Consider the following 55,701-nt stretch of genomic DNA (forward strand, 5'->3'; position numbering starts at 1 on the left):
TTTCACGCCGGCCGCCTGGTCCGATGCCCTGTTCTTCCCGCCATCGCGGCGGCACTTCATGATGCGCTTCCACAATGTGCTGGAGCGTGCCGGCCGGCGGCTGTGGCCGATCTTCTCCGGCGTCATCGTGGTGGAAGCGCAGAAGCGGCTTTATCAAGGCGTGCCGGTGGCCCAGCGCGCATCTCGCCGCGTCTTCATGCCGGTGCTGTCGCCGCATGGCGCGACGCGGCTCGGCCGCCGGGCCGAGGGAAGGGGTGCAGCATCGTCGGCTCGGCAAGTGACACCTTCGTGATCGCAATGGAAACTTGCATCGCGCGGCATGTTTCCGACCTATCTGTCGTGCTGGGCTCGCGGAGTGCTTGAGGGCTGCCGCCGTCGGCTCTCTTCATCCGGTTTCAGCTTCGCTACTGAATGCAAGGATCTCGGCCATGGCTGATCAACTGGACAATCAGGCCACCGTTCAACCGGTCGCCGTGGCCAGCAGCCTGCGCGATCAGGTGGCGACGATCAAACGGGCGCTGATCGGATCGCCGGTTCGCAAATGGTTGCTGTGGACGTCGGCCGGCATCATGGCCGTCATCGTCGCGACGTCGATCGGCCAGGTTCTGCTCAATCGCTGGAACCAACCCTTTTACGATGCGCTCGCGCGCCGCGACATGGCCGCCTTCCTGCATCAGCTTCTCGTCTTTGCCATGATCGCGGGCGGACTGCTGGTGCTCAACATCGGCCAGACATGGCTCAACCAGATGATCCGGCTGAAGCTGCGCGAGGCGCTGACGCTGGATTTGATCGACCAGTGGATGCGGCCGGCGCGTGCTTTCCGGCTGGCCAATGCCGGCGCCATCGGCGTCAATCCCGACCAGCGCATGCAGCAGGATGCCGCGCATCTGTCGGACCTGTCGACCGATCTTGGTGTCGGCCTGCTGCAGTCGTTCATCCTGCTCGTGTCTTTCGTCGGCGTGCTGTGGGAGCTGTCCTCGGGCTTTGTGTTCCACATTGGTGGTTTGTCGCTGGCGATACCGGGCTACATGGTCTGGGCGGCGTTCCTCTATGCCGGCACCGCCTCCTGGCTGAGCTGGCTGGTCGGCCGGCCGCTCATCCGTCTCAACAGCGACCGCTATACGCGCGAAGCGGAGCTGCGCTCCTCGATGGTGCGCGTCAACGAGAACGTCGATGCCATCGCGCTGTACCGGGGCGAGGATGACGCCAGGCGACGGCTCGAACTCGACCTTGGCACGGTGCTGGGTGCCATGCGGCGCATCTACACCGCCCAGATCAACCTGTCCTGGGTAACCGACACCTATGGCTGGATCACCGTCGTGGCCCCGATCCTGGTTGCCTCGCCGGTCTATTTCTCGGGCGATATCAGCTTCGGCGGGCTGATGATGGCGGTCGGCGCCTTCAACCAGGTGCATTCATCGTTGCGCTGGTTCATCAACAACATCGGCAGCATCGCCGACTGGCGTGCCACGCTGATGCGTGTCGCCGACTTCCGCATCGCGCTCGATGAAACCGATGTGCTGCACGACAAGGAGAAGCGTATCTCCTTCGATGAAAACGCCAATGGCAGCCTGACGTTCGAGAAACTCCAGGTGGCCTCGCCGGAGGGTTGTACGAAGCTCTCCGACCAGCATGTCGAAATCCATGTCGGCGAGCGCGTGATGATCACCGGCGAGCCCGGCGCCGGCAAGACGCTGTTCTTCCGCGCCATTGCCGGCCTGTGGCCATGGGGGGGCGGAAAGATCGGCATGCCGGCGGGAGAAGCCCCCATCTTCGTGCCTCGTGTCCCTTACTTCCCCGCCGGTACGCTGCGCGAGGTGCTCGACCATCCCTATGGTGTCGCTCCGGCAAGCGATGCCGATATTTCGGCGGTGCTTGCCGAAGTCGGCCTCGATCGGCTGTCATCCTCGCTCGACCGGTCGGCCCGCTGGGAGCGTGAGTTGGGCGATGACGAACAGCGATCGCTCGCCTTCGCCAGGCTTGCCTTGCGGAAGCCGAAATGGGTGATCATCGATGAAGCGATGGATGCGTTCGACGGCCCGTCGCTGAGGCGTGTGCTGTCGCTCATGGATAAGCATCTGAAAGGTGCCGCGATCATCAATATCGGGCGCGGCCTGCACAACAATCAGTTCTTCCCGCGTTCCCTGACGATCGTGAAGGATACCGGCGTGCCCCCGCTGAAACCCGCCCGTGTCAGGGCGGGCGCCATCGAACCGCCGCCAGTCGCCGCTCGGCGCAAGACATAGAACGGCCGGCATTCGGACCGGGCGGCCACGCCTGCCACAAGCTTTATTTCGCCGTGATCGCGAGCGAATGTCGCGATCGAAACATCGCTCGTGCTGGCCATGCTTGAGATAATGAGCCTGCTTGCCTGCCTGGCTTGCGCCGAGGCCGCCCCGGTTCCTTCGGCGCCAAATACGCTGGCTGTCGACGTCGAACTGGTGCTGGCGGTCGATATCTCGCTGTCGATGGACGAGACCGAGTTCGCCCTTCAACGCGCCGGCTATGTCGAGGCGCTGCGGCACGCCGATTTCATCCAGGCGGTCCGTTCCGGCCATACTGGGCGCATTGCGCTCGCCTATTTCGAGTGGGCCGGCACGGTGCGCGATGACGCGGTCATCGGCTGGCAGATCATCGACAGTGCGCAGAGCGCCAACAGCTTTGCCGACAAGCTTGCGGCCCGCCCTTTCCGGAGTTTCCGCGGTACCTCGATTTCAAGCGCGCTTGCTTTCGGCGCCGAGCTTTTCGACGGCACCAATTTCGCGAGCGAACGCAGCGTCATCGACGTATCTGGCGACGGCCCCAACAATATCGGGCCGCCGGTCACTGTGACGCGCGATGCGGCCATTGCCAAGGGCATCGTCATCAACGGCCTGCCGATCCTGATCAAGCCATCACCGACCTTCAGCCATCTCGATCAGTATTATGCGCAGTGCGTGACCGGCGGACCTGGTTCCTTCGTGCTGCCGATCCATGCGGCCGCCGAATTCTCAACGGCGATCCGGCGCAAGCTGATTCTCGAAGTCAGCGGCATTCAGGACAAGCCCGAAATCATGCCCGCCGAGATGGACGCGCCGATCGACTGCCTTCTGGGAGAACGGGACAGGCGGTTCCTGTCGGATCCCTATTTCCCGGAACTGGACCGATAGGCCTGGCCGTGGGCCAGGCAGGCCCCCGCAACGCGCCGTACTCGATCGCTGCGCTGCCGCCAGGTCAGGCCGGTGGAATTCCAAACTTCCCGCGAACCTCGTCGTAGAGGCCGCGCCGCCAGCGGCGGCCGTAGAGATAACCGGTGATCAGTTCCGGCAATGAATAACCAAGCGCGTCGGACGAGCGGTTGGCCATGTATCCAGCAAATGCCTGTGGTATCCGCCCCCGGAGAATATCGGCGATGATCTGCCGCGTGATCATAAAGGGTGGGACATGGGGGTAAGAGCGAGCGATGTGCGGGTGCTTACTCATCAGGATCGCATAGGCTTCGACATAGCCGTCCCGGCGGCCCGAAATCGAGTTCTGCGAATTGTGCTTCGTCCAGTCGATATCTTCCGATAATTGCGCGCCGAAGCGCTGTGCGAAGCGCAGCAGAAGCTCCCGGTCCTGCATCCGGGGAATGTCGCTGTCATAGCCGCCGATGGCCAGCAAGGCTTCCCGCCTCGCCGTTATCGCCGACCCGGCGATGAAGGCCGTCTGCGCAACCACCGCCCGCTCCAGCATCGCCGGATTGAGGAAAGCACCGCGGTTGACGCAGGCGGTGCCACGGCCAGCCTTCACCGAGACATATGAGGAGAGCAGGACTTCGAGCGCCGGATTGTCGTCGAACCATGCCAGCGTCCGTTCGAGCCGGTGTGGCAGGAAGAGATCGTCCGAATCAAGAAAAGTCACCACGGGCGCCCTCGCCAGCTCGATGCCGGCATTCCTGGCGGCATTGGCGCCGCGCCATTTCGCGCCGACATAGATCAGCCGAGGGTCGCGAATGCGCGCAAGCGCCGCTTCCGTCCCGTCGGTCGAGCCATCGTCGACGACGATATGCTCAAACCGCGCCATGCTCTGAGAAAGCACGCTTTCCACCGCGCGGAGCACCGTTTGGCGCCGGTTGTGAGTCGGGGTGATGACCGTGATGAGGGGCAAATGCTCCACGTCAGCTGTTTCCAGCGCGAAAATGCACTTTCCGATAGCTCTTCAGGATGGTTGAATGGATCGGACTTCCCCCTGGCTGGCCCTCATCGGGATTAAGTGCGACGCTACAAAAAACAACCTGTTATGTCACCCATTGTGCCGTCGTTCTGACGACAAGGGAATGGTGAATTCCGGCGACTAGCGCTTCAACCGCAACACTTTTGCCACCGCTGAAATTGGCGGAGGCTCTTGGCGGTTGCGTCCATGTGGTGTTGGCCGACGGCGTGGAACATCCGCACAAGCCCACGGATGTCCTCGCATAGGAGGCCGACGGCGGCCTTATCGCTTCAACAAAAACACCGCCTGCTGGCCAAAGAAATTCCAGAACCACCAGGGCATCGACAGGCCGATCTTCTGGCCGTTGGCGTCGAGCGCGGTCGCCTTTTCCACCGTCGCGCCAAGCTCCTCGCACAGATTGACGAAGTCGCGGATGGTGCAGAAGTGGATGTTGGGCGTGTCGTACCAGGAGTAGGGCAGATCCTTGGTCACCGGCATGCGGCCCTTGACGAACAGCGACAGGCGCACCCGCCAATGGCCGAAATTGGGGAAGGACACGATCGCCCGATTGCCGATCCGGAGCAGTTCGTCGAGCACCAGCTTCGGGTTGCGGGTGGCCTGCAGGGTCTGCGACAGGACGACGAAGTCAAAACCCTTGTCGGGATAGAATTCGAGATCCTTGTCGGCATCGCCCTGGATGACCGAGAGGCCGCGCGCCACGCATTCGTTGACGCCGCGCTGCGAAAGCTCAAGGCCGCGACCGTCGACCTGCTTGGTTTCCTGCAGCAATTCGAGCAGCGAGCCGTCGCCGGAGCCTACGTCAAGCACGCGCGATTGCGGCGGGATGAGGTTGGCGACGACCTCAAGGTCGACACGCTGGCTGCCATTGACGCTCATGGCTTCGCCTCCTGAGTGGCGCATGACGATGGTCCGAAAAGTCCGCAACGTTTCGGGGTCATGCGCCGAGCCCCCTGGCGCGCGCGGCCGAACCGATAAAGCCGTTGATGGCGGCAAACAGTTCCGGCTCGTCGAGCAGGAAGGCGTCGTGGCCGCGGTCGGTCTCGATCTCGACGAAGGAAACCGAGGCGCCGGCGGCGTTGAGCGCGTGCACGATCGAGCGGCTCTCTTCGGTCGGGAACAGCCAATCCGACGTGAAGGACACCAGGCAGAAGCGGGTCTTGGTGCCGGCAAAGGCGTCCGCCAGCCGGCCGCCATGGTCGGCGGCAAGGTCGAAATAATCCATCGACCGTGTCATGTAGAGGTAGGAGTTGGCGTCGAAGCGGTCGACGAAGGTCATGCCCTGGTGGCGCAGATAGCTCTCGATTTGGAAATCGGCATCGAAGCCGAAGGTCAGCGCTTCGCGGTCCTGCAGGTTGCGGCCGAATTTGCGGTGCAGGGCGGCTTCCGACAGATAGGTGATGTGGGCGGCCATGCGCGCCACCGCCAACCCCTTTTCCGGGCGCTTGCCGTGCTCGAAATATTTGCCGCCATGCCAGTCCGGATCGGCCATCACGGCCTGCCGCCCGACCTCGTGGAAGGCGATGTTCTGTGACGAATGGCGCGCGCCGGTGGCAATCGGCAGTGCCGAGAACACCCGCTCGGGATAGCTCGACGCCCATTGCAGCACCTGCATGCCGCCCATCGAGCCGCCCAGCACGCAGAACAGCTTCTCGATGCCGAAATGGTCGACCAGCATCTGCTGCGCACGCACCATGTCGCGGATGGTGATGACAGGGAGGTCGAGCCCATAGGGCTTTCCCGTGGCGGGGTTGGTCGAAGCCGGCCCGGTGGAACCAAGGCAGCCGCCGATAACGTTGGAACAGATGACGAAGAAACGGTTGGTGTCGATGATCTTGCCGGGGCCGATCAGCACTTCCCACCAGCCTGGCTTGCCGGTCACCGGATTGGTGTTGGCGACATGCTGGTCGCCGGTCAGTGCATGGCAGACGAGGATGGCATTGGAACGGGCATCGTTCAGAACGCCATAGGTCTGATAGGCGATCTGGAACGGCGACAGCACCGTGCCGGCATCGAGCTTGAGCGGCTTGTCGGGTCCGAAACGCAACACCAGGCTCGACGGATTGTCGACCTCGTTGTTGGTCCTTGCTGCGCGCAGAGCGGCCATTCCTAATCTCTCTTGCTGCATCGTTTCTTGCGAAAATCTCCGCTGATTTTCGCGGCGCCGATGCGGTCGTCCGGGCCGGTAGCGGACAATAAAAAACCGGCATTGCCTTCGCAAAGCCGGTTACGTCACGCAAACGGCCCTTTAGCGAATTGTTTAACGTGGCTGCAAGCCGACCGGCCAAATCACCACGGAACTGTCACCGCACTTCTAGAACCCGCCCGCCTCGCCGTCAATGGCGGCGGCTGGCACTAGTGCCGCCTCTCGACATTGCCGGCCATGGCTTGTATTTCCGCAGCGGCTTCCGGATGGAGGCATTTTCGACGGATTTTGCAAGACATGAACAAGACACCGGATCAGGCACGTCCAACCCCCCGCGCGGGCATCATGGACATAGACGCCTATGTGCCCGGCAAGAGCACGGCGCCGGCCGGTGTCGCCAAGGTCTACAAGCTGTCGTCGAACGAGAACCCGCTTGGGCCGTCGCCGAAGGCGATCGAGGCCGCGCGTGAGGTTGCCGCAAAACTCGACATCTATCCCGACGGCACCGCCAAACGGTTGCGGGAGGCGATCGCCGAGGTGCATGGCCTCAACGCGCAGAACATCATCTGTTCCAACGGTTCCGACGAGATCCTTGGCCTGTTGGCACAGACCTATCTCGCGCCCGGCGACGAGGCCATGTTCACCGAACACGCCTTCATGGTCTACAAGATCTACATCCAGTCGGCCGGCGCCACCCCGGTCGTGGTCAAGGAGACCGACGAGCGCGCCGACATCGATGCGATGCTGGCGGCTGTGACGCCGCGCACGAAAATCGTGTTCCTGGCCAATCCCAACAATCCGACCGGCACCTATGTGCCGTTCCAGGAGGTGCGTCGCCTGCATGCCGGACTGCCGAAAAACGTGCTGCTGGTGCTCGACGCGGCCTATGCCGAATATGTCCGCCGCAACGATTACGAAGCCGGCATCGAGCTGGCCGGCAGCGCCGAGAACGTGGTGATGACCCGCACCTTCTCCAAGATCGGCCTCGGCGGAGCGCGTATCGGCTGGATGTATGGTCCGATGCACATTGTCGATGCGATCAACCGTGTGCGCGGCCCCTTCAACGTCAATGCGACGGCGATCGAGGCCGGCATCGCCGCGATCCGCGACCGCGCCCATGTCGAGCGCAGCGTGGCGCATAACGAGACCTGGCTCGCCTGGCTGAGCGAGGAGATGACTGGACTCGGGCTGCGCGTGACGCCCAGCGTCGGCAATTTCCTGCTCATTCATTTTCCCGACGACCAGAGGCATTCGGCGGCTGCGGCGGATGATTATCTGAGCGCGCGCGGCTATATTCTGCGGCGCGTTTCAGGCTACGGCTTTCCCAACGCGCTGCGAATGACCGTCGGTACCGAAGAGGCCAATCGCGGCGTTGTCGCCGCGCTCAAGACATTCCTGAAAAGCTAGAACGCCTGAAAAGTTACACACCATGGCATCACCGATGTTCGAAAAAATCGCGCTGGTCGGCATCGGCCTGATCGGCTCGTCGCTGGCCCGCGTCATTCGCCGCGAAGGCCTGGCTCGCCATGTCGCGATCTCGACGCGCAGTGTGGCAACGCTCAAGCGAGCCGAGGAACTGGGACTAGGCGATTCCTACACCACCGATTCCAGGGAAGCTGTGCGTGATGCCGATCTGGTCATCGTCTCGGTGCCGGTGGGCTCATCCGGTGCGGTGGCGCAGGAGATTGCGCCGGCGCTAAAAAAAGGTGCGATCCTCACCGATGTCGGCTCGACCAAGGCCTCAGTCATCGCGCAGATGCAGCCGCATGTGCCTGAGGGCGTCCATTTCATTCCCGGCCATCCGCTGGCGGGTACCGAAAAATCCGGCCCGGATGCCGGATTTGCCGACCTGTTCGACAATCGCTGGTGCATCTTCACGCCGGTGCCGGGCACCGATCCGGAGGCGCTGGAACGGCTGTCGGAATTCTGGCGCCGCTGCGGCGCCAACATCGACACGATGGATCCGCAGCATCACGACATGACGCTGGCCATCGTCTCGCATCTGCCGCACATCATCGCCTACAACATCGTCGGCACCGCCGACGACCTGGAATCGGTGACCAAGACGGAAGTGATCAAATATTCCGCCTCCGGCTTTCGCGATTTCACGCGTCTGGCCGCCTCCGATCCGACCATGTGGCGGGACGTGTGCCTGCACAACAAGGATGCCATCCTGGAAATGCTGGCGCGCTTCTCGGAAGATCTGGCGTTCCTGCAGCGCGCGATCCGCTGGGGCGATGGCGACAAACTCTTCGACCTGTTCACCCGCACCCGCGCCGTGCGCCGCTCGATCATCGAGGCGGGCCAGGATATCGACGCGCCGGACTTTGGCCGCCAGGCGGTCGAGCATCCGGCAAAGAGCTAAGCTGTTTCAGGCCAGGTCGCTGCCATCATGGCGAGCGTTTCCGCCCGATCTGGCGCGCCCAGCCTGCCGCCGAAGCGCAGGCATTTGAGCGCGGCGGCGGCACTCGCAAAGCGCAGTGCGTGCTCGATCGCCATGGCTTCCGCCAGCCCAACGGCAAAGGCGCCATGAAAGACATCGCCGGCGGCCAGCGTGTCGACCGCCTTGATCCTCGGCGCCTCGACATGGCGGGATGATCCGGCGCTTCGATCGAACCACCAGGTACCCGCCGCGCCGCCGGTGACCGCGACGAAGGCGTCGGTGCTGGAGGCGAGATCCTCGCAAGCGGTCTCCAGATCCAACGCGTGGCCGCAGATGATACGCACTGCCGGTTCGGAGGCGACGATGTGCGAGGCCAGCGGCAACAGTTGCTCCAGCACCGCCAGCGGCGCGGTATCGGCATCGAGGATAGCCGGCCTGCCCGCGGCGCGCGCCGCGTTCAGGGCAAGTGCCGCTGCACCCGGCCAGCGCACGTCGGCCAGCACGGCATCGAACGCCGTGATGTCGGGAAACGGCAAGGCTTCGGGATCAGCCTGCGCGCGCGTGTCGTAGAACGGCACGATGATACGCTCGCCATGCGCATCGACCAGGATCGAGGCCAGCGCCGAGCGTGCGCCGCTGACGCGGCGCACATGGCTGCAATCGACGCCCTCGGCCTCGATTCCAGCGATCAGCTGATCGCCGACAGGATCGTCGCCAGCACTCGCCCATAGCGATATCTCGGCGCCGAGACGACGTGCGGCACAGGCCGCGCTCGTGGCCATGCCCGAGGCGATCTGGACGCCGTCCGAGGCGATGAATTTTCCCTGATGCGTCGGAAGCGACTCGACGCGCAGGATGGTGTCCAGCGTCAGCGCTCCAACACTCAAGAGCCTCACGGGTCTTGCCATGGGTGCTATTGCACCGGCTTGATCTTGCCCAGCGGGATAAAGCCGAGCGAGGCCTTGCCCTTGACCACCTTCAGCGGCATCGACGGCTCGCTGCCGAGCAGGGCCAGGGCGCCAAAACCTTGCTCGATCGCATTCTTCTGCTCGGGCACGGCGCCGGCAAGGATGGATGCCACGGCCTTCGGATCCTTGATCTTGATCATCAGATCGGCATCGACCAGGCCTTCTGCATCGACCGACAGCGGTCCGGAAACGGTGACACGCCCCGTCCCCGACGACAGATCGAGATTACGGATTTCGATCCTCTGGCCGCGCAGGCTTTTCACCTGCGTGCCGACCAGCGCCACGCCGTTCTTCAGTGTCACGTCGCCGCTGGCATCGAGCGCCGGCAGCACGCGCCCGCCGATCGCGTCGGGATCGATTTCAAGATCGCCAAAGCTGCCGACATAGTCGAGATCCGCGCCATTCGGCTGCAACTGGCCTGATGCCTTGCCGGCACTGAACAACTCGACCGGATCGGTGTCGTCGGCCGGGTCGGTCTGGCCCGACAGGCCCTCGGCCTGCAGCGCTATACGCCGCGGCAGCGGATACCACAGTTTGACGTTGGCCTGCAGATTGTCCCAGTCGATCCAGAGCGGCATCATGCCCGGGACGGAGGTTCGGAGCGGACCGCGCAGATTGGCAACCGGCGACAAGGGCTGGACGATCTGGGCGGTGGCATTGAAGGAGCCGGCCGAGGCGGCAATGTTCTTGGCATCGTCCTCGTAGGCGAGATTGTCGCAAGAGACGGCAAAGCTCAGCGGATAGCCACTGACCTCGAGGTTGGCGCAGCCAGCCTGGATGCCGCTCTTGTTGAGCGTGGCAACCGCCTTGTCAGCCTCCGACCTGACCCTGTTGGCCAGATAGAACCAGCCGGCGCTGTATATGGCGAACAGCACCAGGATGAACGCGGCAAGCCACCATAGGCGGCGACGGTTACCCGGTCGGCGTTCGTCACTTGACGTCATGCTTTGGCTCTCATTAACGCATGGATGGTGTGAACGGATTCTCGATTCCGGGAACACCAGTGGACAGAGACGATAGGTAGACGGACACGGGCGGAAAAAACACCGGTTTCCGGTGCGGTGTTGCCATTCTTTTGCAATCAGGCGCGGTGATATGGGCGATTTTTGGGTGTTCGGCTACGGTTCGCTGATCTGGCGGCCCGGTTTCGCGCATGTCGAGACACGGCGTGCCCGCCTGCATGGCTACCGCCGCTCGCTTTGCGTCTATTCCTTCGTGCACCGCGGCACGCGTCAGCGGCCGGGACTGGTGCTTGGCCTCGACCATGGCGGGTCCTGCGTCGGCCTCGCCTTCCGCGTGCCCGGCGAACTGCGCGACGAGGTCATTGCCTATCTGCGTGAGCGCGAGCTTGTCACCAGCGTCTATCTCGAGCGGACGCTCAAGGTTCGTCTCGACGGCGGCGGCGCGGTCGAGGCCGTGGCCTACATCGTCGATCGCAAGCATGAGCAATATGCCGGGGCGATGGACGCGGCGGATGCAGCGGCCGTGGTGCGTGGCGCGGTCGGCCGATCGGGCAACAACGAGGACTATGTGCTGAGTACGCTGAAGCATCTGGAAGCACTGGGCATCCGCGACCACTGGCTGGAGGAGGTGAAACGGGGGATAGCGTCTTTGTGAAGCGCTGGCTCTGCGGAAAACGGTGGCCAGGGCCTTTGACCTCGATGCGGCAAGACCTAGGTTAGGCTCCGAACCCAGCCAGCGGGCGGCATCGCCCGGCCCCAATCATCACGGAGATCCGTCTTGCAGAAACGCCGTCTCGGTCGCACCGACCTTTCCATCGCGCCGCTGGTTCTGGGCGGCAATGTCTTCGGCTGGACCGCTGACGAGAAGACCTCCTTCGATCTGCTCGACCGCTTCGTCGGCGCGGGCCTCAATGCCATCGATACGGCCGACGCCTATTCGCGTTGGGTTCCCGGCAACAAGGGCGGTGAATCGGAAACCATCATCGGCAAATGGATGAAGGACCGCGGCAATCGCGACAAGGTCGTGGTGGTCACCAAGGTCGGCTCGGATATGGGGCAGGGCCACAAGGATCTGTCCGCCGCCTATATTGAAAAGGCCGTCGATGCATCGCTGAAGCGGCTGCAGACCGAATTCATCGATCTTTATCTGTCGCACTGGCCGGATCCGACGACGCCCTATGAGGAAACGCTCGGCGCCTATGAGAAACTGCTCGCCAAGGGCAAGATCCGCTATGCCGGCTGTTCCAACCTCGATGCCGGCCAGTTGCGTGCGGCACTTGACGTGGCAAGCCTGCGCGGCCTGCCGCGCTACGAGGTGCTGCAGCCGGAATACAATCTCTACGACCGCTCCTCCTTCGATGGCCCGCTGCGCGACCTCTGCGTGGCCGAGGATGTCGGCGTCATCACCTATTTCAGCCTGGCCAAAGGTTTCTTGAGCGGCAAGTACCGCACGGAAGCCGATCTTGGCCAGAGCGAGCGCGGGGAGGATGTCGGCAGCTATCTCAATCCACGCGGCACGCGCATTCTGGCGGCGCTCGACGCCGTATCCGCCAGGCATTCGGCCAAGCAGGCGGAAGTGGCGCTTGCCTGGGCCATGGCGCGGCCGGGCGTCACCGCGCCGATCGCCAGTGCCACCAAGCCAAGCCAGATGGACAGCCTGATCAGGGCGGTGTCGTTGAAGTTGAGCGCCGACGATATGGCCGAGCTCGACAAAGCCAGCGCCTGAGGGCTGCCGGCAAGACGGGACGCACGAACGTCCAAGACGATCCTCATGCCTTGCCATACCGTCCTTCGCACGGGCTCAGGGCGGAGGACCAGATGGACGCATCACTTCTTTCGCAGCCGGAGCCTTGGCGCCAATTGCTTGCGCTGTTGCTGGCCGCCACCGTCGTCATGGGCAGTCCTGGGCCGGCGACGATAAGCGTCACCGCCATCGGCGCCGCCTTCGGCCTGCGCGATTCGCTGCGCTACACCGGCGGCATCGTCTCGGGCACGATCGCCGTGCTGCTGGCCGTGGCGACCGGGGTTATGGCGGTGCTTGGGTCGATGCCGAAGCTGGCGCCGTTGCTGGTTGTCGCATCGGCGGCCTACATCCTCTATCTCGCTTTCAAGATCGCCACCGCGCCGCCGCTGGCCGCACGTGTCGCCGAGGCTTCGCGCCCAACCTGGCTGGCTGGATTTCTCCTGGCGGTCGCCAACCCCAAGGCCTATGTGGCGATCGCCGCCGTGTTCGCCGGCGCCTCGTCGAGAAAGGGCGATGTCGAGCTCGGCCTGTGGACGAAAACTGTTCTGGCGGTGATGATCGTCGTCATCCACGCCGTGTGGCTTGTTGCCGGCGCGGCGTTCGCACGCTTCCTGCGCAGGCCTGTCGCCTCGCGGATCATCAATCTGGTCTTTGCCGCGACGCTGCTGTTGACCACGGTGCTGGCTGTGTACGGTTGACGATCAGGCCGCGGAGCCGTCAAGCTTCGCGCCGAGTTCCCGCAACCGCTTTGCCGCCGTTGTCGGCAGGGCCGGCGGGTTGGGCGCGCGTGATGCCTCGACAAGAAGCTGGTCACAGGCGGCTTCCGTCTCGCCGATCAGCCGCGCCATGAACTCTTCCTTGCCCAGACCCGGCGGTATGGGCGGCAGGAAGCGTGCCTTGATGGTTCCGGGATAGCGGAGGAACTTGCGGCGCGGCCAGTAGAGGCCGGCGACATGGGCGACCGGCACCACCGGAACGCCAAGCTGCGAATAGATTTCAACGATGCCGTATTTGTAGGCCGGCTCGTCGCCCGGCGCCCGGCGCGTGCCCTCGGGATAGATGATCAACTGGCGCGGGTTGCGCGCCATTTCTTCCTTGGTCGCGGCGACCACCGCCTTCAAGGCCTTGGAGCGGCTGCCGCGATGCACCGGGATCATGCGCATCTTCAAGATGTACCAGCCGAAGAACGGGATCCAGGTCAGCTCGCGTTTCAGGATGTAGAGCGGGTCCTGGAGGTAAGGGAAGAAGGCAATCGCGTCCCAGAACGACTGGTGCTTGGGCGCCAGGATGAAGGAGCCATCGGGCAGGTTTTCCTGGCCGGTGATGTCATTCTTCGTTCCGGCGATCTTGTCATAGAGCCACATCGAGGTGCGCGACCAGAATTTCGGCACAAACCAGGCACGGTGGCGCGGTGACAAGAAATAGTAGGGGGTCCAGAGGATCATCTGGACGATCAGATTGACGTAGAAGACGAAATTGAACGCCAGCGATCTGACATAGAGCATGGAGGGAGGTCCGGTGAGGAAGTGTGCGTTGGTTACACCAAGCGCGGGGAAAAAGGAAACGGTGCGATGCTGCCCGTCCTACCAGGTTGCCTGCGCCAGGCGTTCCCTCAGGCGTGGGGCGGCAAAGTCGAGGAAGGCGCGCAGTTTCACCGGCAGCCGGCCCTGGCCCGCATGCACCAGGTTTACCGGCCAAGGCTCGGGTTCGAAATCCCCGAGCACGGGGCGCAGTGTTCCTGATCGTGCGGCGGCAACGATCTGGTAGGAAAGCACCCGCGTCAATCCGACACCGGCGATCGCCGCATCGATCGCCGCCTCGGCGGTGTTGACCCGGAGCCTCGAGCGGACCGGTACGATAAAATCAGCCTTGTCCACGCTGAAGGTCCAGGTGGCAAGCGAGCCAAGGCCCTCGAAGGTGATGCAGCTGTGCGTCTCGAGCTCTCCCGGGGTCCGTGGAATGCCGTGCGCGGCCAGATAGGCCGGGCTTGCGCAGACAACATGACCGATCGAGCCGACCCTTATGGCGACCAAGCGCGAATCCGGCAGCCTGCCGATGCGGATGGCGAGGTCGATATGGTCCCCGGCCAACTGGCTTATCCTGTCGCCGAGCGTGAGGCGGATATCCACCAGGGGATAGGCGGCCAGGAAGTCGGTGACGACGGGCAGAACGTGAAGGCGGCCGAAGACAATCGGCGCGGTGATGATCAATTCCCCTGTCGGGGCGCTGTATTCGCCGCCGGCGGTGCGTTCGGCGTCGCCGACCTCGTCCAAAATGCGGCGGCAGGCCGCGAGATAGGCATGGCCCGCATCGGTCAGTGTGAGCCGCCGCGTCGAGCGGTTCAACAGCCGTGTCTTCAGGTGCCGCTCCAGCTCGGAGACCTTGCGGCTGACCGTTGCTAGCGGAACGTCCGAACGGCGCGCGGCGGCGGAAAGGCTGCCGCCTTCCGCCGCCGCGACGAAAAGGGACATGGCTTCAAGACGATCCATCATTTCTTCCAGAAAATGGAAGGGTTGATTGCAAATATGGCATCTACATCCGCAACATGGAAGGCTGCATATAAGCGAGGCATCTCAACAAGGAAATCTTCATGCCCCGCATTGCCACGCCTTCGTCGATCGCAACCGCTCCCGCCGCCGCGCAGCCGATGCTGCAGGCCATGGAAAAACAGCTCGGTGTCGTGCCGAACCTGTTTCGGATGGTCGCCAACAGTCCGGCCGCGCTGGAAGGTTATCTCGGCATGATGGGAGCTTTGGCCAAGGGCCGGCTTGCGGCGCCGACGCGCGAGCGCATCGCGCTGGCGATCGCCGAGATCAATGGCTGCAACTATTGTCTGTCCGCGCACAGCTATCTCGGCAAGACGCTCGCCAGGCTCGACGATGCCGAGATGATCGCCAACCGCCACGGCGGCTCCTCGGACCCCAAGGCAGCTGCGGCGGTGCGTTTTGCCGCCAGCGTTGCGCAAAGCCGAGGACAGGTCGGCCAGGAGGATCTCGCCGCTGTCAGGCTCGCAGGCTATGACGATGGGGAGATCATCGAGATCGTCCAGCATGTCGCCCTGAACGTCTGGACCAACTATATCAATGAGGTTGCCCAGACCGACATTGATTTTCCGGTTGTTTGCGCCCGAGATGCTGCCTGAATCCGGATAGGAGTGGCGGTGCCCGTCGGTCCCAACCCTTCATGCCGCAGAGGAATCCCATGTCTGAGAGCCGCCCGCCGCTTCCACCCTTCACCGCCGAGACGTCAGCCCAGAAGGCGCGCATGGCGGAGGATGCCTGGAACTCGCGCGACCCGGCGCGGGTTGCGCTTGCCTATACGGCGGACAGCCGCTGGCGCAACCGCGCCGAATTCCTGCAAGGACGCGATGCTATCCAGGCCTTCCTGACCCGCAAATGGAGCCGCGAACTCGACTACCGGCTGATCAAGGAGGTGTGGGCCTTCCACGACAACCGCATCGCCGTGCGCTTCGCCTATGAATGGCACGACGACAGCGGCTCATGGTTCCGCAGTTATGGCAACGAGAACTGGGAATTCGATGAGCACGGGCTGATGCGCCTGCGCATCGCCAGCATCAACGACCTGCCGATTGCCGAGGCCGAGCGCAAATATCGCTGGCCGCTCGGCCGGCGGCCGGACGAGCACCCGACGCTGTCGGAGCTCGGGCTCTAGAAACATGTAAGGAGGTCTCGATGAACGCACACGCTTTTACGAGCGATGTCGCCTTCACGCCGACAGTCAAGGCGATCCAGGCGCGCAAGGGTTCGCGCCAGTCCTATGCCCGCGTCGAGGAGCGCGGCGGCTGGCAATCGGCGATCACACCGGACCTTGCCGCTTTCATCAAAATGCAGACCAGCGTCTTCCTGTCGACTGCCAATGGCGATGGCCAGCCCTATATCCAACACCGCGGCGGCCCTGCCGGCTTTCTCAAGGTGCTTGACGAGAAGACGGTCGGCTTCGCGGATTTTCTGGGCAATAAGCAGTTCATCACGCAGGGCAATCTGGCCGACAATCCGAGGGCCTTCCTGTTCCTGATTGATTACATGATGCGCCAGCGCATCAAGATCTGGGGTACGGCACGCATTGTCGAAGACGATGCCGAGTTGACAGCGAGGCTGATGCCGCCGGACTACAAGGCGCGTCCCGAGCAGGTCATCCTGTTCACCGTCTCGGCGTGGGACGCCAATTGCCCGCAACATATACCGCAGCGCTTCGAGGCGGCTGATGTGGCGGCGGCGCTTGCCGAGCGCGACCGGCGCATCCAGAACCTTGAACAGGAGATCGCGCGCCTCAAGGGCGTTTCAGGGGCTGGCGCCAAGGAATGACGCGGGCTCAGCCGCCGGCGGCGGTTTCGGCCAGCGCGATGCCTTCGGGCGTCGGCTTCACCGGGATAATACCACGTGCCAACGCCAGCAGATATTTGGTGTATTCGGTGAACAGCACCCGCAACGCCCGCGGCTTGGTCAGCCAGCCCCCATTGTCGAGATTGGAATTGACCACCGGATAGGGCTCAAGCTTGGCGCCATGCAACAGCCGTCCCATCTCCAGCAGGCTGCGTGGCATGTGATAGTTGTTGGTGACCAGGATCACCGTGCCATAGGCATGGTTTTCCACCCATTTGGCGCTCTCCTCGGCATTGCCGATCGTGTCGAGCGCGGCCCGATCGATGTCGACGCAGCAGGAAAACAGTTTCTTGTCGCCGCCGGTCGCCGCCTGAAGCTGGCGACGGCTGGCCGAGGGATGGACGCCGCTGATCAAGAGCCGCTCGCCCTTACCGGACGCGAGCAGTTCCATCGCGGCGTCGAGCCGCGATTGGCCGCCGGTCAGCACGATGATGGCATCGGCCTTGGCCGGGTTGGCGGGCGTGGTCAGGTGACTGACCTTGCTGGCAAACCAGCCGAAGCCGCCAGCGAACACCATTGCGAGCATAAGCAGGGATAGAGCGAAGAGACGCAGGGCGGTCCTTAAACGGCTAACCTTGCCATGGCCGCGCCAACGGGCAACCACCACTGGCAGCTGTCCAGCCGTCCCGGTCGAATCCCGCACGTCCATAGCCATATGGTTAATCCCGAAATGCGGCGTTTGGTAGGTAAAAGACGCACTTTGCGTTACGCAAATTCTCCATCCGTGATCGCGCTCGTTCCATCCACGCCAAGACGAACTCCTTTCATGCGTCGGGTTGGCGAACGTCGATGTCGCTGAGATAGGCGACGACGGTGGCGTGTGAGGTCGCCGCCGTCAGCGCGCCAATCACCAGCACCATCAGGACGACACCCAGGTAACCCGCCGAGCCGATGGCGAAGTTGCCGAACAAAGCGGTTGCCTGATCGGCCTGTGGTGTTGCCATGTTGCGCGACGACCACCAGGAGAAAACGATGAAGACGAGCACCGCCGCCGCTCCGCCGGCAGCCGCGCCCTTCATGCCTGTGACCAGGAAATGCCGGCGGAATTCGCGCGCGATGAACTGCGCTTCGGCGCCGACGAAATGCAGCACCTCGATGATGTGGCCGTTGCCGGCCATGGCGCCGCGGGTGGCAAAGACCACCGTCAGCACGGTTGCCGACAGCATCAGGGCCAGAACGGCGATGCCGATGGTCACCGTGGTGCGGGCCATGGCTACCAGCCGGTCGACCCAGGTGCGGTGGTCGTCGAGCGATGCGCTCGGCAGTTTCGGCGCGATCGCGGCGCGCATGGCGGCGAAGTCTGGCGGGCTGTTCTCGTCGATGGTGACGATGATCAGGCGCGGCACCGGCAGGTCGTCGATATTGAGGCCCGAACCTAGCCAGGGCTCCAGCAGCCTGGCGGTCGCTTCGCGGTCGATGATCCGGGTCGACTTCACGCCGGGGAATTCGCTGGCGATCTGCGAAGCCTGGGTAAGCGCTGCCTCCATGTCGAGGCCGTCGGTCGGTTTGATCTGGATGGTCGCCTCGCGCGAAATCTGGTTTTCCCATACCGAGGCCGTATCGCGCACCAGCGTCACCGCGCCGAAGGTCAGGCAGGACAGGAAGGTCATGATGGCTATGACCAGCACCAAGGCGCGGCCGGCAATGTTCTGCGCCGGCACGATCGGCGCCATCTTGCGCTGGGCGCGCGGTCTTGCGACGGCTGCCTCGGCGTCCTGCTCTTCGAAATGCTCGGCGGACAGATCAGTCATAGATATCCAGCCTTCCGCCGGCCAGGATCATGCGGCGCGCGTCGACCTGTTCCATCAAGCCGAGATCGTGGGTAGCGATCACCACCGCGGTGCCGAGGCGATTGAGTTCGATGAACAGCCGCAGCAGGCGCCGCGCCAGCGGCGGATCGACATTGCCGGTCGGCTCGTCGGCGAGCAGGATTTCCGGCTGTTCGATCAGGGCGCGCGCGATCGCGGCGCGCTGCTTCTCGCCGCCTGACAGGACCGGCGGCAGCACATGCATGCGCTCGCCGAGCCCCACCCATTTCAAGAGCTCGGTGACGTCGGTGCGGTAGCTCGCCTCCTCGCGCCCGCGCACGCGCAATGGCAAAGCGACGTTTTCGTAAGTGGTCATGTGGTCGAGCAGGCGAAAATCCTGGAACACCACGCCGATGCGCCGGCGCAGGTGCGGCAGCTCGGTGCGTGAGATGCGGGAGCGGTCCTTGCCGAAGATGGTGATCAGCCCACGCGTCGGCTTCAGCGACATGAACAAAAGGCGCAGCAACGTCGTCTTGCCGGCGCCCGAAGGCCCGCTCAGGAATTGGAAGGAGCGCTCCGGTATATGCAGGGAGATGTCGCGGAGGATTTCCGGACCCATGCCATAGCGGAGGCCGACATTTTCGAAGCGAATCAATTTCGACGACCTGAGGTTCCTGGCCGCGGCGAGCCAGCCTGTTCTGTGAAAAGACCATCGGCCGGCATGGTTAACCGGCGGTTAATTCCTGGCTTGTTTCGGCTCTTCAAGAGGGCTCCGGTGGGGAAGCGTTAACCATTTGTGTTTACGCAAAAGAAACGAAAAGCGAACGTGCCGCAATGCTGGGGCCATGATGGCTGAGGAACGAACCGCGCGCCCGGTTTCCGGCGAAATCATGACCGAACCGCCGGCAATTGCCATGGCGGACCGGATCGTGCGCGGTCCGGCGGCAGATATCGTCGATGCGGACTATGTTGTGGTGTCGCGGCCCGTTACACCGGTCGAAAACGTTTCGCCGCTGCCGCGCCTGATTGTCACCCCGCCCATCGAGGGCATGGACATGCTGCGCAAGCCGGAAGCGCCGGCGGAGCAGCGGCCGGCCTCGCGCGGCGGTCCGATTTTCTGGATCGCCGGCATCGGTGCAGCCCTTGCCGCGTTCTGGGTTTCCGGTGGCCACGCGCTGGTGCGCCAGGCGCCGTTCCTGGCCGGCGCGCAAGCGTCGGCGCTGACCATTTCAGGCGTCACCTCACGCGTCGACGTCTCGGGCGCCAATCCGGTGCTGTTCGTCGATGGGGAGGCCGCCAATGACGGAACAAGCCCCGCGACCCTGCCGCCGCTCGAAATCCGGGTGACGGGCAATGACGGGCGCACGACCCGCTATACGTTGGGGACATCCGGCCATTCGCTGGCGTCGGGCGAAAGATTCGGCTTTGCCAGCCGGCTCGACGTGCCTAAGAACGGCGTAAGAACCGTTTTGGTTACTTTCGCCAAGTAGGCGACACCGGGGAAGACCATCAATGCCCATCGTACGCGGCAAGGACATCGAAGTCCTGTTTTCGGCATCGGCGATCGCGCGGCGCAATCTCGAACTCGCCAAGGAGATCGCCGGGCACGACTATCATGATCTCTTGGTGATTTCGGTGCTGAAAGGCTCGTTCATCTTCGCCGCCGACCTGATCCGGGCCATGCACGATGTCGGCCTGTCGCCGGAAGTCGAGTTCATCTTCATCTCCAGCTATGGCGCCGGCACCAGCAGCGGCGAGGTGAGGGTGCTGCGCGACATCGACAACGAGGTTGCCGGCCGCGACGTGCTGTTGATCGACGACATTCTGGAATCGGGCAAGACGCTGAGCTTCACCCGCGACCTGATGCTGTCGCGTGGCGCGAAAAGCTGTTCCATCGCCGTGCTGCTCGACAAGCGCATGCGCCGCCAGACCGCGCTCAATGCCGACTATGTCGGCTTCGACTGCCCCGACTATTTCGTCGTCGGCTATGGCATGGACGTTGCGCACGCCTTTCGTGAATTGCCGTTCGTGGGTGTCGTCAAAGGCGACGTTTGAGCCACTCCCCAAAAAGACTTGCTGACCCGTCCCGCCTTCAGGAAAAGTCAACTTTTCACCGCCAAATATGCCGGCCATGGCAAAGCTTCTGATCGTCGAGGACGATGAGTCCGTCCGCACCCTGGCAGCCCGCGCGCTCGAACGCGCCGGCCACGCAATCGATATCGCCGCCGATGGCGCGCAGGGGCTTTCGCTGATCCGCGCCGCAAACGGCGGCTACGATCTCGTCGTCTCCGACATCCGCATGCCGGAGATGGACGGCATCGAGATGGCGGTTGCGGCCGCGGCACTTTTCCCGGCGATGAAGATCATGCTGATGACCGGCTATGCCGACCAGCGCGAGCGCGCCGAGGAATTGAACGGCATCATCCTCGATGTCGTGCAAAAGCCCTTTACGCTGGCCGAGATCCGTTCGCGCGTCGAACGGGCGCTGATCTGCTTCGCCTGATCAGGCTGGATCCCTGGCGACAAGCGCCGGCGCCGGAGCGGTCCGCCGCTCGGTGTTGAGCGCCAGCAGGCCGGCGCCGATGATGAGCGCCGCGCCGATCACGGTTGTCGAGCGTGGTACCTCGGCGAAGAACAGGAAACCCCACAGCGGCGACCACAGGATGCCGGTGTATTCGAAGGTGGCGACGCGGTTGGCCGGCGCCAGCCGGTAGCCTTGCGAGAGCAGGATCATGCCGGCCGAGGCGACGAACCCGCACGCCGCCATTTTCAGGAAATCCGGCAGTGACGGCCAGATCCACGGCCGCACCAGGAATTCGAGGCTCGGATGGACGGCGTGGGTTATGCCGGCGAGGTGGAACGTGCCGGCGACCACGGCGGCGCCGACGAGATAGGCGCCGTTCTGGTAGAAGGCCATGACGGTGGACGATTCGGTGTCGCCGATCTTGCGGGCCATCAATTGCGAGAAGCCGTAGAGCGCCGCCGAGCCCAGCGACAGCAAGGCCGCCCAATCGAACAGCCCAGCGCCTGGACGCACCATCACGACCACGCCGAGCAATCCGATCAGCACGGTCGCCAGCGTCCGCCAAGAAACGCGTTCGCCAAGATACGGCCCGGCCAGTGCCATGATGAACAGCGGCGCCATGAAATAGAGCGCCACGGCGTCGGCCAGCGGCAGGGCGGCGATGGCCAGGTAATAGACCGTGTAGGAGGTGAACTGGATGAAGGCACGTATCGTCAGCAGGCCGAAGCGCCGCGACAGGATGGCCTGCAAGCCGACATCGGCGTGGACGAGAACGATCAGGATCGGCAAGGCGACGATCGAGCGGATCGCCATCACCTCGGTCACCGGATAGCCGCTCGACACGGCTTTGACGAGCGGGTCCTGCAGCGAGAAGACCAGCACGCCCAGGCACAGGCTCAGGATGCCGCGCACCATCCTATTGTGCATCCGTGTTCAGGCTCCCGCGCATACGATCCGGCACCCCTGTCCAGATCAAAAAGAACCCGCCACCGTTTTCGGGCAGCGGGCACGAGTGAGGACTCTTCGATTGGTCCGCAGCCGATTTCGCGGCTGCATATCCAATGGGTGAGGCGACTATCGGTCGACGTTTGACATGTTGCAAACGAATTGGAATGATGCCAGCAATCAAATTTACTTATGATGGATGCCATGCGGCCAACCCTCGACAGCGATCTCCTGCGTACCTTCGTGGCCATCGCCGAGGCCGGCAATTTCACGAGGGCCGCCGAACAGGCCGGCCGCACCCAGTCGGCCGTGTCGATGCAGATGAAGAAGCTCGAGGAGTTGGTCGGCGACACCTTGTTCGAGCGCGGTTCACGTGGCGTCGCACTGACGCGGCGTGGCGGCGAACTCATCGTCAATGCCCGCCGCATCGTCTCGCTGCTCGACGAGACGGCTGCGTCGATGGCGGCGGCGCCGCTGGGCGGGCCGGTGCGCATCGGCATTCCGGAGGAATATGGCCACGCCATCCTGTCGCGCGCGCTCGGCGCATTCTCGAAGCGCCATCCCAAGGTCGAAGTCACGGTGCGCTACGCCCATTCGTGGGCGCAGGTCGCGGCGCTCGCCGCGGGCGAGCTCGATCTCGCCGTGGTCTTCGAGTGGCAGGACCTTTCCGGCGGCGAGGTGCTGATGCACGACCCGACCGTGTGGGTGACGTCGAACCTGCATCACATGCATGAGGAACAGCCGCTGCCGATCGCGCTCTACAACCGCGCCGGCTGGTGCAAGGACTTCGCCATCAAATCGCTGGAGCAGCGCGGCCTTGCCTATCGCGTCGCCTATACCAGTGACACCAATGGCGGCCTGAAGCTTGCCGTCACCTCAGGGTTGGCGATCGCGCCGATTTCGCGCAGCAACATTCCGGCGGACTGCCGCGAACTGACGTCCGCGGATGGGTTCGGCGACATCGATTCCTCCAATGTGGTGATGCACCGCAACCCGAACGCTTCCGGTGAAGCGATCGACGGCATGCAGGAGGCGATCCGCGAGGCGTTCGTCAACAGGCAGGTCCAACCGGCGTCATAGACGTCTTCGGTTGCTCCGCCGTTTACTATTTCAGTTCCAGCAACCGTTCCAGATAGCTGCGCTCGATATCGGGGCTGAGCGCGTTTCCGAGCCGCTTGCGGATCGCTTCCAGGATCTGGCGCGCGCGCTGCACGTCGATCTCATCGGGCACTTTCACCGAATCGCCGAAATCGGGACCCTGGCTGGCGCGCGGCCGGCCGAGCGGGTCACGGTCGGCGTCCTGCTGACGGCCACCTTCCTGGCTGCCGCCCTGGTCGCCCTGCATGGCCTGCATCTGCTTCATCATGTCCTTGGCGCCCTTGCGCAGCGCCTCGAGCGCCCGGCCCTGGTGGCCGACGGCCTCGTCGCCCTGACCCTCGCCAAGCGCCTGCTCGGCGCTGCCCATGGACTTGCCGGCTTCGCCAAATCCTTCATTGGGCTCCATGCCCATGCCTTCGAGGCCCTTCTTCAGCTGTTCGAGATCGCTTTTCAGCTGCCCCTGGCCTTCTTGCAACTGCTTCAGCGCATCGGCGAATTCCTGCGGCGTCATCGGCTTTTGCCTGGCGAGCGGATCGCGGTCCTCGCCAACCCCTGGCTTGTCCTGGTTCTCGCCGCTGCCTTCGCCGAGCTGCTCGTCGCGATTCTTGCCACGCTGTCGCTCGCCGCGCTGCATCTGGTCCATGCGGAACGTGTCGTTCATCATCTCCTGCTGGCGCCGCAAAATCTCGCCGAGCTTGTCCATCTGCTGGCGCATCTGGCTGTCCTGCTCACCGCCCTGCTGCTGGCGGCCGGCCTGGAGGTTGTTCATCATGTCCTGCAGTTGCGACAGCAATTGCTGCGCCTTGTCGCGGTCGCCCGACTTCGCCAGGTTCTCGATCTGGTCCATCATGCGGTCGATGTCGCTCTGGCGCAGTTCCTGGCCGTTCTGCTGCATCTGCGGCGCATTCGGGTTCTGCTTGGCGCGTTCGGCGAATTCCTGCAGGAACTGGTTCATCGCCTCGCGCAGTTCCTTCATCGCCTTCTCGATCTCGGCGTCGCTGGCGCCGTTCTTGATGGCGTCCTGCAGCGCCTGCTGCGCCTGGCGCAGCCGCTTTTCGGCGGCCGATAGATTGCCCTCCTCGATGCCGAGCGCGATTTCCCAGAGATAGGCGACCTCGCCGCGCAGCTGATCATCGTTCCCGGCCAGTTTCAGCCGGCTCATCGCGCTCATGATGGCGAGGTAGTGGGACATGTTGTCGAACGTGTCTTCAGGCCGCAGCGTGATGGCGTCCATCAGGTCGAGCACGCGCGGCTTGGCATTGGTGTCGAGCGCGAGCAGGCGGCGCTGTTCGATCACGGCGCGCGCCAGCGGGTTGGCGAATGGCCGCTCGGGCATCAAGAGCGTCTTGGTTTCGCTGGACGCGGTGTGTCCGGCGTCGTCGGTGGCGACCAGCGTCAGCTTGATGCTGCCGCCGGCCCAGACATGCTCGGTCAGATCCTTCGTGGTCCGGGCGGCATTCGACTTGCCGCCGCGGCGCGGCAGCGTCAGCGGCATGTCGGGCGGACCATAGAGCGGATGCGCACCTGGCGCCTGCGGATCGGCCAGCGCGAAGACCGCCTTGGCGGTGGCGGCGCCATAGTCATCGTCGATCTGGTAGTTGAGCTCGAAGGCGCCGTTGGCGGCGCGCTTGGGCTCGCCGACGAAGCGGATCTGCGGCGGCTTGTCAGGGATCACGGCGAAGGCCCAGCGGCCAAGCTGGTCGTCGCCCGATTTCAGCGTCAGCATGCCATCGCCAGTCAGCTTGCCGGTGAATTGGCGCACCTTGGACGGTGCCGGGCTTGCGGCCGGTTTGGCCGTGGCGGCGGCTTGCGGGCTGGCCGGGTCGATGGCGCGGGCGTTGCCGTCCTGGTCAGCATAGGCAAGCGTTTCCTCGCCCGAGCCTCCGGTGACGCGCAAGGAGACGTCGCTACCCTCGGGGACGTGGAAAGTTGGCGTCGCCTGGTTGGCGTCGGCGGTCAGGAAGATCGGCGGCTTGCCGGTATAGGCCGGCGGCGTCACCCAGGCGTCGATGCGCGGCGGCACGGCGTCGAGCGTGCCATGTGCGCTGAAACCGTCTGCTATCCTGCCGCCGGTCGGCCCGAAGGAGAAGGCAAAGGCGGTGACGAGCAGCAGCGCCGCCACGGCGCGAAGTCCCCAGGGGTCGCGCTCCGGCACGCGCGTGCGCGGCAGGTCGGCGCCGAGACTGTCGAGCTTTCCAGCCATGCGCTTCTGGTGCTCGCGCCAGAGCGCCTGCGAAAAACTGCTTTCCTGGCCGCTGGGCCGGTCGCTCTGCACCTGTACGGGGCTGTGCAGCAGTTTGTTGGCGGCCTCGATGCGGCGATCGACCTCGGCGGCGCCAGGCATGCGGAAAAAGCGCAGCGGATAGAGCGCGGCCAGCCCTGCCAGGCCGAACAGGGCGACAAGGCCGACGCGCACCACATCCGGCAGCCGGGGGAAAATGCCGAACCAGGAGGCGCTGAGGAAGAGAGCGACGACAATGATGAGCGGGAGCAGCAGCGGCCAGCCACGCTCGACCATTATCGCGATCCGCGTCGCCAGCCGGCTCAAGGCAAGGCGTCCGGCCAGGCCGCGGTCGTTGCTGAAGATGGGTCGTTGCGTCATCGGCCCTTCCTAGAGCTCTGTTCCGTCCTGAAAGGACCGGTATGGGCTCTATCTCCTTGAGCATGATCTGTTCCGAAAACCGGATTCGAGTTTTCGGGACCATGCCGTGGGGCGGGCAGGATGGCCCAAGCCTCACGACTCGAAGAATACCAGCAAACACGGCAAAGGCGAGGCGGTTTGAGAAAACGTGAAGCCGGCCGAAATGGTTGCGATCAGAAATTGGCGGGGTTTGCGTTGGCGCCACAGACCAGCACGGCCACCCGTTCGCCCGGCGTCAGCGTGTAGCGGCCGGACAGGATCGCGGCGAAGGCGGCGGCCCCACCTGGTTCCGAGATGATGCGCACGCGGTTCCAGAGCGCTTTCTGGGCGGCGATGATGTCGTCATCGCTGACCAGGATGGAGCGTTCCACGAAGGCTTCGGCGATCGGGAACATCATTTCGCCGACGCGCTTTGGCGCCAGCGAATCGGCGGCGATGCCTTCGGCCGGCGCGTCGACCGGACGGCCGGCCTCGAAGGCGCGATGAAGCGTCGGCGCGCCCTCGGGCTCGACGGCGACGATGCGGATGCGGCCGGCATACCAGGCGGCGATACCGCCGATCAGGCCGCCGCCGCCGACGGCGACCAGCAGCGTGTCGATCTCAGGCAGATCGCTTTCGATCTCGAGCCCGAGCGTGCCCTGGCCGATCAACGTTTCCTCCTGGTTGAAGGCGTGGATCTGCAGGGCGCCGGTTTCCTCGGCGAAACGTTCGCTGGCGGCCAGCGCTTCGGCATAGCGGGCACCGCCGACGACGAGGTCGGCGCCATAGCCGCGAATGCGGTCCAGCTTGGCCTGCGGGCTCACTTCGGGAACGAAGATGGTCGCCTTGTGCCCAAGCCGCATGGCGGCGTAGGCGACAGCGGCGCCGTGGTTGCCGCCCGACGCGGCAACGACGCCGGCGTCGGGAACCGGCCGCTCCAGAAGGTTGGTGAAGGCGCCGCGCGCCTTGAACGAGCCGGAATGCTGCAGGCATTCGAGCTTGAGGTCGACCGCCAGTGGCGGCCGGTCGAAGTCGGCCATGTCGATGCGCAGCACCGGCGTGTGCCTGACATAAGGGCGGATACGCGGTTCCATCGCGGCAATGCGTTCGCGTGTGACGGTGTTGCCCTGCGACATCAAAATCTCCTCGGGATTGACAGCAATTAGTAACTTGGCAAAATGGCTAAATGCAAGAGGTTGATGTCTTCAAGGCGATCGCCAACCAACGCAGGCTACAGATTCTTGATTGGCTCAAGGATCCGCGTGCGCATTTCCGGGCACAGGCGGATGGCGATCTGGTCGAGGACGGCGTCTGCGCGCTGCTGATCGCCGAGAAGCTCGGCATCACGCAGGCGACGCTTTCCGAGCATATGCGTGTGCTTACCCAGGCCGGCTTGCTCAGAACCAAGCGCATCAAGCAATGGACCTTCTACCGCCGTGACGAGGACAGGATCGCCGACACAAGGGCGCTCATCCAGAACCGGCTATAGCATCGCGGCCAGGGCGGCTTCTATGCAAGCCAGTCCGGCACCGAATCCAGCCCGATCAGTTCGTCATAAGTCAGGCGCGGACGAACGACATGGAAACGGTCGCCGTCGACCAGCACCTCCGGCACCAGCAGGCGGGTGTTGTAGGTGCCGGCCTGGACCGCGCCATAGGCGCCGGCAGTGGAAACGGCGACGAGATCGCCCGCCTTCAGCCTCGGCAGGTCGCGGTCGAGGCCGAGATAGTCACCGGTCTCGCAGACCTGGCCGACCACATCGACCATCATGCGCGGCGTGTCGGCCGGCGGCTGCACGACCGGCCTGATCTCGTGAAAAGCATCGTAGAGCGTCGGCCTGATCAGGTCATTCATGGCGGCGTCGACGACGAGGAAGTTCTTGGCGTCGCCTTCCTTCACGAAAATCACTTCCGAGACCAGGATGCCGGCATTGCCAACGATCAGCCGGCCCGGCTCGAACATCACCTTCATGCCCAACTTGGTGACATGCTTGCGGACGACCTGGGCATAGGCGTCGGGCAAGGGGGGAGGGTTGTTGTCGACGCGATAGGGAATGCCGAGGCCGCCGCCGAGATCGACATGCTCTATCGCATGTCCGTCGGCGCGCAGCGCGCCGACCAGGTCGACCAGCAAAGCGAAGGCGTCGTCGAAAGGCTGCAGTTCGGTGATCTGGCTGCCGATATGGGTATCGATGCCGGTGATCTTGATGCCGGGAAGCGTTGCCGCGCGGGCATAGACCTGGCGCGCCCGCTGCCACGGAATGCCGAACTTGTTCTCGGCCTTGCCGGTTGAGATCTTCTTGTGGGTCCGGGCGTCGACATCGGGATTGATGCGCAGCGACACCGGCGCCACCTTGCCGAGAGCCGAGGCGCGGGCCGACAGGAGTTCGAGCTCCGGCTCGGATTCGACGTTGAAGCAAAGGATGCCAGCTTCGAGCGCAAAGTCCATTTCACGCGCCGTCTTGCCGACACCGGAAAACAGGATCTTGCTGGCCGGGACGCCGGCGGCCAGTGCCCGGCGCAATTCGCCTTCCGAGACCACGTCGGCGCCGGCGCCGAGCTTGGCCAGGGTCCGCAGCACGGCCTGGTTGGAATTGGCCTTCATGGCGTAGCAGACCAGCGCGTCGAGCCCGGCAAAGGCCTTGACGAAGACACGGTAGTGCCTGGTCAGGGTCGCCGTCGAATAACAGTAGAACGGCGTGCCGACCTGTGCGGCGATATCAGGGATTGCCACGTCCTCGGCATGCAGCACGCCGTCGCGGTAGTCGAAATGGTTCACGAGAGTGGTTCCGGAAGTTGGCGGGTGCTAGATCAGCGGGTCGAGGATGAACTTCTTGTCCACGACCGGTTTTTCCGGTTCCGGCGGCACGGGCTGGTGGGCCTTCTCGGCATCCTTGCGCGCCTGGACAGCCGCCTCATACGGCGTATCGAGGCCGGCCTTGCGGCCGCAGGCGGTCACGGAGGCAAGCGCCGCAAGCAGCGTCAGCGTTACCAAAATCCTGCTTCCGGTCATCGATCCATCCGTCCGAAACGTTTGCCAGCCGCCGCTTTTAGCCGAGTTCTCAACGTATTGCACCCCGGATATTGCCGATCGCAACATCGGGATATTTCTGGTCGCAACATCGGGATATTGCTGATCGCAATATCCGGGATCACGCCTTGGCGATACGCTTTTTCCAGGCGCGGATCTGCTTCCTCACTTCCGACGGCGCGGTGCCGCCGAAGCTGGTGCGGCTCTTGACCGAGTTCTGCACCGCCAGCACCGAGAATATATCGGAAGTGATGCCCGGGTTGATCGATTGCAGATCCTCCAGCGCAAGCTTCTCCAGGCTCACCTTCTTCTCTTCGGCCAGCGCCACTGCGCGGCCGGTGACATGATGGGCTTCGCGGAACGGCAGGCCCAAAGTGCGCACCAGCCAGTCGGCAAGGTCGGTGGCGGTGGCGTGGCCGGAGCCGGCGGCCTTCTTCATCGCGGCTGCGTTCACCGTCATGTCCGAGACCATGCCGGTCATCGCCGCCAGCATCAGGTCGAGCGTCTCGGCGGCGTCGAAGACCGATTCCTTGTCTTCCTGCATGTCCTTGCCATAGGTCAAAGGCATGCCCTTCATGACCGTCAGCAGGCCGACCAGATGGCCATTGACGCGGCCGGTCTTGCCGCGCACCAGTTCGGCGGCGTCGGGGTTCTTCTTCTGCGGCATGATCGAAGAGCCGGTGGAAAAGCTATCCGACAGCCTGATGAAGCCGAATTGCGGCGTCGACCAGATGATGATCTCTTCCGCCAGCCGCGACAGATGTGTGGCGCAGATCGCGGCCATGGCGAGGAACTCCAGCGCGAAATCGCGGTCGGAGACGCTGTCCAGCGAATTGCGCATCGGCTCGCGGAAGCCGAGCGCCCTGGCGGTCTGGTGACGGTCGATCGGGAAGCTGGTGCCGGCAAGGGCGGCGGCGCCGAGCGGGCTCTCGTCCATCCGTTCGATGGCGTCGCGCACGCGCGACAGGTCGCGCGAAAACATCTCGACATAGGCCATGCAATGGTGGCCGAAGGTAACCGGCTGCGCCGCCTGCATATGGGTAAAGCCCGGCATCACGGTCGCCGCATGCTCCCCGGCCCGTTCCAGCAGCGCCCCGATCAACCCCTTCAACGCCTCGGCGACGCGAAAACACTCGTCCTTGACCCAGAGCCTCAGATCGACCGCCACCTGGTCGTTGCGCGAGCGGGCGGTATGCAACCGGCCGGCCGCCGAGCCGATCAGGTCGGCGAGCCGGGCCTCGACATTCATGTGGATGTCTTCCAGCCTGGTCGAGAACTCGAACGTGCCAGCTTCGATCTCTTTCAGGATCGTGTTCAGGCCGTGAGCGATTTTTTCTTGATCGGCAGCCGAAATAATGCCCGTCTGCGCCAGCATCTCGCTATGGGCGATCGAACCGCGAATATCCTGCGCGTAGAGTTTGCGGTCGAACGAGATCGACGCGTTGATGGCTTCCATGATCGCGGCCGGACCCGAGGCAAATCGTCCGCCCCACATCTGGTTGCTGGTCTTCTTGTCGCTCATCGCTATAAAACCCGTGCCTCGGAGCAGTTTTGAGAAAATGGCAGACGGAAACAGATTTTTCCCGGCCCCGCGCCTGATCCTCGCCGCCCTGGTGGCGGGAGCGCTGGCCGGCGCGGTCGCGGTATATGTCAGCGAGAGCCGGTCTGGCAACAACGCACCGGCGCAGGTGGCCGCCGGCGACAGCAAGGACGACGTCGCCTGCGCCGCCAAGAGCGATCGCGCCAAGAAGGTGGCGGCCGCGGCCACCGGTGAGGTCGCGGCACTTTTGCCGGCCGATCCGCCGCAGTCGATGAGGAGCCTCGCCTTCAACGGGCCGGACGGCAAGCCGATGACGATCGCCGACCATGCCGGCAAGACGGTGCTGCTCAATCTCTGGGCGACATGGTGCGCGCCATGCCGTGCCGAAATGCCGGCGCTCGATGCGCTGCAAAAGGAGAAAGGCAGCGACGCCTTTCAGGTCGTCGCCGTCAACGTCGATGCCGGCGACGATGTGAAGCCGAAGAAGTTTCTCGCCGATACCGGTGTGCACACGCTCGGCTACTACCGGGATTCGACGATGACGCTGTTCAACGACCTCAAGACGCGCGGTCTGGCGCTCGGCCTGCCCGTCACCATGCTGATCGACGGCGAAGGCTGCCTGATCGCCCATATGAACGGTCCGGCCGAATGGTCCGGGCCGGACGCCAAGCGGTTGGTCGAGACGGCGCTCGGGTCGTGAGCCAACGCATGTCGCGGTTCAAGCCGAGCGCACGCTCGGCTTGAGCAGCACGAGGCTGCCATCCCGGCGGCCGGCACGCACCGGAGTGGGCTTGCCGTGGCCGGTCAGGTCGTCGAACGCCTCGATCGGCGCCGGCTTGCCGAGATAGTAGCCCTGGCCGATCTCACAGGCCTCGGCGTCAAGGAACTTCAACTCGCCAAGCGTCTCGACGCCTTCGGCCAGAACCGGCAGGCCAAGGCCGCGCCCCAGCCCCAGCACCGCGCGCACGATCGCCGCGACCTGGCCGTTCGTGTCGACCGCCTTGATGAAGGAGGAATCGATCTTGATCTTGTCGAAGGGGAAGGCGCGCAGGTTGGAAAGAGAGGAATAGCCGGTACCGAAATCATCCATGGCCACGCGCACGCCGAGCGACTTGGCCTGGCGCAGGGTTGCCAGCGCACGCGGCATGTCCTTCACCAGCGCGGTTTCGGTGATCTCGAGTTCGAGCCTGGTCGGGGCAAGGCCTGTCTTCAGCAAGGTCTCGTGGACCTTGCGGCTGAAATTTGGGTTGTGGAGCTGCACCGCGGAGACGTTGACGGCGACCGTCAGCGGGTTTTCCCAGCGCGCGGCTTCCTCGCAGGCCGCTTCGAGCACCCAATCCCCGATCTGGCCAATCGCGCCGCTGTCCTCGGCCACCGGAATGAAAGTGGCCGGAGAAACCTCGCCACGTTCAGGATGGCGCCAGCGGATCAGGGCCTCGAAGCCAACCATCTTACCGCTGCTGATCTCCTTCTGGGGCTGGTAGACGAGGTAGAATTCACCGCGCACGACGGCCTGGCGCAATTCGTGCTCCATCACGCGCTTGTCGCGAGCCTCGGCGCCCATCGAGGCTTCGAAATAGCGAAACGTGTCCCTGCCTTCGGTCTTGGCGCGATAGAGTGCCGTATCGGCATGGCTGATCAGGCTGGTCTGGTCCTCGGCATCGAGCGGATAGACCGCGATGCCGATGCTGGCCGAGACCAGCCCGCCACCGACCGCTGCCCGGTTTTCCTCACGCATGGCGGCGAGTACCGCATTGGCGATGCGGCCCGCCGCCTGCGGGTCGGGCAAATTGGGGGCTATGATGGCGAATTCGTCGCCGCCCAGGCGCGCAAGCATCTGGCCGTGGCGCAGAACGCCGGACGCGCAGCTTGCCACTTTCTGCAACATGGCATCGCCGGCGCCGTGCCCGTAGAGGTCGTTCACCTCCTTGAAGCGGTCGAGGTCGAGCAGCAAGAGCGCAAGATGCCGGCCCTTGATGTTTGCGTCGGCAGTCGCGACGCGGTTCATCGATGCGATTTCCGCGTCGAGACGGCTGGAGAAACTGCGGCGATTGGCAAGCCCCGTCAGCGGATCGAAATGGGCAAGGCGAAGGATCTCCTGCTCCGCCTTCCTGCGTTCGCGTATGTCGCGTACGGCGATGACATTGTGGGGCTTGCCGCAATAATCGATGCTCCTGGCGATCAGTTCGACGGGTATTCTCGTCCCATCGCGGCTCCTTAGCTCCGCTTCCTGCGGCTGGCCCTCCAGGCTGGTCGCATCGGATGCTGCGCGTTCGTCGAAAAGTTCGCCCAGTTGCATGCCGTTCAGCGTCGTAGCCGGCGTCCCGGTCAGCTTGCCCATGCTGTCATTGGCGCTGACGATGCGACTGCCATCGCAGACGATCAGGCCTTCCACGGCTGCATTGGCCAGGCCATGCATGCGGTCGACTTCGAGTTTCTGGCGACGGAAGCGCAGGTCGATCCACAACGCCGATGCCGACAGAACCAGGATCACCAGGGTGGCGGCCGCGGCCGCGAAAGCCTGCGAGGTCGGCGCGATCGTGTACTGCGATATGACGATCGAGGAATCGGGAAAGATCGAGACGGCGCCCATGCCGATGAAATGCAAGGTGCAGATAGCCAGCGTCAGCAGCACCGCGCCGGCGGATGTCGCTGACAAGGAAGGGCGGCGCAGCACGACATGCAGCGCCAGTGCCGCAAGCGTCATACCGGCCAGCAGGGAAACGGCGACAAGCAGCAGGTTCCATTCGATCCGTCCCTGGACCTCGAACGCCGCCATGCCGATGTAGTGCATGGCTGCGATGCCGCCGCCCAGGATGGCGCCGCCGACGAGATGGTAATCGATCTCGTCCCGCAAGGTGGCGATCCACATGCCGGCCGCCGTCAGTGCGACCGAGGCGGCGAGCGAGATCACGGAGAGCCCCGGATCGTAGGCGCTGGGGATGCCCGGCGTGAAGGCGAGCATGGCAATGAAATGCGTTGCCCAGATGCCGAACCCGGTCGAAGTCGCCGATATCATCAGCCAGACCAGCCGGTTGCGGTCCGTCGAGCGGCTGATGTGGTGAAGCAGGTTTACGGCAGAGAAACAGGAAATTCCGCAGATCAGCGCTGCCAGTGCGACCAGTCGCAGATCGTGCTGGTTGACGATGCAGTTATAGACCGTCAGCATCTTATTTCCCCCTAGCCCACAGGAAATAAAGAAAGAAATATGACTGATTAATGCTTGGCTGTTGAAGGATCGATAAAGTCGCCTGCAACCATAGCGTGCTCTTGCGGCGCAGTCTGGCCGCAAGAGTACCGGCCAGTTCAGCCGCGCCGACTTGAAGACGGCGGCTATTTCAGGCGAACGGTCACGGTCAGGACTTCATGATCCGAGCTCGGGCTGCCGTCCGGCAACACCGCCGGAAGGACCGCCGGCGCGCTGGCCGCGAGGCCGCGTGTGAAGAACCAGTCGATGCGGCCGACCGGCGTGCCGGCCGGCCGGCGCTGGGTGGGCAGGCCCATGTCGTTGGCCGCCTGCCAGTCATAGCCGCGCTCGGCAAGGGCCGCGAACAGCGGCTCATGGCGCTTGCTTCACCAGCATTTCATCATCCCTTTAGCCGGATAATCATGGCGGCCTTTACGTCGTCGGCGGCCGCCCTAGCTACCTAAGGCGCCGGTGTGACGTTTTCATGCCGGCGCAACCGCCGAGGGGGAGGAAAGACCGGCTGTCCACAGGCCCGGGAGGCCACAACAGAACTGTCACATACCTTCTCTAAGAGAGCGGGCAAGGACTTGCGCAGACCCTTGTCAACAGTCATTCAAGAGGGAAGAAATCATGACGATCATCAAGCGGGGCCTCGCTGCCCTTGCCGCAGGCGTGCTCAGCACGGCGGTGGCGGTTCCTGCCTTCGCGGAACCGGTAAAATTCGATTTCTGGTTCGGCCTTTCTGGCGATCTTGCCCGCGTCGTCGATACGCTGTGCAAGAACTTCAACGAGTCGCAGAAGGATTATGAAGTCACCTGCACCAGCCAGGGCAATTACGACGCGACGCTGCAGAACACCATCGCCGCCTTCCGCGCCGGAAAGCAGCCCGCCGTCGTCCAGGTCTACGACGTCGGCACCGCCACCATGATGCTGTCGGGCGCCTACAAGCCCGCCGACAAGCTGATGGAAGAAAACGGCTACAAGATCGACTACGCCGACTATTTCCCCGGCATCGCGCGCTACTACGCGACGTCGAAGGGCGAGATGCTGTCCTTTCCGTTCAATTCCTCGACCCCGCTGATGTACTGGAACAAGGATGCTTTCGCCAAGATCGGCAAGACCGAAGCGCCCAAGACATGGGAAGATGTCGCCACCGATCTCCAGGCCTTGAAGGACGCCGGCTATGAATGCCCGATGGCGATCAACATCTCGGCCAATGAAAGCTGGCAGCTGATGGAGCAGTTCTCGGCGCTGCACAACCAGCCGATCGCCACCAAGAACAATGGCTATGACGGTCTCGATGCCCGTCTGGAGGTCAACAAGACCAAATTCGTCCAGTACGTCACCGATCTGAAGAAGTGGTATGACGCCGGCCTGATCAAGATCAAGTCGAAGGATCTCGGCCAGGACATGGTGCAGGCCTTCGCCACCGGCACCTGCCAGGTCATTCTGACTTCGGTCGGCGACCACGGCACGGTCGGCCGCACGCAGAAGGAAGGCATGAAGTGGGATGTCGCCGAACTGCCGGTCTATGCCGGCACCGAGCGCAAGAACTCGCTCGTCGGCGGCGCTTCGCTGTGGGTACTTTCCGGCAAGTCGGACGCGGAATACAAGGGCGCGGCCGCCTTCCTCAACTTCATCCATGACCCCAAGACCGCCTTGTTCTGGTCGACCAACACCGGCTACATCCCGGTGACCAAGTCGGGCTTCGAATACCTGAAGTCGCAAGGGTTCTACGACAAGGCGCCCTACAAGGGTCGTGAAGTCGCGATCGCCAGCCTGACCGCGTCGGAGCCGACAGAGATCACCCGTGGCGTGCGCCTGGGCAACTTCACCCAGATCCGCGCCGAGTTCGGCACGCAGATGCAGGCGATCTTCGCCAACAAGGTCAGCGTCCAGGAGGGTCTCGACACGCTGGTCAAGAACGGCGACGCCATCCTCGACCGCTTCCAGCAGACCTATCCGGGCAAGACGCTGCCCTGATCCGCTGAAATGCACTGGCCCGTCCGGCGACTCCCGTTGAGCATGATCGCGAAACCGGTTTCCACTTTCCGGGATCATGCTTGGGTCGACGGGCGGCCATTTCGTTATTAGTCTCACCTTGCACCAAGCGAGCCGCTTGAGCGGCGTCGGCGGACCGATGGAAAAACGCGTCACTTTCAGCAGATGGACGATCGGTATCCTGTTCGGGGTGCCGCAGCTGTTCCTGATCTTCACCTTCTTCTACTGGCCGGCCGGCCAGGCGGTATACTGGTCGCTGACGCTGCAGCAGCCTTGGGGCGGCGGCAACATCTGGGTCGGCCTCGACAATTTCCGCTCGATCCTGTCCAACGCCGATTACTGGAACTCGATCACCGCCAGCCTGATTTTCGCGGCCATCAGCACCGGCCTGGCGATGTTCATCGCGCTGGTGTTGGCCGCCTTGACCGACCGGCAGCTTGCCGGCTCGTGGCTGTATCGCGTGGTGCTCATCTGGCCCTACGGCATCGCCGCGCCAGCGCTGGCGCTGGCATTTCGGTTCATCCTGGCGCCGGAAGCCGGCTTCATGGCCGTCGTCAACCAGGTCTGGCCCGGCTTCTGGGATCCCGGCCTCGACGGCGCTGATGCCATGGCCTCGATCATCGTCGCCTTTTCCTGGAAATATGTCGGCTACAACTTCATCTTCTTCCTCGCGGCCTTCCAGGCAATCCCGCGATCCCTGATCGAGGCGGCGGCGATGGACGGCTCCGGTGTCCTCAGGCGCTTCTGGGACATCCAGTTCCCGCTGATCACGCCGACCATCTTCTTCCTGCTCGTCATCAATATCACCGAGAGCTTCCAGGACTCCTTCGGCATCGTCGACATCATGACATCAGGCGGACCGGCGAACGCCACCAACCTGATGGTCTACAAGATCTACTCGGACGGCTTCAAAGGCCTCGACTATTCGGGCGCGGCCGCGCAGAGCATTATCCTGATGGTGCTGATCGTCGCCCTCACCATTGTCCAGTTCCGCTTCATTGAGCGGCGCGTGCACTACAGGTGAGATGATCATGGTCGAACGCACCCCGTTCCTCAATTTCTTCACGCATCTGATCCTGTTCGTCGGCTTCGTTTTCTGTGTCGCGCCGTTCGCCATCGTGGCGATCGCCGCGTCGCACAATCTCAAGGACGTCAACGATGTGCCGATGTCGCTGTTGCCGGGCAGTGACTTCTGGGTCAACATCAAGACGGCCTGGGTGACGGCCGATCTCGGCCCCAAGCTGCTCAACAGCTTCATCATGGCGTTCGGCGTCGCGGCGGGCAAAGTGATCATCTCGGCGCTCACCGCCTTCTCGATCGTGTACTTCCGCTATCCTGGCCGCATGCTGATCTTCTGGCTGATCTTCATCACGCTGATGCTGCCGCTCGAAGTGCGCATCGTGCCGACCTACGCCGTGGTCGCCAACGTGCTCGAGCCCTATCAGACGATCCTGGACCTGACCGGGCTGTCCTGGCTGATCGAGAAAGTATCGGGCGTGCGGGTTGCACTGAGCCTGGGGCTGCTCAATTCCTATAGCGGCCTGATCCTGCCGCTGGTCGCCACCGCGACCGGAACGTTCCTCTACCGGCAGTTCTTCCTGACCGTGCCGGACGAGTTGACCGAGGCCGCGCGCATGGACGGTGCCGGGCCGCTGCGGTTCTTCATCGACGTGCTGCTGCCGCTGTCGCGCAACAATATGGCCGCGCTCGGCACCATCATGTTCCTGTGGGCCTGGAACCAGTATCTGTGGCCGCTGCTCATCACCACCGACCAGTCGCATGCGATGGCGGTGACCGAGCTCAAGCAGCTGATCCCCAATGTCGGTGGCGCCCCGGAATGGCACATCGCCATGGCCGGAACACTCATCATCATGCTGCCGCCGATGATTGTCGTGGTGTTGATGCAGCGCTGGTTCGTGCGCGGCCTGATCGCCACCGAGAAGTAACAAGGAGACAAAGATGGCCTCCATCGCAATACGCGGCGTCAAGAAGAACTATGCCAAGACGCAGGTCGTGCATGGCGTCGACCTCGACTTCGCATCGGGCGAGTTCGTCGTCATCCTCGGCCCGTCCGGCTGTGGCAAGTCCACGCTGCTCAGGATGATCGCCGGGCTGGAGGAGATTTCCGACGGCACGATCGCCATCGACGGCACGGTGGTCAACAAGCTCGAGCCGCGTGAGCGCGGCTGCGCCATGGTGTTCCAGAACTACGCACTCTATCCGCATATGAGCGTGGCGCAGAACATCGGCTATTCGCTGAAGGTATCAGGTGTTCCCGCGGCCGAGCGCAACCAGCGGATCCAGGCGGTGGCCCGCACGCTTGAGCTCGAGCATCTGCTCGACCGCAAGCCGATGGCGCTTTCGGGCGGTCAGAGGCAGCGCGTCGCCATGGGCCGGGCCATGATCCGCGAACCGAAAGTCTTCCTGTTCGACGAACCGCTGTCCAATCTCGATGCCAAGCTGCGCGTGCAGATGCGCTCGGAAATCCGCAAACTGCATCGCCGGCTGAACGCCACCTCCGTCTTCGTCACCCACGACCAGGTCGAGGCGATGACGCTGGCCGACCGGCTGGTGGTGATGAATGGCGGACGCGTCGAGCAGGTCGGCACGCCAGGTGAAATCTACACCCGCCCGGCCAGCCGCTTCGTCGCCACTTTCGTCGGTGCGCCGGCCATGAACATCCTTGAGGGGACTGTCGAACTCGACGGGCTGTCGCTGCTCGGCGGCAGCCGGCGCCTGGGCATGGCTCGCGCCGGCCTGCCGGTCGGTACGAAGGTGGCGATGGGCATCCGGCCGGAAGCCGTCCGGCTGGTGGCGCCGGGAACGCCGGGCGCGCTCGATGCGACTGTCGACCTGGTCGAGGAACTGGGTGCGGGGCGGGTGATCTATGTCGACCTCGACGGCGCGCCGTTTTCGGTGATGACCTCGGAGGCCGTTCATCCCGAACCCGGTAGCACCGTCGGGCTAAAGATCTCGCCGGACGACATGCACTTCTTCTCGTCGGAGACAGGGACCCGTCTCGATGTCTTCAAGGCTTCCGTGCCCGAGCCGGCGCTTTGATTTCCCAAACGCTCAGCCAAGAGACGCGCATGAAAATCATCCAGGTCACCGACGTGCATCTTGGCCGGCGAGGTGAGCGCCGCTATGGGGCGGACCTGCATCAGCGGCTGGATCGGTGCATCGCGCACATCAATGCGCATCACCCCGACGCCGCGCTTTGCGTCTTCACCGGCGACTTGACGGAGACCGGTGCGCCGCAGAGCTATGCCGATCTGCGCGTTGCGCTTGGCACGCTGTCGATGCCGTACAGGCTGCTGCCGGGCAACCATGACCGGCGGGCCAATCTCGTGGCCGCGTTTCCCGAAATTCCGGTCGACGAAAACGGCTTCGTGCAGTCGGTCCACGATACCGGCAACGAGGTGCTGTTGTTTCTCGACTGCCTGGCGGAAGGACGCATAGAAGGCGAACTGTGCGACAGCCGGCTCGCCTGGCTCGAAGCCCGGCTGGGACAATCCGGCGGCAGGCCAGCCTACGTCTTCCTGCATCATCCGCCGGTCGCGCTCGGCCTGCCGCAGCTCGATCCGCTGGCGCTCGAACAGCCCGAGCGGTTGCTCGGCCTGCTGCGGGGCCATGGCAACGTTCGCCACATCTTCTTCGGCCATGTCCATCGCGACATGGCCGGCACCGTTGCCGGCATTCCGTTCTCGGCGCAGCGCGGCCTACATGCCCGGTTCGAGCTTGCCCTCGACCGATCGAGCGAGATCGTCGAACAGGCGCCGCCGTCCTACGCCGTCATCCTCGTCGACAGCGCCAACCAGTGCGTGGTGGTGCACGGTTGCGATTTTCTCGAGCAATGGCCGATTTATTCAGCGGAAACCGGCGAACGCATCACGGCGTGAGCTGGCCACTTCGCTGGGGTTCAGCGCCTTCAGCCGTCGCTCTCAAGCGAAGACATGCGCCTTGCCCGATATGGTCAGTCGTACGATCTCGCCGACCGCCGGAGCGTCCATGCCGGATTTGCGCAGGATCAGCGGCGTGCTGCCGATGGCGGCGGCGTCCGGCGGATCGGAATTGTTCAGGAGCCGCACCGCGACCGTGCATGTCGAGCCGGCGAACTCCGATTCCGTCACCTCGCCGAACAGCATGTCCGATGTGCCCGACATGCCCTCGCGCGAGGTGCGTTTCAGCCCGATCTGTTCCGGCCGCAGCATGATGCGGACGATATCGCGGCTGTCCGGCGTATCGACCGCGATGCGGCCGAGCGGGGAGCTGGCGAAGCCGCCCGAGACGCTGGCCGGCAGGATGATGGCATCGCCGAGGAACTCGGCGATCATCCTGTCCTTCGGCTTGAGATAAAGTTCGCGCGGCGTGCCGACCTGGGAAAATTTTCCATCGCGCATCACCGCCACCTGGCTGGCGAAGGACAGCGCCTCGGCCTGGTCGTGCGTCACCAGGATGGTGGTGATGCCGGCCGCCTCCAGAAGTTCGGCCACGGCCTTGCGCATCGAGGCGCGCAGGCCGGTGTCGAGGGCCGAGAACGGCTCGTCGAGCAGCATCAGCCGCGGCTTCATCGCCATGGCGCGGGCCAGCGCCACGCGCTGCTGCTGACCGCCGGAGAGCTCGTGCGGGCGGCGTTTCAGGATCGCCTTGTCCAGTCCAACGATATAGGCAAGTTCGACGATGCGCTCGGCGCGCTTGTCATCGTCCCGTCCCATACCGAAGCCGATATTGTCCGAGATGGTCAGATGCGGGAACAGGGCGCCGTCCTGCGCCACCACGCCGATGCCGCGGCGATGCGCCGGAACGGCGGCGCCGCCATTGGCCAGCACCTGCCCGTCGAGCACGATGCGGCCCTGATCGGGCGCCTCGAAGCCGGCGATCAGCCGCAGCAAGGTCGTCTTGCCGCAGCCGGAAGGTCCTACGATCGCCGTGCGGCTGCCGCTGGCGACGTTCAGGTCGACGCCGGCCAGTGCAGCGACCGGGCCGTAATGCTTGTGCAGATTGCGGAGTTCAAGAAAGCTCATCGTCCGGCCATCCGCTTCGACTGGACATAGAGCAGCCAGGTCAGGGGCAGCGACATCGCCACCATGATGAAGGCGTAAGGAGCGGCCGAGGCGTAATCGATCTCGCTGCTGTAGGACCAGAACGCCATCGCCAGCGTGCGGGTGCCGTTCGGCGCCAGCATCTGGGTCGCGGTCAATTCGTTCATGATGCCGAGCGCCACCAGCGCCATGCCGGCAGCCGCACCCGGCGCCGACAGGCGGATTGTCGTCGACCACAGCGCGTTGAGGGGCCGCCGGCCGAGGCTCGACGCGGCGCGCTCGAGCTCGACCGGCGCCTGGGCGATCGACGCGCGCAGGCTGACCAGGGCACGCGGCAGGAACATCAAGGCATATGCGACCAGGATGGTGAACAGGGTCTGGTAGAGCGGCAGGGCGATGCTCACGGTGATGGTGACCAGCGCCAGCGCAATGACGACACCCGGCAGCGAGCCGACAATGTAATTGCATCCCTCCAGAAGGCGCTGCAGCGGTCCCGGCGCGCGGATCGAGATCCAGGCCATCGGCATCGCCGCGACAGTGGCAAGCAGCGCCCCGGCAAGGGACAGGAACAGCGTCTGGCCGAGCGCCAGTCCAATTTCGTCGAGACGCCAGACATCGGCGCCGCCGGCGAGGAGCCAGCGCCCGATGGTGACGAACGGCACTCCAAGCGCCAGCAGCGTGGTGACGACGAGCAAGGCAAGGCTCGGGATGGTGGCGCGGCCTAGGCCGATGCGTTGCTGATACCGCGCCGCGCCAGAGCCGACACGGGCATAACGTTCCTCGCCGCGCACCAGCACTTCGAGGCCGAGCAGCACGAAACAGCAGGTCACCAGCACGCCGGCCAGCATGTTGGCGGCCGGGCCATTGAAGGTCGACTGGAACTGGTCGACGATCGCGGTCGTGAAGGTGTCGAAGCGGATGAAGACGTAGAGGCCATATTCGGCCAGCAGATGCAGCCCGACCAGCAGCGAGCCGCCGCAAATCGCCAACCTGAGCTGCGGCAACACGACACGCCAGAACACGCGCCAGGGTCCGAGGCCAAGTGCCGCCGCCGCGTCCTCCAGGGCGGGATCGAGGCGGCGCAGCGCCGCCGATACCGGCAGGTAAAGGAAGGGAAAATAGGCGATGACGGACACCAGCACGCCTGCCCACAGCCCGTGCAGCCCCGGCACCATGGTGATCCAGGCATAGGAGTGGACGAAAGCGGGGATGGCTAGCGGCGCCACGCAGAGCCAGGCCCAGAGCCGGGCACCCGGCAGGTCGCTGCGTTCGGTCAGCCAGGCCAGCGTCACCGACAAGGTGATGGCGATCGGTACGGTCAGCAGCACCAGCAGGCCGGTGTTGACCAGCAGTTCCCCGACACGCGGCCTGAAGATCAGTGCCGAGACGGTCTCCCAGCCCGTCTGAACCGCGATCCAAATGATGAAAGCGAGCGGCAGCAGCGCCAGCAGGGAGACAGATATGGCGGCGCCGACAAGCCAGGGCGCCGCCCGCCGTTGCGCCCGCCGGCGCATCTTGGGCGGCAGGCCCGGGCGCGCGAGATGGACCGCGGACTGCATCAGCTCACACGCCTCGCCATTGCCGCCCGGCGGCGGCAATTGAAGGACCACGGTCGCGGTCGGATAGGCAACGTGTCGTCATCGACGAATGCAATCTCGAAAAACAAAACGCTCCCGCGGAAAGAGAGTCCGCGGGAGCACGGTCCGGCGTTCTTATTAGGACGAACGCCAACTAAAGCAAGCCGGCTGCCGTCATCAGGTCGGTGACCTTCTTGGAGTTGAGCGTCGTGGCGTCGACCTTCGGCGCCTGTAGGTCGGCCAGGGGTACCAGCTTCGGACTGGACTGGGCGCCCTTGCCGACCGCATATTCGAAGGAGGTTCCTTTCTTCAGCACGTCCTGGCCACCCTGGCCGGTCACCCATTTCAGGAAGGCCTGGGCTTCCTTCTGGTGCTTGCTCGAAGCCAGCACGCCGCCGCCGGAAACCGACACGAAAGCGCCCGGATCCTGGTTCTTGAAATAGTGCAGCGCGACGTTCTTGGAGTTCTCGCCGGTCTTGGCCTGATCGCCAAAGTAGTAATAGTGGTAGATCACGCCGCCTTCGATCTCGCCGGCATTGACCGCCTTCATCACCGTGCTGTTGCCCTTGTAGGCGGTGAAGTTCTCCTTCATCGCCTTCAGCCAGCCGGCCGTGGCGGCCTCGCCCTTGAGCTGCAGCAGCGCGCTGACGATGGCCTGGAAATCGGCGCCGGAAGGCGATGCCGCCCAGCGGCCTTTCCAGCTTGGATCGGCGAGATCGAGCATCGACTTGGGCAACTGATCAGCCTTGAGCTTGGTCGTGTTGTAGGCAAAAACGGTGCTGCGCGCGGCCACGCCCACCCATTTGCCGCTGGCCGCCTGATAGTCCCGCGGGACCTGAGCCAGCGTGTCGGCGCCGACCGGCGCGAACAGGCCGGCATTCTCCACCAGCGCCATGGCCGGCGAATTCTCCGTCAAAAACACGTCGGCGGGCGAGGCGGCGCCTTCGGAGACGATCTGGTTGGAGAAGTCGCTGTCGCCGCCGTTTCGCAAGGTGACCTTGATGCCGGTTTCCTTGGTGAACCCTTCGGCCCATTCCTTGGTCAGGCTTTCATGCTGGGCATTATAGACGATGATGCCGGCATCTTCGGCCGTTGCCGGACCGGCGGCCAGGCTGATTGCAAGCACCGCTACGCTGGCCAGGGCAAGAAGGGGGGATTTCATAAGGTACTCCTCGGGTTGCCCGCACTGCGGGTGCGTCCGAGTATCAATTCATGAATGGGTTAGTCAAGATTGAAAGCCAATCGGCATCATCACGGTTTCGCGTGTCGGACGCATTTGACATCACCCGATATGCGGTGCCGGTGGCTGCTCCTGCGGAATGCAGCCATCGACCATGGGATGAATGGTCCAGCGCTGATCCAGGCCCTGCTGTGTTCGTTTGGTCTCCGGATCGAACGCGTCGTTCAGCATGGCGCACCAGGTTCTGCGCAGGTTCTCGCAGCGTGTCCTGAATGCCGTGCTGCCAAGCCCGTCACGCATATCCTGCGCGGTGAGGTCGGTGGCCTCGCCCGGCGGTTTGGGCGGGACTGTGCCCATGTCGGGAAAGTCCGGGTTCCACTGAAGATAGTGTTTTGCGTCGACACCCGCGGCCGCATCGAATTTGACCACCGCCATCAGCGGATGAAACTCGTGCCAGCCCTGGTGATAGCCGTCATAGACATGTTCGCCGAGGACGGCGACATGATCGCCCATCCTGATGGGGCCGAGCGCCTTGTCGCCGACATTGGCGTCCTCGACATTGCCGGGGTTCCAGTTGAACAGCCCCTGCAGGACCGGCTTGACCCCGCCGAAGTAGGACGCCGCGCCGCCGATCGCGCCGCCAATGGCCGCCCCGAGCAATCCTCCCAGGAACGAGCCGATGGCGCAGCCCAGCGCACCCAGGAAAAACGACCCTATGGCGCAGCCGACGGCCGCCCCGACACCGGCGCCGGCGGCCGCCGCGGCCGCCGTGACGACCAGAGCCGCCGTCAGCAGGATGACGATGGCCGGCGCCCATTGGCGCATCTTGATCCAGAAGTCGCCCTCGGCCTCGCAGTGCAGGCCCCAGCGGGCATGGTCGTCGGTGGGTGCGTAGCCGAGGTCGGTCTCAAGATCATCGCGCGGCAACAGCAGCTCATGACCCTGAAAGCCGTCATTGAGAATGTCGTTGGCCGGATGGGCCGCGATACTGGCGGCGAATTCCGCGACGACGCTGCCGTCGGCATTGTAGCGATTGGCGGCCGCCAAAGCCGCCTCGTTGGTCTCGGCGTTGAGGATCTCGGCCGTCGGATGCGGCATCAGGATGACGTCGAAATACTGGTCGTTGTCGAAGGCGCCGAGATCGCTGCGGAACGGATTGTAGGAGACGATGCCGACCGCGCATTTCGGATTGTCCTTGTCGAGGCAGACCAGGCGATGGTTGAGCCATTCCCCGGCGGCCTTGTCGATCGTGGCGGTGGCGGACGCCAGAAATGCGATTGCCGCGGCAAGTGCCGCACCGACCGGCCCCAGCAGCAACCCGAAGGCGGCTGCCAGCCCGGTGATGACGATGATCTGCAGCGCCTGGCCGGCGAGGAAAGCCAGCCGGTCGTCCTCGTTGTAGGGCTTGCCACCGGCGGGATAGAGAAAGCAGCTCGTATAGTGCTTGTAGGCCATCGGAGCGCCTCAGCCTTTCGTGGCGGTGAGCGTCACGCCGCCGGTCATGGTGCGCGATCCGCTTTCGCCGATCGTGAACACATGGACATTGAAGGTCTTCGAGCCACGGAAGGCGGCGTCCTTCGCTTCGATCTCGACGGCGATCTCGGTGATCTGGCGCGGCTGCAGTGAAAGCGTTCTTGGAACGATCCTGACCGACCAGTCGTCCGGGATGGGAAACCGGCCATAGGCCTGTTCCTCCAGGGCCCTGGCCCAGCGTGCCTTGCTCTCGGCGAGCCGCGGCTGCGGGGTGTCCGTACTCTCGCCCCGACCTTGGCCGCGTGGCGGGGTACATGGCTGCAGCTTCGGCAGGCCGTAGCAGTCCGCCTCGATCTGGAAACGCCGGACGACCGAGGCCTCGTTGCGGACGCTGAAGACGAACCTTGCCGGTGAGCGCATCTCGGCAATGTTGACGTTCTTCTGGCCTAGGTTGTTGCCGGGGTTGGCGTCATCGCCCCAGGAGAGCTGTGCCTGCAGGCAGTAGTGGCCGCCGGTGGCGGGCGTGGTCCAACTGAACTCGGCATAGGCAGGGCAGTCGATCGTGCCCTTGGCCCCGAGATTGACGGCGGTGTTGGCAATCGGACGGGAAACGGTCTGTGCGCCGAAGGACAGGTAGGACAGCGCCACTCCGACGCCGACGGCCGGCGCGTCATAGGACCCGTTCCAGACACGCACGCGAACGCGATATGTGTGTGCTGGCTGGAGCGCGCCGGTGACTGGCGCAGCGCCGTCGAAAATGTCGATGTCGGGATTGTCCCAGGTGACCGCGAGGCCCTGCGCCATCAGATAGTACTGGGCATAAAGAAGAGGATCGGCGCGCTTGTAGATGTCGGGCGGTAGCTGGATACAGCAATCGTTCTGCGCCGGGCTTGGCAGCCGCTGGCCCTTGGCCAGCCGGCACAGCAGCATGCGAATGGTCGCAAACAGCGCTTTCAGCCCGGCGGCAAGACGCTTCCAGAATTCGGCGGCGAACAACAGCAGGGCCGCGGTTCTGATGTGGTTGACCAGAGATCCTGCCATGTCGTGTTTCCCACGCTGAGAGGACGCAACGGCAATGTTTTCCTGGCGGACGTGTCCCGCCGATTTTCCAGCGGCTATTTCTTCAGTGATCTCTGCCTTCGGTAGAAGTAGATGGCGGCGACAAGGACCATGGCCGCAATGACAAGGCTGCCCTCGAAAGTTCCCGAGCCATTGTCCGGAGAAAATCCAAAAATGCGTTCAATGAAATCCATTTCGGCCGCCCTCCGATCCTTTGACGCTACAGAAGGGTTTACCCTACGTCAACAAAGCTTGGTCCGTGCTGTCCTCGCCCCTGGACTGGAAACCAGAGAACCCATCCGGGAATTTCGCGGACCATCCCGCAAACTTTCGTGATTTGCCCGTAGTTTGGCTTGGACATTATTTCGCCGGCCACGTAACAAACCAGTGCCGAGGCGCGAAGATCGGGGAGTGAACTCTTGTGAGCGGCAAAGACGAGGCCGAGCTTTCCCGGCTGATGCGGGCCGCGATCGCGGGAGATGAAAAGGCCTATGCCGACTTTCTCCACCGGATTGCCGCGCTCATCCGCGGCTTTGTCAGGCGCAAGATCGTGCAGGGCGGGGTCGATCCCGAGGACGTCGTGCAGGAAACCTTGCTGGCAATTCATGTGAAGCGACACACCTGGCGCCAGGACGCGCCGGTCCTGCCCTGGGTCTATGCGATTGCCCGTTTCAAGCTGATCGACGCGTTCCGGCGGCGCGGTCGGCGCATCGAGATCGATGTCGACGACATCGCCGAGACTTTTGCCGAGCCGGAGACCGATACGGTCAGCGAACGCGACATCAACCGGGCGCTCGACGGCCTGCCGCCGGCACAGCGTTCCGTGGTTTCGGCCGTGTCCGTGGAGGGTCGCTCGATCGGCGAGACGGCGGCGAAGTTCGGCATCAGCGAGACGGCGGTGCGTGTATCGCTGCATCGGGGACTTGCCGCCATAGCCAAGCGATTCGGACAGGGGCGGTTCGGACGGGAATGACATGAAGACCGACGATCTCATCAAGGCGCTCGACGCCGATGCCCGCAGCAAGGCGATGCCGTTGCGCCTGGCCTGGTGGCTGGCGGCCGGCGCGGCCGTCGTCGTCGCGGCCGCTGTTTTCATGATGACGATCGGGCCGCGCCCCGACTTCATGGTTGCCGCGCACACGATGCGCTTCCTGTCCAAGTTTGTTTTCACCATCGTGCTCGCCATCAGCGCCTTCGCCCTGATCCGAGCCCTGTCGACTCCGGGTGCGGCGACAGGCCGGGCAATGGCGGCGATGATCGCCGCGCCGCTGCTGGTCGCGGTGGCCGTGGTGCTGGAGCTCTTCATGGTACCGCAGGCGCTGTGGGGCACGCGCATGATCGGTTCGAACATGATGATCTGCATGACCTTCATCCCGCTGATCGGCATCGGTCCGCTGGCCATCTTCCTGTGGATGCTGCGCTATGGCGCGCCGACACGGCCGGTGTTTGCCGGCGCGGTCGCGGGGCTGCTTGCCGGCGGGCTGGCGGCGACTTTCTATGCGGCGCACTGCTTCGACGACTCGCCGCTTTTCGTTGCCACCTGGTACACGATCGCCATCGCGGCCCTTGCCTTGCTCGGCGCGCTCGGCGGGCGGTTTTTCGTGCGCTGGTAGCGGGATACTCGCGCCCATACCCCCGTGAATACCGATCCTTAATCATGCCGGCAATTGTTTGCCGGTTGTCCATATCGCCGATGCCCCGGACGCAACCTTTCCTTAAAATCGATCCTTCAGGGTTTCGATGGAAAAAAAGCGATTGCCCACGGGGGTGGCATAAATCGTGACATTGCGAAGTATCATCGGGCCGGGACGGTACAAGCATGCGGCGCTGGCGCTGCTTGTGGCCGGTCTTGCCGTGGTGGCCGCCTCGCTTGTGCCGTCAAGGCTGGACCTCGGCGCGGAAGCACTCAGACTTTGCCTTCAAATATCGGTCGCCGTGACGGTCTGCGCGCTTTTCCTGGCCTATCTGTTCATCGGTCGAATCTCGGAGGATCGACGGCAGATCACGGAGAGCGAGCAGCGGTTCCGCCGGGCCATGGAGGACTCGGCCATCGGCATCGCCATCGTCAGCCTCGACGGGCGTATTCTCCAGACCAACCCCGCCTTCGCCACCATGCTTGGCTACAGCCGCGAGGAAATCGAGGCGTTGACCTTCTTCCAGATCACGCATCCCGACGATCTGCAGATCGGACTCGAAACGATGGCCGGCCTGAGGGCGGGCACCGTCGATACTTTCCACTTCGAGAAGCGTTATCTCAAGAAGGACGGTACACCCGTCTGGGCTAATCTTGCCGGCTCCGTCATTCGCGATGGGAGGAGTGGGTGCCCGCTTTATCTCGTCTCGCAGATCGAGGATATCGACGCGCGCAAGCAGGCCGAAGCGCGCATCACCGAGGCCGAAACGCGCTGGAACTTCGCGCTCGCCGGCGCCGGTCAAGGTGTCTGGGATTTCGACATGCGCAAGGGGGGCACGACCTATTCCGCCACCTGGGTCAAGATGCTGGGCTATGGGGATGGCGAGCTCGATGGCGACCCCGACCGCTGGCTGACGATGATCCATCCCGACGACCGCGCCACGGTCGCGGAGGCCGATCGCGCCCATCTCGACGGCCAGACGGAATTCTTCGAGGCCGAGTTCAGGATGCGCCACAAGGACGGCCGCTGGATCTGGATCCTCGACCGTGGCAAGGCAATCGAGCGCGATGCCGACGGACAACTGGTCAGAGCGATCGGCAGCTTGACCGACATCACCTTGCGCAAGCAGGCCGAAGAACGGCTCATCGTCGCGGCGGCGATGCTGGCCGACGAGAAGGAGCGGCTTAAGGTGACGCTGCAATCGATCGGCGATGCGGTCATCTGCACCGATGCCGCGAACCGCGTCACCTTCATGAATCCGGTGGCCGAAAAGCTGACCGGCGTTTCCAGCGACGACGCGCTGGGCAAGACTCTGAGCCATGTCTACTGGGCTGTCGACGAGGAGACGGGCCACAGGATCGGCATGACGCGGCCGGCGACAGGCGAAGAGGCGCGCTCCGACCAGAACAGCCGCGCGGTCCTCATCCGTCGCGACGACACACGCTGCAGCATCCGCCAGGTCGTGTCGCCGATCATCAACGAACGCAACGAATTCGGCGGTCTGGTGATCGTCTTCCAGGATTTCACCGATGCGCGCGCCCTGCAGCGCCAGCTTGCCCATGCCGCCGCCCATGATGCGCTGACCGGGCTTGCCAACCGCTCGAGCTTCATCCGCGCCATGGAGGGACTGGTCGATCAGGCACGCAAGGACGGCACGACGGCTGGGGGCCACCATCAGTTCATGTTCATCGACCTTGACCATTTCAAGCTGGTCAACGACACGGGCGGTCACGCGGCGGGAGACGCCCTGCTGAAGCGGGTCGCCGAGGCGGTGCGCGGCGTGCTTGGTCCTGAAGACATCGTCGCGCGCCTGGGCGGCGACGAATTCGCTGTCATCCTGAAGTCGGGTTCCGCACCCGGCGCGAGGATCGCGGCGCGCTCCATCATCGATGCGATAGCCGGCCTGAACTTCACCTGGGATGGCCGGCCGCACGCGATCGGCGCCAGCATCGGGCTGACGGCGATCTGCGCCAATTGCGGCGAAGTCGACGAGATCATCGCAAGGGCCGACGCCGCCTGCTATGCGGCCAAGGCAGCCGGCCGCGGATGCGTTTCCGTGGCGCCGGACGGCAAGATCGGCGACGACAGGTCAGAACCGCCCAAGCCGCTCGCCGCGGCCTCGTGAGCGGACGCGTCAGCGTGTCGGAACGGGGTGCTCGCCGCGATAGTCGTAGAAGCCGCGTCCGGTCTTGCGGCCGAGCCAGCCGGCCTCGACATATTTGACCAGCAGCGGGCAGGGGCGGTACTTCGAATCCGACAGGCCGTCATGCAGCACCTGCATGATCGACAGGCAGGTGTCGAGACCGATGAAATCGGCAAGCTGCAGTGGTCCCATCGGATGGTTGGCGCCGAGCCGCATGGCGGTGTCGATGGCATCGACCGATCCGACGCCCTCATAGAGGGTGTAGATCGCCTCGTTGATCATCGGCAGAAGGATGCGGTTGACGATGAAGGCCGGGAAATCCTCCGAGACCGTGATCGTCTTGTCGAGCTGCTTCACATAGGTCTTCGCCGCCTCGAAGGTCTGGTCCTCGGTGGCGATACCGCGCACCAGTTCGACCAGCTTCATCAGCGGAACCGGGTTCATGAAATGAATGCCGATGAAGCGCTCCGGCCGGTCGGTCTGCGCGGCTAGCCTTGTGATCGAAATCGACGAGGTGTTGGTCGCCAGGATCGCTTCGGGGTTGAGCTGCGGGCAGAGCTGCGCATAGATCTTGCGCTTGACGGTTTCGTCCTCGGTCGCTGCCTCGATCACCAGATCGGCGCCGGCAAGATCGGCCATCGCCGGTGCCGACGCGATGCGTGCCATGGCCTGGTTGCGGAGTTTCTCGTCGAGCTTGCCGGACCCCACCTGACGGGCCATGTTGCCGCTGATGGTGGCGATGCCCTTCTCGATACGGTCGGGCGATATATCGTAGATCAGCACCTTGTAGCCCGAAAGCGCGGAGACGTGGGCGATGCCGCCGCCCATCTGGCCCGCACCAATGATGCCGATCGTCTCGATCTTGCTCATTACCCGATCCCGTCCGGAGCGTTTTTCGCCACAATCGCGAACCGCCCCATCTCTTTGTTTTCCCGCAATTCCCGGCGCAAAAACCCCTGCGCACTGCCGCTGGAATTGCTCTCAGCCTTGTGGCCTGCTTATTGTGCGGTGCAAACTAAAAGGGTGGGGCGACTTCGTCTACCCCACCCCTCGTAATTTAATACGGTTGCGCGGAAGCGTCAAAGCGCCTTCTGCAACTCCGGCAGGATGACGAAGAGATCGCCGACGAGGCCGTAGTCGGCAACCTGGAAGATCGGCGCTTCCTCGTCCTTGTTGATGGCGACGATGACCTTGCTATCCTTCATGCCGGCGAGGTGCTGAATGGCGCCGGAGATGCCGACCGCAATGTAGAGATCGGGGGCGACCACCTTGCCGGTCTGGCCGACCTGCCAGTCGTTCGGCGCATAGCCTGCATCGACGGCGGCGCGGGAAGCGCCGACGGCGGCGCCGAGCTTGTCGGCGACCGGCAGGATGACTTCCTGGAATTTTTCCGAGGAACCGAGCGCGCGGCCGCCCGAGATGATGATCTTGGCCGAGGTCAGCTCCGGACGATCGGTCTCCGACAGCTTGTTCTCGACGAAGGTCGAGAGGCCGGGATTGGCCGGCGCATGAACCGTCTCGACCGAAGCAGAACCACCCTCGGGTGCCGCCTGGAAGGAAGCGGTGCGCACGGTGATGACCTTCTTGGCATCGGTCGACTGTACCGTCTGGATGGCGTTGCCGGCATAGATCGGCCGCTTGAAAGTGTCAGGCGACACCACTTCGATGATTTCGGAGACCTGCGCAACATCGAGCAGGGCGGCGACGCGCGGCGCGATGTTCTTGCCAGCGGACGTCGCCGGCGCGATGATCGTGTCGTAAGCGCCAGCCAGCGAGACGACCAGTGCCGCCGTCGGCTCGGCCAGGCGCTCGGCGAGTTCGTCGGCCTCGGCGAGCAGCACCTTGCCGACGCCCTTCAGTTTCGCGGCTGCATCGGCAGCGGCCTTGGCGCCTTTGCCGGCCACCAGCACATGAACGTCCGAGCCGATTTGCAGGGCGGCCGAAAGCGCCTTGGCGGTCTGGTCGGAAAGGGTGGCGTTGTCGTGTTCGGCGATGAGGAGAATTGCCATTTTATCTGTTCCTTTCCCGATCGCTTACAAAACGCCGGCTTCGTTCTTGAGCTTGTCGACCAGTTCGGCGACGCTCTTGACCTTGACGCCGGCCTTGCGGCCACCCGGCTCCTCGGTCTTGATGACCTTCAGGCGCGGCTTGACGTCGGCGCCGTAGTCGGCCGGGCTCTTCTCGTCCAGCGGCTTCTTCTTGGCCTTCATGATGTTGGGCAGCGAGGCATAGCGCGGCTGGTTGAGGCGAAGGTCGGCGGTGACGATCACCGGCATCTTCAGCTCCACCGTCTGCAAGCCGCCGTCGACTTCGCGCGTCACCTTGGCATGGTCACCCTCGAGCACGACCTTGGACGCGAAGGTGCCCTGGGCCCAGCCAAGCAGGGCGGCCAGCATCTGGCCGGTCTGGTTGGAATCGTCGTCGATCGCCTGCTTGCCGAGAATGACAAGGCCTGGCTTCTCCGCATCGACCACGCCCTTCAGCACCTTGGCGACACCGAGCGGCTCGGTCTGCTCGTCGGTCTTGACCAGGATGGCGCGGTCGGCGCCCATGGCGAGCGCGGTGCGCAGTGTTTCCTGCGCCTGCTGCGGGCCGATCGACACGACGATGATCTCCTCGGCCTTGCCGGCTTCCTTGATCCGGATCGCTTCCTCGACCGCGATCTCGTCGAACGGGTTCATCGCCATCTTGACGTTGGCGAGTTCCACAGCCGAACCATCGGCCTTCACGCGAACCTTCACATTCGCGTCCACAACCCGCTTCACGGGCACAAGGATCTTCATTTGCCTGTCACCTCTTCACGCTAGTTGGGCGCGCTATAGCAGCCTGCGCCCTTTCTGAGTTGTCGAAAGCCGACATTCCTGACTGAATTCCGGCCAGACGGAATTCTGGCCGGATGGAAATTCTGGTCTTTGCCCGCCTTGGGCTGCGACGGAGACGTTTCCGTAATTGTGGCGACCCTTGCCGTCAATACGCTGGAAGCTGCTCAAATCGGTTCAGTTTGGGCCAGAAGGGTTTCCCCGGCCCCAGCGCGCCGTGGTGGCGGACGTTTGGGGCGTCGCTGGTTCGCCAACGACCGGCGGCTGTTCGGGGGTCGGAACCACGGCATCCTCGTCGGCGGGGGCAAATAGCGGCACGCCGCGGCTGCGCAGGACCAGCACCAGGACCGCGCCGGCAATGATGCCGCCGATGTGGCAGGCCCAGGAGATCCGATCCTCGCCGCCGGCCGCGAACATGACGACCTGGAACGCCACCCACAGTATGAGCGGGATGAAGGCTGGAATGCGCAAAGGGATGCGGGCAAAGGCAAGCACCCACACCTTCACCCTGGGATAGAGGATCAGGTAGGCGACGACCACGCCGGCAATGGCGCCCGAGGCGCCGATCAGCGGCACTTGTGAATCCCAGGCGATGAGCCCCTGGAAAGCGGCTCCGGCGATGGCGCACAGGAAATAGAAGATCAGGTATCTGATATGGCCGAGCGCGTCCTCGACATTGTCGCCGAACACCCAAAGGAACAGCATGTTGCCGCCGAGATGGAAAATGTCGGCGTGCAGGAAGGAGTAGGTGAGGTAGCTCAGGCTCTCGGGGATGATGACAAAGCGGGGGTCGAGTTCGGCCGTGTCGTGAACGACGGAGGGGATGAAGCCGAGGCCAAGCACGGCGGCATTGGTGAAGTCCTTGCCGCCGAGCGCCGTGGCGCAATAGATCACGGCGTTGGCGACGATCAGCCCGATCGTTACATATTGCAGCCTGATATGGCGCAGCCTGTTGGTGTCGTAAAGCGGGATGAACATCGGTCGTCGGCCCCTCCCGCCCTCCGGTCCGTTTCAGCGGTTCTTGCCGGGAACCCATAGCACGTCGGCATTTCCATTGTCATTGACCACCCGAGCGGCGACAAACAGGAAATCCGAGACGCGGTTGATGTACTTCAGCCCGTCGCGATTGACGTGTTCGGCCGGGTCCTGCGCCAGGGCCACCATCAGCCGCTCGGCTCGCCTGGCCACGGTGCGGGCGAGATGGAGGGCGGCCGCCGCCGGCGTGCCGCCGTTCAGCACGAAGGATTTCAGCGGCTGGAGGTCTTTGTTGAGAAGGTCGATGTCGTGCTCGACACGGTCGGTCTGGGCGGCAACGATGCGCAGCGGCTCGTAGCCGAGCGGCTTGCCGTCATCAGGCACGGCGAGGTCGGCGCCGAGGTCGAAAAGGTCGTTCTGGATGCGGCCAAGCATGGCGTCGATCGCCTGATGGCTCTGTGCGGTATGCACGCGGGCCATGCCGATACAGGCATTGGCTTCGTCTACCGTGCCATAGGCGTCCACCCGGAGATCGGATTTCAGCCGCCGCTCGCCCGTGCCGAGGCCGGTTGTGCCGTCGTCTCCGGTGCGGGTGTAGATCTTGTTGAGCTTGACCACATCGCCTCCGAAAGGCCCTTACTTGCGGGTGAAATACACGGCCAGCAGGATCAGCGCCAGCGCCACGGCCTGCAGCAGAACGCGGACCTGCATCAGCTTGTTGGACGTCACGCCGGAGCCGCCGCGCATCATGTTGATGAGGCCCCTGATCAGCACGACCACCACGGCGGCCATGACCAGAATGGCAAGGATGTTGAAGACGGTGGCCATTTTTTGCGTTTCCAGTTCTCTGCTTGTTCAGGCGCGCCTGGCAAGCAGGCGGTGGAGCATTGGGGCCGGCAGGATGCGTTTGAGCACGGCCCCGATCCTGGCCGACATTGTTACCACATAGTGTGGGCGCGGGTGCCGCGACAGAAGTGCATGGCGAAGCGCCTTGTGGACCACTTCCGGCCCGGGCTTCAGGGCCGATTGGCTGCCGCCGGCGCGCATGCGCTCCAGCTGCGCGGCATAGTCGGCGCGATGCACGGAATTCTCGTGATCGATATTCCTGAGGAACCAGGGCAAGCCATTGCTGGCGATCTTCGATTTCACCGGCCCCGGCTCGATCAGCGAGACATGGATGCCGCTGCCGGTTAGTTCCTGGCGCTGGCAGAGCATCAAGGCTTCCAAGGCGTGCTTGGATGCCGAATAGGCGCCACGGAAGCGCACCGGCACGAGACCCAGGATCGACGAGCAATGGACGAGGCGGCCGTGGCCCTGGCGGCGCATCACCGGAACCAGACGGCGGGTCAGGTCGTGCCAGCCGAAGAAATTGGCCTCGAACTGCTCTTTGAGCGCCGCAACGGACAGATCCTCGACGGCGCCGGCCTGGGCGTAAGCGCCGTTGTTGAACAGGGCATCGAGCTTGCCGCCGGTGCGCTCGAGTACGGCCGATGCCAGGGCGGCGATGGATCCCGGTTCCGTGTAGTCGAGATAGAAAGCCTCAATTCCGTCCGCTTCGAGCGCGGCGATGTCTTGCGGCTTGCGCGCCGTCGCGAACACCCGCCAGCCCTCGGCCTTCAATGCGCGGGCGCAATAGGCGCCTATGCCGGAAGACGCACCGGTGACGATGATGGTGCGCAACTCTGCCGCTGGAGAATTCGGAGTTTGACGAAGGGTTGCCATTTGCCGCATTCCCTTCCCATATTCGCGGCGTCGAGACAATCGAAGGGAGCGCGCGTTCTTGCTGCGGAATATTGTCGCCCTGCGTCGCGTGCTCTACGACGCGCTCGGCCATTTCAACACCGATGACGGCTGGGCGATGGCCAGCCATCTGGCGATCACCTCGCTGATGGCGCTGTTTCCGTTCCTGATCTTCGCCACGACGCTGGGCAGCTTCCTCGGCGCCCAGGCCTTTGCCGACACGGCGGTGCATCTGGTCTTCGACACGTGGCCCGAGCAGATCGCCAAACCGATCGCGCATGAAGTGCTCAACGTGCTGACCGTCAGGCGCAGCGACCTGTTGACCTATGGCGTGCTGCTTGCCGCCTATTTCGCCTCGAACGGCATCGAGGCGCTGCGCACGTCGCTCAATCGCGCTTATCGGGTCACCGAGACGCGCGGCATCATCTACCGCCGGGTGCAGAGCATCTTCTTCGTGCTGATCGCGACCGCCGGGTTCCTGGCGATCAGCGTGCTTCTGGTGTTCGCGCCCCTGTTGGCGCGGCTGGCTGAAGCCCATTTCGAGTGGATCAAACCCTATACGGGCACGA

At 63.9% G+C, this 55,701-nt stretch carries 57 protein-coding genes and 1 riboswitch (2 of these 58 cut by a window edge); of the genes, 26 read left to right on the forward strand and 31 right to left on the reverse strand.

What is annotated here, in order from left to right; genetic code table 11:
• From EN850_RS05130 to EN850_RS05140, 3 genes are all read left to right on the forward strand, one after another.
• Nucleotides 1-292 carry the final stretch of a methyltransferase domain-containing protein gene (locus tag EN850_RS05130; RefSeq protein ID WP_136090763.1) on the forward strand. Its footprint begins 497 nt before the window's first position, so only the last 292 of its 789 coding nucleotides appear in the window; the start codon falls outside the window, past its left edge; its stop codon occupies nt 290-292.
• A 136-nt stretch (nt 293-428) separates the two neighbouring features.
• Nucleotides 429-2,246, forward strand: a complete 1,818-nt coding sequence (locus EN850_RS05135) for an ABC transporter ATP-binding protein/permease (protein WP_135920163.1) — start codon at nt 429-431, stop codon at nt 2,244-2,246.
• Nucleotides 2,247-2,345: 99 nt separating this feature from the next.
• Nucleotides 2,346-3,149, forward strand: coding sequence for a DUF1194 domain-containing protein (locus EN850_RS05140; RefSeq protein WP_136090764.1), 804 nt, complete (start codon nt 2,346-2,348; stop codon nt 3,147-3,149).
• Nucleotides 3,150-3,213: 64 nt separating this feature from the next.
• Here the strand turns inward: EN850_RS05140 and EN850_RS05145 are convergent, their stop codons facing one another.
• From EN850_RS05145 to EN850_RS05155, 3 genes are all read right to left on the reverse strand, one after another.
• Complete coding sequence (locus EN850_RS05145; RefSeq protein ID WP_136090765.1) at nt 3,214-4,137, reverse strand: glycosyltransferase family A protein; 924 nt, start codon at nt 4,135-4,137, stop codon at nt 3,214-3,216.
• A 318-nt stretch (nt 4,138-4,455) separates the two neighbouring features.
• Complete coding sequence (gene metW / locus EN850_RS05150) at nt 4,456-5,070, reverse strand: methionine biosynthesis protein MetW (RefSeq protein ID WP_027143503.1); 615 nt, start codon at nt 5,068-5,070, stop codon at nt 4,456-4,458.
• 58 nt (nt 5,071-5,128) lie between these two features.
• Nucleotides 5,129-6,298 (reverse strand): homoserine O-acetyltransferase, encoded by a 1,170-nt coding sequence (locus EN850_RS05155; RefSeq protein WP_127872217.1) that lies wholly within the window; start codon nt 6,296-6,298, stop codon nt 5,129-5,131.
• Nucleotides 6,299-6,419: 121 nt separating this feature from the next.
• A riboswitch (SAM riboswitch) is annotated at nt 6,420-6,497 on the reverse strand.
• Between the two features lie 137 nt (nt 6,498-6,634).
• On the opposite strand from EN850_RS05155, the gene hisC reads away from it, so the two are divergent.
• Nucleotides 6,635-7,744 (forward strand): histidinol-phosphate transaminase, encoded by a 1,110-nt coding sequence (gene hisC / locus EN850_RS05160; protein WP_136090766.1) that lies wholly within the window; start codon nt 6,635-6,637, stop codon nt 7,742-7,744.
• Between the two features lie 22 nt (nt 7,745-7,766).
• Complete coding sequence (locus EN850_RS05165; RefSeq protein ID WP_189343785.1) at nt 7,767-8,702, forward strand: prephenate/arogenate dehydrogenase family protein; 936 nt, start codon at nt 7,767-7,769, stop codon at nt 8,700-8,702.
• Here the strand turns inward: EN850_RS05165 and EN850_RS05170 are convergent.
• Both EN850_RS05170 and EN850_RS05175 read right to left on the reverse strand, forming a co-directional pair.
• On the reverse strand, nt 8,699-9,628 hold the full coding sequence (locus EN850_RS05170) for a sugar kinase (RefSeq protein ID WP_127278634.1): 930 nt from the start codon (nt 9,626-9,628) through the stop codon (nt 8,699-8,701). The two genes, EN850_RS05165 and EN850_RS05170, sit on opposite strands and share 4 nt — an antisense overlap.
• A 5-nt stretch (nt 9,629-9,633) precedes the next feature.
• Nucleotides 9,634-10,632 carry a DUF2125 domain-containing protein gene (locus EN850_RS05175; protein ID WP_136090767.1) on the reverse strand — a complete coding sequence of 333 codons (999 nt, stop codon included), beginning with the start codon at nt 10,630-10,632 and terminating at the stop codon, nt 9,634-9,636.
• Between the two features lie 151 nt (nt 10,633-10,783).
• On the opposite strand from EN850_RS05175, the gene EN850_RS05180 reads away from it, so the two are divergent.
• The 3 genes from EN850_RS05180 (at nt 10,784) to EN850_RS05190 (ending at nt 13,092) form a co-directional block, all read left to right on the forward strand.
• Nucleotides 10,784-11,305, forward strand: a complete 522-nt coding sequence (locus tag EN850_RS05180; RefSeq protein ID WP_127278636.1) for a gamma-glutamylcyclotransferase — start codon at nt 10,784-10,786, stop codon at nt 11,303-11,305.
• A gap of 123 nt (nt 11,306-11,428) precedes the next feature.
• Nucleotides 11,429-12,376, forward strand: a complete 948-nt coding sequence (locus tag EN850_RS05185) for an aldo/keto reductase (protein ID WP_135914890.1) — start codon at nt 11,429-11,431, stop codon at nt 12,374-12,376.
• Nucleotides 12,377-12,468: 92 nt separating this feature from the next.
• Nucleotides 12,469-13,092: a LysE family translocator gene (locus EN850_RS05190; RefSeq protein WP_136090768.1), complete on the forward strand. Its 624-nt coding sequence runs from the start codon at nt 12,469-12,471 to the stop codon at nt 13,090-13,092.
• A gap of 3 nt (nt 13,093-13,095) precedes the next feature.
• Here the strand turns inward: EN850_RS05190 and EN850_RS05195 are convergent, their stop codons facing one another.
• Together EN850_RS05195 and EN850_RS05200 are read right to left on the reverse strand one after the other, a co-directional pair.
• Nucleotides 13,096-13,899, reverse strand: a complete 804-nt coding sequence (locus EN850_RS05195) for a 1-acyl-sn-glycerol-3-phosphate acyltransferase (RefSeq protein ID WP_135883485.1) — start codon at nt 13,897-13,899, stop codon at nt 13,096-13,098.
• Nucleotides 13,900-13,977: 78 nt separating this feature from the next.
• Nucleotides 13,978-14,883, reverse strand: a complete 906-nt coding sequence (locus tag EN850_RS05200; protein ID WP_136090769.1) for a LysR family transcriptional regulator — start codon at nt 14,881-14,883, stop codon at nt 13,978-13,980.
• 101 nt (nt 14,884-14,984) lie between these two features.
• On the opposite strand from EN850_RS05200, the gene EN850_RS05205 reads away from it, so the two are divergent.
• Genes EN850_RS05205 through EN850_RS05215 form a run of 3 tightly spaced genes read left to right on the forward strand, consistent with a single transcriptional unit; the run spans nt 14,985 to nt 16,719 of the window.
• A complete protein-coding gene (locus tag EN850_RS05205; protein ID WP_135920181.1) occupies nt 14,985-15,536 on the forward strand; it encodes a peroxidase-related enzyme in 552 nt (183 codons plus the stop codon).
• 59 nt (nt 15,537-15,595) lie between these two features.
• Nucleotides 15,596-16,066 (forward strand): DUF1348 family protein, encoded by a 471-nt coding sequence (locus EN850_RS05210; protein WP_136090770.1) that lies wholly within the window; start codon nt 15,596-15,598, stop codon nt 16,064-16,066.
• Between the two features lie 20 nt (nt 16,067-16,086).
• On the forward strand, nt 16,087-16,719 hold the full coding sequence (locus EN850_RS05215) for a pyridoxamine 5'-phosphate oxidase family protein (RefSeq protein ID WP_135920186.1): 633 nt from the start codon (nt 16,087-16,089) through the stop codon (nt 16,717-16,719).
• A gap of 7 nt (nt 16,720-16,726) precedes the next feature.
• Here the strand turns inward: EN850_RS05215 and EN850_RS05220 are convergent, their stop codons facing one another.
• From EN850_RS05220 to ftsE, 3 genes are all read right to left on the reverse strand, one after another.
• Entirely contained in the window at nt 16,727-17,452 is a 726-nt protein-coding gene (locus tag EN850_RS05220; RefSeq protein ID WP_135914894.1) for a YdcF family protein, read from the reverse strand.
• 109 nt (nt 17,453-17,561) lie between these two features.
• Complete coding sequence (locus EN850_RS05225; protein WP_135883481.1) at nt 17,562-18,548, reverse strand: ABC transporter permease; 987 nt, start codon at nt 18,546-18,548, stop codon at nt 17,562-17,564.
• Nucleotides 18,541-19,200: a cell division ATP-binding protein FtsE gene (gene ftsE / locus EN850_RS05230; protein ID WP_010911739.1), complete on the reverse strand. Its 660-nt coding sequence runs from the start codon at nt 19,198-19,200 to the stop codon at nt 18,541-18,543. Before ftsE ends, EN850_RS05225 begins: the two co-directional genes overlap by 8 nt.
• Before the next feature lie 190 nt (nt 19,201-19,390).
• Here ftsE and EN850_RS05235 point away from each other — a divergent pair, with 190 nt between their 5' ends.
• The 3 genes from EN850_RS05235 to EN850_RS05245 all read left to right on the forward strand — a co-directional run bounded on the left by EN850_RS05235 (nt 19,391) and on the right by EN850_RS05245 (nt 21,048).
• Nucleotides 19,391-20,035 (forward strand): hypothetical protein, encoded by a 645-nt coding sequence (locus EN850_RS05235; protein ID WP_136090771.1) that lies wholly within the window; start codon nt 19,391-19,393, stop codon nt 20,033-20,035.
• 22 nt (nt 20,036-20,057) lie between these two features.
• Nucleotides 20,058-20,600 carry a hypoxanthine phosphoribosyltransferase gene (hpt, locus tag EN850_RS05240; protein ID WP_127279434.1) on the forward strand — a complete coding sequence of 181 codons (543 nt, stop codon included), beginning with the start codon at nt 20,058-20,060 and terminating at the stop codon, nt 20,598-20,600.
• A 76-nt stretch (nt 20,601-20,676) separates the two neighbouring features.
• On the forward strand, nt 20,677-21,048 hold the full coding sequence (locus EN850_RS05245; protein WP_167531492.1) for a response regulator: 372 nt from the start codon (nt 20,677-20,679) through the stop codon (nt 21,046-21,048).
• Here the strand turns inward: EN850_RS05245 and EN850_RS05250 are convergent, their stop codons facing one another.
• Complete coding sequence (locus tag EN850_RS05250) at nt 21,049-21,996, reverse strand: DMT family transporter (protein WP_136090772.1); 948 nt, start codon at nt 21,994-21,996, stop codon at nt 21,049-21,051.
• 222 nt (nt 21,997-22,218) lie between these two features.
• Here EN850_RS05250 and EN850_RS05255 point away from each other — a divergent pair, with 222 nt between their 5' ends.
• Nucleotides 22,219-23,094, forward strand: coding sequence for a LysR substrate-binding domain-containing protein (locus EN850_RS05255; protein WP_127280878.1), 876 nt, complete (start codon nt 22,219-22,221; stop codon nt 23,092-23,094).
• Nucleotides 23,095-23,119: 25 nt separating this feature from the next.
• On the opposite strand, the gene EN850_RS05260 is transcribed toward EN850_RS05255, so the two are convergent.
• Both EN850_RS05260 and EN850_RS05265 read right to left on the reverse strand, forming a co-directional pair.
• Nucleotides 23,120-25,714 (reverse strand): TIGR02302 family protein, encoded by a 2,595-nt coding sequence (locus EN850_RS05260; protein WP_136090773.1) that lies wholly within the window; start codon nt 25,712-25,714, stop codon nt 23,120-23,122.
• Nucleotides 25,715-25,926: 212 nt separating this feature from the next.
• Nucleotides 25,927-26,868 carry a threonine/serine dehydratase gene (locus EN850_RS05265; protein WP_136090774.1) on the reverse strand — a complete coding sequence of 314 codons (942 nt, stop codon included), beginning with the start codon at nt 26,866-26,868 and terminating at the stop codon, nt 25,927-25,929.
• A 50-nt stretch (nt 26,869-26,918) separates the two neighbouring features.
• Here EN850_RS05265 and EN850_RS05270 point away from each other — a divergent pair, with 50 nt between their 5' ends.
• Complete coding sequence (locus EN850_RS05270; protein WP_136090775.1) at nt 26,919-27,221, forward strand: metalloregulator ArsR/SmtB family transcription factor; 303 nt, start codon at nt 26,919-26,921, stop codon at nt 27,219-27,221.
• Between the two features lie 20 nt (nt 27,222-27,241).
• Here the strand turns inward: EN850_RS05270 and lysA are convergent, their stop codons facing one another.
• The 3 genes from lysA to argH all read right to left on the reverse strand — a co-directional run bounded on the left by lysA (nt 27,242) and on the right by argH (nt 30,284).
• Complete coding sequence (gene lysA, locus EN850_RS05275) at nt 27,242-28,510, reverse strand: diaminopimelate decarboxylase (protein ID WP_135867556.1); 1,269 nt, start codon at nt 28,508-28,510, stop codon at nt 27,242-27,244.
• Nucleotides 28,511-28,537: 27 nt separating this feature from the next.
• Entirely contained in the window at nt 28,538-28,744 is a 207-nt protein-coding gene (locus EN850_RS05280; protein ID WP_015315543.1) for a lipoprotein, read from the reverse strand.
• Between the two features lie 139 nt (nt 28,745-28,883).
• Nucleotides 28,884-30,284 (reverse strand): argininosuccinate lyase, encoded by a 1,401-nt coding sequence (argH, locus tag EN850_RS05285; protein WP_127872228.1) that lies wholly within the window; start codon nt 30,282-30,284, stop codon nt 28,884-28,886.
• Between the two features lie 37 nt (nt 30,285-30,321).
• Here argH and EN850_RS05290 point away from each other — a divergent pair, with 37 nt between their 5' ends.
• The gene (locus EN850_RS05290; RefSeq protein WP_135883474.1) at nt 30,322-31,002 is read left to right on the forward strand and encodes a TlpA disulfide reductase family protein; all 681 of its coding nucleotides are present in this window, start codon (nt 30,322-30,324) and stop codon (nt 31,000-31,002) included.
• A gap of 18 nt (nt 31,003-31,020) precedes the next feature.
• Here the strand turns inward: EN850_RS05290 and EN850_RS05295 are convergent, their stop codons facing one another.
• Together EN850_RS05295 and EN850_RS05300 are read right to left on the reverse strand one after the other, a co-directional pair.
• Nucleotides 31,021-33,471 carry an EAL domain-containing protein gene (locus tag EN850_RS05295; protein ID WP_136090776.1) on the reverse strand — a complete coding sequence of 817 codons (2,451 nt, stop codon included), beginning with the start codon at nt 33,469-33,471 and terminating at the stop codon, nt 31,021-31,023.
• Between the two features lie 164 nt (nt 33,472-33,635).
• Nucleotides 33,636-33,806: a hypothetical protein gene (locus EN850_RS05300; protein ID WP_246689147.1), complete on the reverse strand. Its 171-nt coding sequence runs from the start codon at nt 33,804-33,806 to the stop codon at nt 33,636-33,638.
• Between the two features lie 313 nt (nt 33,807-34,119).
• Between EN850_RS05300 and EN850_RS05305 the strand changes: the two genes are divergently transcribed.
• The 5 genes from EN850_RS05305 (at nt 34,120) to EN850_RS05325 (ending at nt 39,389) form a co-directional block, all read left to right on the forward strand.
• The gene (locus EN850_RS05305; RefSeq protein ID WP_127279191.1) at nt 34,120-35,472 is read left to right on the forward strand and encodes an extracellular solute-binding protein; all 1,353 of its coding nucleotides are present in this window, start codon (nt 34,120-34,122) and stop codon (nt 35,470-35,472) included.
• 157 nt (nt 35,473-35,629) lie between these two features.
• Entirely contained in the window at nt 35,630-36,514 is an 885-nt protein-coding gene (locus EN850_RS05310) for a sugar ABC transporter permease (protein WP_136090777.1), read from the forward strand.
• A gap of 7 nt (nt 36,515-36,521) precedes the next feature.
• Complete coding sequence (locus tag EN850_RS05315; protein WP_135920199.1) at nt 36,522-37,436, forward strand: ABC transporter permease subunit; 915 nt, start codon at nt 36,522-36,524, stop codon at nt 37,434-37,436.
• A 13-nt stretch (nt 37,437-37,449) separates the two neighbouring features.
• The gene (locus EN850_RS05320; RefSeq protein ID WP_136090778.1) at nt 37,450-38,550 is read left to right on the forward strand and encodes a sn-glycerol-3-phosphate import ATP-binding protein UgpC; all 1,101 of its coding nucleotides are present in this window, start codon (nt 37,450-37,452) and stop codon (nt 38,548-38,550) included.
• A 29-nt stretch (nt 38,551-38,579) separates the two neighbouring features.
• Entirely contained in the window at nt 38,580-39,389 is an 810-nt protein-coding gene (locus EN850_RS05325) for a phosphodiesterase (protein ID WP_136090779.1), read from the forward strand.
• 42 nt (nt 39,390-39,431) lie between these two features.
• Here EN850_RS05325 and EN850_RS05330 read toward each other — a convergent pair whose 3' ends face one another.
• The 6 genes from EN850_RS05330 to EN850_RS36265 all read right to left on the reverse strand — a co-directional run bounded on the left by EN850_RS05330 (nt 39,432) and on the right by EN850_RS36265 (nt 46,015).
• A complete protein-coding gene (locus tag EN850_RS05330) occupies nt 39,432-40,514 on the reverse strand; it encodes an ABC transporter ATP-binding protein (RefSeq protein WP_136090780.1) in 1,083 nt (360 codons plus the stop codon).
• Nucleotides 40,511-42,091: an iron ABC transporter permease gene (locus EN850_RS05335; RefSeq protein WP_189591007.1), complete on the reverse strand. Its 1,581-nt coding sequence runs from the start codon at nt 42,089-42,091 to the stop codon at nt 40,511-40,513. The genes EN850_RS05330 and EN850_RS05335 overlap by 4 nt, the downstream gene beginning before the upstream one ends.
• Before the next feature lie 172 nt (nt 42,092-42,263).
• A complete protein-coding gene (locus EN850_RS05340; protein WP_136090782.1) occupies nt 42,264-43,271 on the reverse strand; it encodes an iron ABC transporter substrate-binding protein in 1,008 nt (335 codons plus the stop codon).
• Between the two features lie 120 nt (nt 43,272-43,391).
• The gene (locus EN850_RS05345; protein WP_136090783.1) at nt 43,392-44,744 is read right to left on the reverse strand and encodes a hypothetical protein; all 1,353 of its coding nucleotides are present in this window, start codon (nt 44,742-44,744) and stop codon (nt 43,392-43,394) included.
• Between the two features lie 9 nt (nt 44,745-44,753).
• The gene (locus EN850_RS05350) at nt 44,754-45,803 is read right to left on the reverse strand and encodes a hypothetical protein (RefSeq protein WP_136090784.1); all 1,050 of its coding nucleotides are present in this window, start codon (nt 45,801-45,803) and stop codon (nt 44,754-44,756) included.
• 74 nt (nt 45,804-45,877) lie between these two features.
• Nucleotides 45,878-46,015, reverse strand: a complete 138-nt coding sequence (locus EN850_RS36265) for a hypothetical protein (RefSeq protein ID WP_189522246.1) — start codon at nt 46,013-46,015, stop codon at nt 45,878-45,880.
• 227 nt (nt 46,016-46,242) lie between these two features.
• On the opposite strand from EN850_RS36265, the gene EN850_RS05355 reads away from it, so the two are divergent.
• The 3 genes from EN850_RS05355 to EN850_RS05365 all read left to right on the forward strand — a co-directional run bounded on the left by EN850_RS05355 (nt 46,243) and on the right by EN850_RS05365 (nt 49,580).
• Nucleotides 46,243-46,794, forward strand: coding sequence for a sigma-70 family RNA polymerase sigma factor (locus EN850_RS05355; protein ID WP_127280286.1), 552 nt, complete (start codon nt 46,243-46,245; stop codon nt 46,792-46,794).
• A gap of 1 nt (nt 46,795) precedes the next feature.
• Nucleotides 46,796-47,434, forward strand: coding sequence for an NrsF family protein (locus tag EN850_RS05360; protein WP_136090785.1), 639 nt, complete (start codon nt 46,796-46,798; stop codon nt 47,432-47,434).
• A 166-nt stretch (nt 47,435-47,600) separates the two neighbouring features.
• The gene (locus tag EN850_RS05365; RefSeq protein WP_136090786.1) at nt 47,601-49,580 is read left to right on the forward strand and encodes a PAS domain S-box protein; all 1,980 of its coding nucleotides are present in this window, start codon (nt 47,601-47,603) and stop codon (nt 49,578-49,580) included.
• Between the two features lie 9 nt (nt 49,581-49,589).
• Here EN850_RS05365 and EN850_RS05370 read toward each other — a convergent pair whose 3' ends face one another.
• From EN850_RS05370 to EN850_RS05400, 7 genes are all read right to left on the reverse strand, one after another.
• Complete coding sequence (locus EN850_RS05370; protein WP_013892834.1) at nt 49,590-50,468, reverse strand: 3-hydroxybutyryl-CoA dehydrogenase; 879 nt, start codon at nt 50,466-50,468, stop codon at nt 49,590-49,592.
• A 209-nt stretch (nt 50,469-50,677) separates the two neighbouring features.
• Entirely contained in the window at nt 50,678-51,607 is a 930-nt protein-coding gene (locus tag EN850_RS05375) for an electron transfer flavoprotein subunit alpha/FixB family protein (protein WP_136090787.1), read from the reverse strand.
• Nucleotides 51,608-51,631: 24 nt separating this feature from the next.
• A complete protein-coding gene (locus EN850_RS05380; protein WP_127277873.1) occupies nt 51,632-52,381 on the reverse strand; it encodes an electron transfer flavoprotein subunit beta/FixA family protein in 750 nt (249 codons plus the stop codon).
• A 213-nt stretch (nt 52,382-52,594) separates the two neighbouring features.
• Nucleotides 52,595-53,395, reverse strand: coding sequence for a rhomboid family intramembrane serine protease (locus tag EN850_RS05385; RefSeq protein ID WP_135929433.1), 801 nt, complete (start codon nt 53,393-53,395; stop codon nt 52,595-52,597).
• 33 nt (nt 53,396-53,428) lie between these two features.
• Nucleotides 53,429-54,010, reverse strand: a complete 582-nt coding sequence (locus tag EN850_RS05390) for a cob(I)yrinic acid a,c-diamide adenosyltransferase (RefSeq protein WP_127277871.1) — start codon at nt 54,008-54,010, stop codon at nt 53,429-53,431.
• 18 nt (nt 54,011-54,028) lie between these two features.
• A complete protein-coding gene (locus EN850_RS05395; protein ID WP_136090788.1) occupies nt 54,029-54,220 on the reverse strand; it encodes a twin transmembrane helix small protein in 192 nt (63 codons plus the stop codon).
• Between the two features lie 27 nt (nt 54,221-54,247).
• Nucleotides 54,248-55,114 (reverse strand): SDR family oxidoreductase, encoded by an 867-nt coding sequence (locus tag EN850_RS05400; RefSeq protein WP_127872240.1) that lies wholly within the window; start codon nt 55,112-55,114, stop codon nt 54,248-54,250.
• Nucleotides 55,115-55,172: 58 nt separating this feature from the next.
• Here EN850_RS05400 and EN850_RS05405 point away from each other — a divergent pair, with 58 nt between their 5' ends.
• A protein-coding gene (locus EN850_RS05405) for a YihY/virulence factor BrkB family protein (protein WP_127277868.1) crosses the window boundary here: on the forward strand, nt 55,173-55,701 show its 5' portion. 323 nt of this gene lie beyond the right edge of the window; only the first 529 of its 852 coding nucleotides appear in the window; the start codon lies at nt 55,173-55,175; the stop codon falls past the right edge of the window.

This window comes from Mesorhizobium sp. M8A.F.Ca.ET.207.01.1.1, from assembly GCF_004794715.1.
Taxonomy (GTDB): domain Bacteria; phylum Pseudomonadota; class Alphaproteobacteria; order Rhizobiales; family Rhizobiaceae; genus Mesorhizobium.

Coding starts and splice junctions, on each gene's coding strand:
- EN850_RS05135 (WP_135920163.1), top strand. CDS start 429: ATGGCTGATCAACTGGACAATCAGGCCACCGTTCAACCGGTCGCCGTG.
- EN850_RS05140 (WP_136090764.1), top strand. CDS start 2,346: ATGCTTGAGATAATGAGCCTGCTTGCCTGCCTGGCTTGCGCCGAGGCC.
- metW (WP_027143503.1), bottom strand. CDS start 5,070: ATGAGCGTCAATGGCAGCCAGCGTGTCGACCTTGAGGTCGTCGCCAAC.
- EN850_RS05155 (WP_127872217.1), bottom strand. CDS start 6,298: ATGGCCGCTCTGCGCGCAGCAAGGACCAACAACGAGGTCGACAATCCG.
- hisC (WP_136090766.1), top strand. CDS start 6,635: ATGAACAAGACACCGGATCAGGCACGTCCAACCCCCCGCGCGGGCATC.
- EN850_RS05165 (WP_189343785.1), top strand. CDS start 7,767: ATGGCATCACCGATGTTCGAAAAAATCGCGCTGGTCGGCATCGGCCTG.
- EN850_RS05170 (WP_127278634.1), bottom strand. CDS start 9,628: ATGGCAAGACCCGTGAGGCTCTTGAGTGTTGGAGCGCTGACGCTGGAC.
- EN850_RS05175 (WP_136090767.1), bottom strand. CDS start 10,632: ATGACGTCAAGTGACGAACGCCGACCGGGTAACCGTCGCCGCCTATGG.
- EN850_RS05180 (WP_127278636.1), top strand. CDS start 10,784: ATGGGCGATTTTTGGGTGTTCGGCTACGGTTCGCTGATCTGGCGGCCC.
- EN850_RS05190 (WP_136090768.1), top strand. CDS start 12,469: ATGGACGCATCACTTCTTTCGCAGCCGGAGCCTTGGCGCCAATTGCTT.
- EN850_RS05195 (WP_135883485.1), bottom strand. CDS start 13,899: ATGCTCTATGTCAGATCGCTGGCGTTCAATTTCGTCTTCTACGTCAAT.
- EN850_RS05200 (WP_136090769.1), bottom strand. CDS start 14,883: ATGGATCGTCTTGAAGCCATGTCCCTTTTCGTCGCGGCGGCGGAAGGC.
- EN850_RS05205 (WP_135920181.1), top strand. CDS start 14,985: ATGCCCCGCATTGCCACGCCTTCGTCGATCGCAACCGCTCCCGCCGCC.
- EN850_RS05210 (WP_136090770.1), top strand. CDS start 15,596: ATGTCTGAGAGCCGCCCGCCGCTTCCACCCTTCACCGCCGAGACGTCA.
- EN850_RS05215 (WP_135920186.1), top strand. CDS start 16,087: ATGAACGCACACGCTTTTACGAGCGATGTCGCCTTCACGCCGACAGTC.
- EN850_RS05220 (WP_135914894.1), bottom strand. CDS start 17,452: ATGGCTATGGACGTGCGGGATTCGACCGGGACGGCTGGACAGCTGCCA.
- EN850_RS05225 (WP_135883481.1), bottom strand. CDS start 18,548: ATGACTGATCTGTCCGCCGAGCATTTCGAAGAGCAGGACGCCGAGGCA.
- EN850_RS05235 (WP_136090771.1), top strand. CDS start 19,391: ATGATGGCTGAGGAACGAACCGCGCGCCCGGTTTCCGGCGAAATCATG.
- hpt (WP_127279434.1), top strand. CDS start 20,058: ATGCCCATCGTACGCGGCAAGGACATCGAAGTCCTGTTTTCGGCATCG.
- EN850_RS05245 (WP_167531492.1), top strand. CDS start 20,677: ATGGCAAAGCTTCTGATCGTCGAGGACGATGAGTCCGTCCGCACCCTG.
- EN850_RS05250 (WP_136090772.1), bottom strand. CDS start 21,996: ATGCACAATAGGATGGTGCGCGGCATCCTGAGCCTGTGCCTGGGCGTG.
- EN850_RS05255 (WP_127280878.1), top strand. CDS start 22,219: ATGCGGCCAACCCTCGACAGCGATCTCCTGCGTACCTTCGTGGCCATC.
- EN850_RS05260 (WP_136090773.1), bottom strand. CDS start 25,714: ATGACGCAACGACCCATCTTCAGCAACGACCGCGGCCTGGCCGGACGC.
- EN850_RS05265 (WP_136090774.1), bottom strand. CDS start 26,868: ATGTCGCAGGGCAACACCGTCACACGCGAACGCATTGCCGCGATGGAA.
- EN850_RS05270 (WP_136090775.1), top strand. CDS start 26,919: ATGCAAGAGGTTGATGTCTTCAAGGCGATCGCCAACCAACGCAGGCTA.
- EN850_RS05280 (WP_015315543.1), bottom strand. CDS start 28,744: ATGACCGGAAGCAGGATTTTGGTAACGCTGACGCTGCTTGCGGCGCTT.
- argH (WP_127872228.1), bottom strand. CDS start 30,284: ATGAGCGACAAGAAGACCAGCAACCAGATGTGGGGCGGACGATTTGCC.
- EN850_RS05290 (WP_135883474.1), top strand. CDS start 30,322: ATGGCAGACGGAAACAGATTTTTCCCGGCCCCGCGCCTGATCCTCGCC.
- EN850_RS05295 (WP_136090776.1), bottom strand. CDS start 33,471: ATGCTGACGGTCTATAACTGCATCGTCAACCAGCACGATCTGCGACTG.
- EN850_RS05300 (WP_246689147.1), bottom strand. CDS start 33,806: ATGGGCCTGCCCACCCAGCGCCGGCCGGCCGGCACGCCGGTCGGCCGC.
- EN850_RS05305 (WP_127279191.1), top strand. CDS start 34,120: ATGACGATCATCAAGCGGGGCCTCGCTGCCCTTGCCGCAGGCGTGCTC.
- EN850_RS05310 (WP_136090777.1), top strand. CDS start 35,630: ATGGAAAAACGCGTCACTTTCAGCAGATGGACGATCGGTATCCTGTTC.
- EN850_RS05315 (WP_135920199.1), top strand. CDS start 36,522: ATGGTCGAACGCACCCCGTTCCTCAATTTCTTCACGCATCTGATCCTG.
- EN850_RS05320 (WP_136090778.1), top strand. CDS start 37,450: ATGGCCTCCATCGCAATACGCGGCGTCAAGAAGAACTATGCCAAGACG.
- EN850_RS05325 (WP_136090779.1), top strand. CDS start 38,580: ATGAAAATCATCCAGGTCACCGACGTGCATCTTGGCCGGCGAGGTGAG.
- EN850_RS05330 (WP_136090780.1), bottom strand. CDS start 40,514: ATGAGCTTTCTTGAACTCCGCAATCTGCACAAGCATTACGGCCCGGTC.
- EN850_RS05335 (WP_189591007.1), bottom strand. CDS start 42,091: ATGCAGTCCGCGGTCCATCTCGCGCGCCCGGGCCTGCCGCCCAAGATG.
- EN850_RS05340 (WP_136090782.1), bottom strand. CDS start 43,271: ATGAAATCCCCCCTTCTTGCCCTGGCCAGCGTAGCGGTGCTTGCAATC.
- EN850_RS05345 (WP_136090783.1), bottom strand. CDS start 44,744: ATGGCCTACAAGCACTATACGAGCTGCTTTCTCTATCCCGCCGGTGGC.
- EN850_RS05350 (WP_136090784.1), bottom strand. CDS start 45,803: ATGGCAGGATCTCTGGTCAACCACATCAGAACCGCGGCCCTGCTGTTG.
- EN850_RS36265 (WP_189522246.1), bottom strand. CDS start 46,015: ATGGATTTCATTGAACGCATTTTTGGATTTTCTCCGGACAATGGCTCG.
- EN850_RS05360 (WP_136090785.1), top strand. CDS start 46,796: ATGAAGACCGACGATCTCATCAAGGCGCTCGACGCCGATGCCCGCAGC.
- EN850_RS05370 (WP_013892834.1), bottom strand. CDS start 50,468: ATGAGCAAGATCGAGACGATCGGCATCATTGGTGCGGGCCAGATGGGC.
- EN850_RS05375 (WP_136090787.1), bottom strand. CDS start 51,607: ATGGCAATTCTCCTCATCGCCGAACACGACAACGCCACCCTTTCCGAC.
- EN850_RS05380 (WP_127277873.1), bottom strand. CDS start 52,381: ATGAAGATCCTTGTGCCCGTGAAGCGGGTTGTGGACGCGAATGTGAAG.
- EN850_RS05385 (WP_135929433.1), bottom strand. CDS start 53,395: ATGTTCATCCCGCTTTACGACACCAACAGGCTGCGCCATATCAGGCTG.
- EN850_RS05395 (WP_136090788.1), bottom strand. CDS start 54,220: ATGGCCACCGTCTTCAACATCCTTGCCATTCTGGTCATGGCCGCCGTG.
- EN850_RS05400 (WP_127872240.1), bottom strand. CDS start 55,114: ATGGCAACCCTTCGTCAAACTCCGAATTCTCCAGCGGCAGAGTTGCGC.